Here is a 57,157-nt window from a genome sequence, read left to right as displayed (position 1 = left end):
TTGCCGGCGGCCACACCTACGAGGCGGATGGCGCCCTGTGGCTGCGCACCACCGACTTCGGTGACGACAAGGACCGGGTGATGCGCAAGTCCGACGGCGACTACACCTACTTCGTGCCCGATGTCGCTTACCACTACAACAAGTGGCAGCGAGGCTTCACCACCGTGATCGACGAACAGGGAGCCGACCACCACTCCACCGTCACCCGGGTTCGCGCCGGGCTGCAGGCGCTGGAAGTCGGCATTCCCCAGGGCTGGCCGGACTACGTGCTGCACCAGATGGTGCTGGTGACCCGTTCCGGGGTCGAGGTCAAGCTTTCCAAGCGTGCCGGCAGCTATGTCACGCTGCGCGATCTGATCGATGAAGTCGGCCGCGACGCCACCCGCTATTTTCTCGCCGCTCGCCGCGCCGACTCCCAGCTCACCTTCGACATCGATCTGGCGCGCTCGCAGACCAACGACAATCCGGTCTACTACATCCAGTACGCTCATGCCCGCGTCTGCAGCGTACTGCGCAAGGCCGAGAATGATGGCCTCGCCTTTGACCATGGCGTCGCGATGGCCAACCTGGAGCGCCTCGACGCCCCCCAGGAGAAAGCCCTGATGAATCGGCTGGCACGCTATCCGGATAGCGTCGAGCGTGCTGCCCGCGCCCGCGAGCCGCATCAGATCGCACAGTATCTGACCGAGCTCGCCAGCGATTTCCACACCTGCTACAACGCCCAGAAAGTCATGGTCGACGATGCCGAGCTGCGCAATGCGCGGCTGGCGCTGGGTCTGGCGACACGCCAGGTCATTGGCAATGGATTGGCGCTGCTCGGCGTCAGCGCCCCGGAGGAGATGTAAAACATGGCACGCCGCCCCGCTCAGAGCAGCCGCTCGTCCTCGTCTCGCCCTTCCCCCAAGGGCGCGACCACCAAGTCCCGCCCGCGCGCCTCGAACAGTGGCGGCGGTCTCGGCGGCATCCCGGGCTGGCTGTGGGCGATTGCCGGCCTGATCGCCGGCTTTGCTCTCTCGCAGTACCTGGATCGCTCCTCGCCGGAACCGGTGGCGGCCGTCGTGCCCAGGCCGACATCCAGCCAGACGTCGGCCCCCACCGATCAAGGGAGCGGCGGCAGTGGCACAGGCGGCCAGAGCAGCACCCCTCAACAGCCGGCCACGCCGACGTTCGAGTTCTACACGCTGCTGCCGGAGACGGAAGTCATTGCGCCCAACAGCGACAGTGCGGAACCCGCACCGTCGCCCCAGGCCGCGCAGGAGGCCGCCGCCGACAATGCGGCCAACACCACCAAGCAGCCGACACCCAGCGGTGGCCGCTACGTGCTGCAGGCGGCGTCCTTCCGCGACATCAACGACGCCGAGCGCCTCGCCAACCGGCTCAAGGATTTCGGCCTGCTGGCCAAGATCACCGACGTTCGAGCCAATGGCGATCAGCTCTGGCACCGGGTCCAGGTCGGTCCCTACGAGGATAAGCGCGAGCTCTCCCGGGCCCAGGATCTGATGGTGACCCAGGGCATCGAGCCGCTGTTGCTGCGCCTGCAGAACTAGGCGCGACGCCCCGTACCACCGCTGCTGCATCCAGACGACCGACCTCTCTTGTCGGTCGTTTTTCATGCTGGATTCCACGAGCGCCGCGCCCTCGTTCGGCGCGATACGCCTGGGCCGGCCGCCGCTAGCGCACGTCGTTGGCAATCCGTTGCTTGATTTCCCCCTTCTCCGCCCACACCTCTCGATGCATGCCGCATCGCGTTCTTCGTTTCTCGTTCGAGACGGGCATCGTCAACCGGGAACGCGATCGCACACGTTTTTTTCGGCGCCGCCTCTGCTATCCGGCGGCGCGTCATCAGGAGTCAACTGCATGACCACAATCGTATCCGTGCGCCGTGGCGATCAGGTCGCCCTGGCCGGTGATGGCCAGGTGTCACTGGGCAACACGGTGATGAAAGGCAACGCCAGCAAGGTTCGTCGCCTCTATCGCGGCCAGGTGCTGGCCGGTTTCGCCGGCGGCACCGCCGACGCCTTCACCCTGTTCGAGCGCTTCGAGGCCCAGTTGGAGAAGTACCAGGGCCATCTGACCAAGGCGGCCGTCGAGCTGGCCAAGGAGTGGCGCACCGACCGCGCGCTGCGTCGTCTCGAGGCGATGCTCGCCGTCGCCGACAAGACGGCATCGCTGATCATCACCGGCAACGGCGACGTGGTCGAACCCGAGCGCGGTATCATCGCCATCGGCTCCGGTGGCCACTTCGCCCAGGCCTCGGCCCGCGCGCTGCTCGAGAACACCGAGCTCGGCGCCCGCGAGATCACCGAGAAATCGCTCAACATCGCCGCCGACATCTGCGTCTTCACCAATCATCAGATCACGCTCGAAGAGCTGTAACGAGGCCGAACCCCATGTCTGAGAACCCGTCCCAAGAGCGCGCCAGCGCGCAGCCTGCGTTGACCCAGTCGGCGATGACACCGCGCGAGATCGTCCATTCGCTGGACCAGTACATCATCGGCCAGCACGACGCCAAGCGCGCCGTCGCCATCGCCCTGCGCAATCGCTGGCGCCGCATGCGCCTCGATGAACACATGCGTGGCGAGATCGTGCCCAAGAACATCCTGATGATCGGACCCACCGGCGTGGGCAAGACCGAGATCGCCCGCCGCCTGGCGAAACTCGCCGGTGCACCCTTCCTCAAGGTCGAGGCGACCAAGTTCACCGAGGTCGGCTACGTCGGCCGCGATGTCGAGTCGATCATTCGCGACCTGATGGAGATGGCGATCAAGATGGTCCGCGAGCAGGCCAAGATGGAAGTGCGCCACAAGGCCCAGGACGCCGCCGAGGATCGCATCCTCGATGCCCTGCTGCCGCGCCCGCGGGGCAGCGAATACGACGCCGGCCGCGACGACTCCTCCACGCGTCAGGTCTTTCGCAAGAAATTGCGTGAAGGCCAGCTCGATGACAAGGATATCGACATCGAGGTGACGCCGGCCAGCCAGGGCGTGGATATCATGACCCCGCCGGGCATGGAGGAGATGACCAACCAGCTCCAGAGCCTGTTCGCCAACATGGGCAAGCAGAAGACCGAGACCCGCCGCGTGCCGGTCAAGGATGCCTGGAAACTGCTGCAGGACGAGGAAGCCGCCAAGCTGGTCAACGAGGAGGAGATCAAGCAGCGTGCGCTGGAAGCCGTCGAGCAGAACGGCATCGTGTTCATCGACGAGATCGACAAGGTCGCCAAGCGCGGCGAGTCCGGCAGCGGCGGCGATGTCTCCCGCGAGGGCGTGCAGCGAGACCTGCTGCCGCTGATCGAAGGCTCCACCGTCTCCACCAAGCACGGCATGGTGCGTACCGACCACATCCTGTTCATCGCCTCCGGTGCCTTCCACCTCTCCAAGCCCTCGGACCTGATTCCGGAACTGCAGGGTCGCCTGCCGATCCGGGTCGAGCTGACGGCGCTGACCCCGGACGACTTCAAGCGGATCCTGACCGAACCTTCGGCGGCACTGACCAAGCAGTATCGGGCACTGCTCGACACCGAGGGCCTGGATGTCCAGTTCACCGAGGATGGTATTTCGCGCATCGCCGAGATCGCCTGGCAGGTCAACGACGGCACCGAGAACATCGGCGCTCGTCGCCTGCACACGGTGATGGAGCGGCTGCTCGAGGAAGCCTCGTTCCAGGGCGGCGATTTCGCCAGTCCTCTCGTCGTCGATGCCGACTATGTCAACGACAAGCTGGGCGAACTGGCGGTGGACGAGGACCTGTCGCGGTATATCCTTTAAGTCACGAGCCGTGAGCCAACGATGATCNNCCTGCCGATCGAGCTGCTACGGGTCTACTCGCCCTCGGCGGAAGTCCAGGGCCATCATCCCAGCGAAGCCGTGTTGCAGACCGGCAAGCGCCACGTCGGCCTGCTGGATATCTCCCAGGCCGGTCGCTACGCCCTCAAGCTGCATTTCGACGATGGCCACGATACCGGGCTCTACACCTGGGAGTATCTCCACGAGATGGCGACCCACCAGCAAGCGTGGTGGGAGAACTACCTGAGCCGGCTCGAGCGTGCCGGTGCCTCCCGGGACCCCGGCGTGATCCAGATTCATCAGGTCTGAACCCGGCCGGATACCGGACGAGGGCCGTCGGCACGCCCGCTCCCAACACCTGCCAGCCGCGATGCGCGCAGACAAGTTTACGACCAGACGCTACAATGCGGACTCGGTCGATTCACATCGACTGGCCTCGGCTCGAGCACGTCGGTCACACGGCTCGAGCCGCTCGGCAGCACATCGCCCAGACAGCGATGCCGCCGCCCCAACGGCGTCAGTTTCGCCGCCCGCGTCATCTCGGAGAAAAGCACATGGACAAGCGCACGACCGACTTCGGCTATGAAAAGGTAGCGGTCGACGAGAAGGCCGCCCGCGTGGCCGACGTCTTTCACTCGGTGGCCGCGCGCTACGATGTCATGAACGATCTGATGTCATTCGGCATTCATCGCCTCTGGAAACAGCTGACACTCGAGCGCAGCGGCGTTCGCCAGGGCCATAGCGTGCTCGACATCGCCGGTGGCACCGGTGACCTGACCCACCAGTTCGCGAAACGCGTCGGCCCAAGCGGTCGCGTCATCCTGGCCGATATCAACGAATCCATGCTGCGCGTCGGGCGTGACAAGCTGATCGACCACGGCATCGGCGACAACGTCAAATACGTCCAGGCCAATGCCGAGAGCCTGCCGTTTCCGGACAACAGCTTTCACTGCATCACCATCGCCTTCGGCCTGCGCAACGTCACCGACAAGGACGCGGCGCTGCGCTCGATGACCCGCGTGCTCAAGCCCGGTGGACGCCTGCTGGTGCTGGAGTTCTCCAAACCCGTCAACGGCCTGCTGTCGAAAGCCTACGACCAGTACTCTTTCCGTCTGCTCCCGCAGATGGGGCGGCTGGTCGCGAATGACGCCGACAGCTACCGCTATCTGGCGGAGTCGATCCGCATGCATCCGGACCAGGAGACGCTCAAGGGCATGATGCAGGCCGCCGGGCTCGAACGGGTCGAGTACACCAACATGACCGGCGGCATCGTCGCGCTGCACCGCGGCATCAAGCTCTGAGGGCCGGCGAGATGGTGGAGACTTTCGCCCTGGTCGCCCTGGAGCGCTCGTTGAACACGCTATTGCGGCGCGACCCGGCGTCCCCAGCCAGGCTGGCCGACCTGGCCGGACACACCCTGCGGTTGACGTTCGCCGAGGCGCGGCTGGGGCTGCGCGTCGGCTTCCATGTCGATGGCATCACGCTGGGGCGAGTGCACGACTGGCATGACGAGGACGACCTGGAAATCACCGTGGACCGGCAAGTGGTGACCCGGTTGATGGCGGGCGACTCGCCGGAGCGCCTGCTGTTCAGCGGCCAGCTCCCGGCGATCGGCCAGACCGGGTTGCTGTCGCCGATACAGACCCTGTTCATGGACCTCGATATCGACTGGGAAGGCGCCCTGTCAGGGCTCATGGGCAACGGTACCGCCCATGGCGTCGCCAATGGCATCCGCCACCTCGATCGTCAGGCGCGCTACCTGGTCACCGAGTGGCGCCAGGACCTCCGCGATTATCTTTTCGAGGAACGACGCTGGCTGGCAGGTCGCGACCAGCTCGCCGTCGCGCGCGATCACCTCACCGAACTCCAGCAAGCCGTCGACCGTGTCGGGGCCAGAGTGGCCAGGTTGCAACGCCGTCGGGAGTCGCATTCATGAGTCTGCGGTTATTTCGTATCGCCTGGACCGTCTCCCGTTATCGCCTCGACAGCCTGGTTCCCCAGGACAGACTCCCGCCGGTTCTGCGCTGGCTGTGGCGATTTGCCCCGGTCCGGCTGATTCCGATCGGCGATCACTCGCGCGGCAAGCGGTTGCGGCTGGCGCTGGAGTCGCTGGGGCCGATCTTCGTCAAGTTCGGCCAGATGCTGTCGACCCGCCGCGATCTGCTGCCACCGGATATCGCCGACGAGTTGAAACGCCTACAGGATCAGGTTCCGCCCTTCCCTGGGGAGACCGCCCGCGCCATGGTGGAGGTCGAACTCGGCAAGACCGTCGAGGAGGCTTTCGCCGCGTTCGAGACCGAACCGATGGCCTCGGCCTCCATCGCCCAGGTCCACGCGGCCGAACTGCATAGCGGCGAGCAGGTCGTGGTCAAGATCATCCGCCCCGGCATCGATCGCATCATGCGCGAGGATATCGGGCTGCTCTACACCTTCGCGCGGCTGATGCGGCGGATTCCCGAGGCGCGCCGGCTGAGGCCGGTGGAGGTGGTTCAGGATTACGAAGCGACCCTGTTCGACGAGCTCGACCTCAACAAGGAGGCCGCCAACACCTCCCAGCTCAAGCGCAACTTCCAGGGGTCGCCGCTGCTCTACGTCCCGGCCATCCACTGGTCGCTGACTCACCGCCAGGTCATGGTCCAGGAGCGCATCACCGGCATCCCGGTCGCGGATATCGAGGCCCTGCGCGCGCAGGGCACCGACCTCAAGAAACTGGCCGAGCGCGGCGTCGAGATCTTCTTCACCCAGGTGTTCCGCGACAACTTCTTCCACGCCGACATGCACCCCGGCAACATCTTCGTGTCGCGGGAAAACCCCACCGAACCGCGCTACATCGCCATCGACTGCGGCATCGTCGGCAGCCTGACCCGCGAGGATCAGGACTACCTGGCACGCAATCTGCTCGCCTTCTTCCGCCAGGACTATTATGAGGTCGCGGTCCTGCACATCGAATCCGGCTGGGTCGGAGAAGGCACCCGGGCCAACGAATTCGCGTCGGCGATCCGCGCGGTGTGCGAGCCGATCCTGGAGAAACCGCTCAAGGACATCTCCTTCGGCCAGGTGCTGCTGGGCCTGTTCCAGACCGCGCGGCGATTCAACATGGAGGTCCAGCCACAGCTGGTGCTGCTGCAGAAGACCCTGCTCAACATCGAGGGCCTGGGCCGCCAGCTCTACCCCGACCTGGACCTGTGGAGCACCGCCAAGCCCTATCTCGAGCGCTGGATGCGCGAGCGCGCCGGCCCCAAGGGGTTCTGGAAGACGCTTCAGAAGCACGCGCCGGAACTGGCGCACCAGATTCCCGAGCTGCCGGTGCTCGCCCACCAGGCGCTCTCCGATCGCGAGCAGCAGCGCCGGCTCTATCGCCAGCAGACGGAGGCGCTGTCGGGGCTGGAAGCGCGTTTCCAGCGGGCGGCGCCGCGTGCCAGGCGTCTCCGCCTGGGGGCCATCCTGCTGGCGGTAGCCCTGGCCTGGCAGCCGATGCTGGGCTGGGCGGAACAGCAACCCTGGCCGGTCCTGGTGGCGGCNNCCATCACCGTGGCCTCAACAAGATTCTGGAGAAGGTCGGCGAGGAAGCTACCGAAACGCTTCTTGCCGCCAAGGATGTCCAGGTAGATGATGCACGGAGTCGCCAGGAGCTGGTCGGCGAAGTGGCGGACCTGTGGTTCCACAGCCTTGTCATGCTGTCGCATCTCGATATCGATCATCGGGAAGTGCTATCGGAACTGGCCAGGCGCTTCGGCGTTTCCGGACTGGACGAGAAGGCCTCTCGCCGATGAAACTCATGAATCATCATCGCGTCAACGCGCATCAGTAAGGAGAAAGTTATGCTGGGTGGGATCAGTATCTGGCAGTTGTTGATCGTCCTCGGGATCATCATCCTGATCTTCGGCACCAAGAAGTTGCGCAATGTCGGTAGCGATCTCGGCGGTGCCGTCAAGGGCTTCAAGAAAGCCGTAGGTGAAGACGAGGAGGAGAAGAAAGGGAGCAATACGCAGCACAGCATCGATCACTCCCAGGATTCGACTCATACGTCCCAGGACAGCACATTCGACAGTCGCACGGACGAGACCCACAAGACGTCCGACGACAAGGTCGAGCGCAAGTAACCGGCATGTTCGATATCGGTTTCTTCGAGCTGCTGCTGATCGGCATCGTCGGGCTGCTGGTGCTGGGGCCCGAGCGACTGCCCAGGGCTGCCCGCACGGCAGGGCTCTGGGTCGGGCGGATCAAGCGCAGTGTCTCGACCATGCAGCGGGAAATCACCTCGCAGCTCGAGGCCGAGGAACTGCGCCAGAAGCTGGCCGAGCAGCAGAAAAAACTGGACGAGAACGTCAACCAGGCGCGCCGGAGTGTCGAGAAACATTTCGAAAGCGGCGAGAAGCGGGACACCCAGGCCCCATCCGCTTCGTCCGCCGACGAGCTGCATCGCGTCGAAAGGCCAGCACCCGCCGCATCGGATGATGCCTCGTCCGCCCCTCACGACGCCTCACCCGCGGACAAGGATTCGGCTTCCCGATGAGCGATGCCTCTTCTCCACCGCCAGACGAAAAGCAGTCACAAGCCCCGCTGATCGAGCACCTGATAGAGCTGCGCTCGCGCCTGCTGAAGGCCGTGATCGTCGTTGTACTGGTATTCGTCGGCCTTTACGCTTTCTCCAATGATATCTACCGCTTCGTGGCCGATCCGCTGGTGGCGCTGCTGCCCGCCGGCTCGAGGATGATCGCGACGGAGGTCACGTCACCGTTTCTGGCCCCGTTCAAGCTGACCATGGTGGTCGCCATCTTCGCGGCGATCCCGTTCATCCTCTATCAGGCCTGGGCCTTCATCGCGCCCGGGCTCTACAAGCACGAGAAGGCGCTGGCATTTCCGCTGCTCGCCTCCAGTATCCTGCTATTTTACTGCGGTGCCGCCTTCGCCTATTACGTGGTGTTCCCGCTGTTGTTCAGCTTCTTCGTCCACACCGGACCACAGGACGTCACGGTGATGACGGACATCAACGCCTACCTCAATTTCGTGTTGAAGATGTTCTTCGCCTTCGGCGTGGCCTTCGAGATCCCCATCGCCACGTTCCTGGTCATCTGGACCGGGATCGCCGACGTGAGGAGCTTGAGCAAGAAACGTCCCTACGTGATCCTGATCTGCTTCATCATCGGCATGTTGTTGACGCCGCCGGACATCATTTCGCAGAGCCTGCTGGCCGTTCCCATGTGGCTGCTGTTCGAGGTCGGAATCCTCTTCGGCCGCCTCGTCCAGCGTCGGCGCGCGGAAGAGCCCACGGATTGATTCGTCCGGTTGTGACCATTGCGACAACACCCCCATCCCGGCCGTCGACTCGGTTGTTATACTGGGGGCGCCAAGCCCCCGATGTCATCGTTTTGTCATTCGTCACTGATAGCTTGATCGTCGGTGACGCGAAGGGGCCGTGAGGCCCCTTCGCCGCCTATCGTGGAGAGATTCATGCGTTATTCCCTGTCGCGTCAGTATCCGGCCACCCGCCTGCGTCGTCTTCGCAAGAGCGACTTTTCCCGCCGCCTGGCCAGAGAATCGACATTGACCACCGACGACCTGATTCTCCCGGTCTTCGTGCTCGATGGCGAAAATCGCCGCGAGCCGGTCTCCTCCATGCCGGGCGTCGAGCGCCTTTCCATCGACGAGTTGCTGCGCGAAACCGAGGAGCTGGTCGAACTCGGCATCCCCGCGATCGACCTGTTCCCCTTCACACCGCCGGAGAAGAAGACCGTCGACGGTGCCGAAGCCTGGAACCCGGACGGCGTGATCCAGCGCGCCATCCGGGCGCTGCGTGAACGCTTTCCCGACCTCGGCATCATCACCGACGTGGCGCTCGATCCGTACACCACCCACGGCCAGGATGGGGTACCGGACGAGAACGGCTACCTGCTCAACGATCGCACCATCGAGGCGCTGATCAAGCAGGCGCTGTCGCATGCCGAGGCCGGCGCCGACGTGATCTCACCGTCCGACATGATGGATGGCCGTATCGGCGAGATTCGCGCCACCTTCGAGCGCGAGGGGCTCCACGAGACCCAGATCATGGCCTACTCGGCCAAGTACGCCTCGAAGTACTACGGTCCGTTCCGCGACGCCATCGGCTCCAGCGGCAATCTGGGCCGCGCGGACAAGTTCAGCTACCAGATGGACCCGGCCAACACCGACGAGGCGCTCCACGAGACCGCCCTGGACATCCAGGAGGGGGCCGACATGGTGATGGTCAAGCCCGGCATGCCCTATCTGGACGTCATCCAGCGAGTGAAGGAGTCGTTCGGTGTCCCGACCTTCGCCTACCAGGTCAGCGGCGAGTACGCCATGCACATGGCCGCCTTCGAGAAGGGCTGGCTCGACGCCGACAGCGTGATCCTGGAGTCGCTGACCTGCTTCAAGCGCGCCGGTGCCGACGGCATTCTGACCTACTTCGCCAAACGCGCCGCGCAACTGCTCAACCCTTGAGGGCCGCGGGCGTGTCGGCCCCGGTACCGGAGACTTGTGATGACGGATTCTGGCACGACGGACACGCCCAACAGCTCGGTCGATCTTTCCTTGCCGGCCACCGGTGAAGAGACGCCTCCGCCCTTGCGCGTCAATCGCACGCGCAAGGGGATCCATGCCAAGGAGGCGCCCTCCTCGCAGGCGGATCTCGACGACGCCGCGCTCTACTTCAACCGCGAGCTGTCGCACCTGCAGTTCAACATCCGTGTGCTCGAGCAGTCCCTGGATCCTTCGCATCCGCTTCTCGACCGGTTGATGTTCCTGCTCATCGTCTCCTCCAATCTCGACGAGTTCTTCGAGATCCGGGTCGCCGGCCTCAAGCACCAGCTGGCTTCGTTTCATGAAGAGACCGGTGCCGATGGGATGACGCCGGCCCGCGTGCTGAGCGAGGTCTCGCGCATCGGCCACGAGCAGGTGGAACGTCAGTACCGTATTCTCAACGACGTCCTCGTGCCGGCCCTGGAGGAGCAGAAGATCCGCTTCCGGCGACGCGCCCAGTGGACGCCCGAGCAGGCGGCCTGGGTCGCCGACTACTTCGAGGAGGAGATCGCCCCGGTGATCAGCCCGATCGGGCTGGACCCCTCGCACCCCTTCCCGCGGCTGGTCAACAAGAGCCTCAACTTCATCGTCGAACTCGAGGGCACCGATGCCTTCGGCCGCGAGGGCGGCATGGCGATCCTGCCGGCACCACGCTCGCTGCCACGCTTGATCCGGTTGCCGGAAGCGCTTTGCGAAACGGGTTTCACCGATTACGTGTTCCTGTCGTCGATGATCCACGCCCACGCCCACGAGGTGTTTCCCGGCATGGAGGTGGAGGGCTGCTATCAGTTCCGCCTGACCCGCAACGCCGACCTCTCGGTCGATCCGGAAGAGGTCTCGGACCTGGCCTCCGCCCTGCGGGGTGAACTGCTGGCCAGACGCTACGGCAGCGGCGTCCGCCTCGAGGTGGCCGACAACTGCCCCGACAGCCTGATCGATTTCCTGCTCAAGCAGTTCGAGCTTGGCGAGGAGGATCTCTATCGGGTCAATGGCCCGGTCAACCTGACCCGCATGATGGCGGTCCTCGGCGACGTCCAGCGTCCCGATCTGCGCTATCGGCCGTTCACCCCCGGCCTGCCCAAGCCATTGCGCGGTGAGGTGAACCTGTTCTCCGCCATTCGCCAGGGCGACATCCTGCTGCACCATCCGTTCCAGTCGTTCACGCCGGTGGAGGACCTGCTGCGTCAGGCAGCACGCGATCCCGATGTCATGGCGATCAAGCAGACGCTCTATCGCACCGGCGCCGACTCCGCGATCGTCGGCGCCCTGGTGGAGGCGGCCCGCGGCGGCAAGGAAGTGACCGTGGTGATCGAATTGCGGGCGCGCTTCGACGAGGCCGACAACCTGGCGCTGGCCTCCCGACTGCAGGAAGCGGGCGCCATCGTCATCTACGGGGTGATGGCCTACAAGACCCACGCCAAGATGATGCATATCGTCCGGCGCGAAAAGGGCGAGCTGCGCCACTACGCTCACCTCGGCACGGGCAACTATCACGCCAAGACCGCCAAGCTCTATACCGATTACAGCCTGATGACCGCCAACGACGAGCTGTGCGACGACGTCCACAAGGTATTCCAGCAGCTCTCCGGCATGGGCAAGCCCCGCAAGATCAACACCCTGCTGCATGCCCCCTTCACGCTTCACAAGACGCTGATCGAGATGATCGATCGCGAGGCCAGGCTGGCCGAGAACGGCAAGAAGGCCAGGATCGTCATCAAGTGCAATGCGATCACCGAGCCCAAATTGATCCGCGCGCTCTACCGCGCCTCCCAGGCCGGCGTGACCTGCGACCTGATCATCCGCGGCATGTGCTGTCTGCGCCCCGGCATCCCGGGCATTTCGGACAACATCCGGGTGCGTTCGATCATCGGCCGATTCCTCGAACATACCCGCGTCTATTACTTCCACAATGACGGCAAGCATGAAGTCTGGTGCTCCAGCGCCGATGCCATGGAGCGCAACATGTTCCACCGCGTCGAGACCTGCTTCCCGCTACTGGACAAGAAGGTCGCTCAGCAGGTGCGCAAGGATATCGACACCTACCTGCTGGACAATTGCCAGAGCTGGGAGCTCGACACCGAGGGGCAGTATCATCTCCGCCTTCCCGGAGACGCCGAGCCGATCAGCGCGCAGGAGACCCTGCTCTACGCTTACGCCAGCCAGGCCTGAGCTCGACGCTCGAAGGAAGCCTAAACCAAACCGCCTCCGTCGTAAGCGACGGAGGCGGTTTTCTCTTTCAGCTTCTAGCCGCGTAGCGGCGCTCTTCCCACTTTCGGTTACACCCCGACCTCCCCGCCATCACGCTTGCGGATCACCACGGTGGAGGCCCGCGGACGGATCTCGCCCGAGGGGGCAATCGTCGCATCCTGCACGTTGGCACCAGGATCGGCCGGCCAGTTGCCCGGGTGCTGGATGTTGATGAACAGCGAGGTCTTGTCCGGCGTAGCGAAGATACCGGTCACCTCACAGCCGTTGGGGCCGACGGCGAAACGCTTGAGCTGGGCCTGGTCGGCGGCATCGATCACCGCCTTGTCGCCCGGGCCACGGCTGACGCTGGCCGGCACCACCGCCAGCACCTGGTCGTTGGTGTAGTCGGTGACTCCCTCGTAGCCGTTGTCGGTCTCGATCCACAGGATGCCGCGGCCGTCGCCGCGGTCGTCGTACCACAGGCCGTCGGGGCTGGCGAACTGGTTGAGTTCGGTGAGCCCCGAGTAGTTGTCGGCATCGCTCTCGGCGGCGCCGAAGACGAAGACCTCCCACTCGAAACTGGTGCCCGCGGGGGACGGCTCAAGCCAGCGGATGACCTGGCCACCCTCGTTGTCCGGACGCGGGTTGGGGCCGTTGACCGGAGCGGTGGCATAGCCCACGCCCAGCTCGTCGACGTCGCTGCCGCCATTGGTGTAGGTGGCGGCGGTGCCCTCGGCGGTACGTTTGGAGTTGTTGGTCAAGGTCATGTAGACCTCACCCGACGAGGGATCGACGGTGCCCCACTCGGGGCGGTCCATCGGTGTCGCACCCATGAAGTCGGCGGCGTCGCAGGTGTTGATGAGCACACCGGCGAGGTCACGCTCGTTGGCCAGCTCGAGCGCCTGCCACAGCGGGCGGCCGTCACGGGTGGTGGCATCCGGCGTCAGCGGCAGCCAATCGCCGCTGCCATCGGCGTTGAAACGCGCCACGTAGAGGGTGCCCTCGTCGAGGTACTTGGCGCCGATCGCCAGACGGTCGTAGTCCTGACCGGGGCGGTTGGCGTCCTGAGGGTCCCACTTGGCCTTGGAGACGAACTTGTAGATGTACTCGTTGCGCGAGTCGTGGCCGGTGTAGAACACCACCGGCTCGCCTTCGATCACCTTGCCCGGCCAGCACCCTTCGTGGCGGAAGCGGCCGATATGGGTGCGCTTGAGCGCGGCGGTCTCGGTGCTCACGCTGGCGGTGTTGCCGTAGGGGTCGATCTCCACCACATAGCCGAAGGTGCGCGGTTCGTTACGGTAGTCGCCGGACGCAGAAGCCGCGCTCGGCGTGGCGTCGAAGCGCGCGAACTCGCCGTTGCTGCCTCCCTGGGCGGTCTCCCAGCCGTAGCGGCTGCGGCCCGTGGGCACCCCCAGACGATCGTCATCGGGGTAACGATCGCTGGCCTTGGTGAAGACATTGGGCCAGTTCTCCTCGCAGGTGAGGTAGGTGCCCCAGGGGGTGAAGCCGTTGGCGCAGTTGTTGTTGGTGCCGCGGGTGCGCGTCCCGTTGGTGGAGTAGGCGGTCACCACGTAGTCGCTACCGCGCACCGGGCCGGCGAGTTCGATCGGCGTGGCCGAGGTGAGGCGGCGGTTGTAGCGCGATCCGCGCTCTTCGCGCCACTGGCCATCGCTGCCGAGCGCCAGCTTGACCAGGGTCACGCCGTGGGCGTTGATCTCGGTGCGCGCCTCGTCGGCCGGACGTGCGCCCTCTTTGGCGTTGGTCGGGCCGCCCTGCGGCGCCCACAGCGCGCTCTGGTCGATGTACTCGTTGTTGAGCGCCATGATGAACTCGCGCGAGGCGCTCTCTTCGCTCAGCGCGAAGTTGTGCATGCCGTCGTGGTTCATGCCCACGCTGGCCGCCTGGTACTCGGGCGTGACGCGGCGGTCCGCGGACCAGGCGCCGACACTGTTGTCGAGCGGGGTGCCCCAGGGGATCAGCACCTGGGCGACATAGCCTTCCGGCACCACAACCGCATCGGTGCGCGAGCCGCGAATCGAAGCGAATGCCAGCGCCAGCGGGGTGACTTCCGGCGAGCCGCCGCCGGAGCCGCCGTTATCGTTGCTGTCGCCGCTGCTGCAACCGGCCAAACCGAAGCCGCCAAGCAGGCCCATGGCGGCAAGCCCGGCGCCACCCTGCATGATGCCGCGACGCGAGATGCGGCGCGACAGTACCGACGAGAACGGCTCGTTGCCGCTCTGGTTGAGAACGCGATGATCCTCGATTTCCTTGCTCATGGGGTGTCCCCTCTCTTTGGAGTCATTCACTAATGACGGTCTGCTGATCCACGGCACCCGGACCGGCGATGCGCGCCGCCGGCCACTTGGCGATCCAGCGCGTGCGGCCACCGGAATGCGTTACCCGGAGGCAACTTAGAGCAGCAAAGTGACAACACCATGACGACCTGACGGCAGCGCCACAGCCGTCGCGCCGTCATAAAACCGTCATCCCCCAGTCATTAGGATGCCGAGTCCGGCGGCGGCGAAGACCGTACGCCGCGTTGGATCATTCGCGGGAGCCTCATGACTGACCCCCTTTCCACCGCCCCCCAGGCCGCCACCGGCCGGGGCTGCGATCCCACTCGCCGCCGTCTGGTCGGCACCCTGCTGGGCGCCGGACTAGGCGCTGGCCTGAGTGCCGGAATGAGCGGCTGCGCCGCGCCGCTGACAGCCAGTGCGCGGGCACCGACCCCAGGGCGCCAGGTCGAGATACTCTATCTGGCCGATACCCTGGAGTGCCTCGGCCCCACGCGGATCGTCGCCCCCGCCACCTATCTCGGCCCGGCCGAGCTGCTCGGCGCTGCCCCCTGGGCCACGGCGGCCGGTGTGACCACGCTGGCGGGCAGCGCCGCCGCCGAGTGGGCCGCACTCTATACGCCGCAGAGCGCCGCCCGGCGCCACACCGCAGGCTATGGCGGGCTGGCCGCCCGGCTCGACCGCCTGCGCCGGGAACTCGGCGCCGAGCGCACCCTGACCCTGGAGAACGGCCAGTGCTGGAGCGGCAGCGGCCTGGGCCATCTCGCCAACGGTAGTGCCGGCGTCGCCGCCAGCCGCCTGCTGGCCAGCGACGCCCGGGTCAGCAGCGATGAACGCGTACTCTGGCCACAGCGTGCCGCAGCGCTCTACCGCGACTACGCGCGCCCGGTGCTGGGCAATCTGGCCACGCCGCCCGCCGGCGTCAGCGCGGCGACCCGCTTCGAGCGCGATGGCGTCCAGGTGGTGGTGGTCGGTGCCAGCGACCCCAACGCCCTGGACGAGACCCGCCCGCTCGATCAGTGGTACCAGGCCCTGGCCGAGAGCGTGGCCAAGGCCGCCGAAGGCGCCGAGCTGGTGGTGCTGCTGGCCGACACCGGCAGCGCCACCGCGCGCTGGCTGGCGGCGCGGCTGCCACAGGTCGATCTGGTGCTGGCCGCCCGCGGCCAGGATTTCTGGCCCCGTCTGATCGCAGTCGACAATGCCCACGGCGCCCCGGTGCCGCTGTGTCTCCCCGGCAGCCACGCCAGCGGCTGCTTTCATCTCAGCTGCCGCAGCACCCGCGACGGCTGGCAGATCCACGCCGAGTTCCAGCGCAACGACGTCACGCCGAACGCCGCGGCCGCCGATCACCAGACACGCTTCGACGCCCTGCGCGCTCCCTACGCCGGCTGGCTCGACCGCCCGCTGGGCAGCGCCCCCGACTGGCTGTGGCGCCGTGACAGCGTCGGCGGCACCTGGGACGGCCTGATCGCCGCCGCCCTCACCGGGGAGAGCGACACCACCCGCGCCCTGCTGCCGGGGCTGCGCCACGACACCCTGCTGGCCCCCGGCGAGACGATCACCCGCGATCACCTGTGGCGCCTGAGCGGCGGCCATCCGGCCCGGGTCGTCGATCTCGCGCCGGACCCCGACGCACTGGCGCGCCTGCTCGAGCGCGCGCTGGACAACAGCCTGGGTACGCCGCTGATCCTCAATGACAGCCGCGACCTGCCGCGTCTCTCGGCGACCCACTGGACGCTCGACTACGGTGCCGCCACCGGCGCGCGCGCCCATCTCGACGCACTGCCCGGCGGTATCACCTGGCGCAGCTTCAGCGCCCGCCCCCAAGCCGGTGGCGAACCGCTGTGGCAGCGCCTGGAGCGCTATCTCGGCGACCACGGCGGCACGCCGCCCGCCCCCACCCCGCCGAGCCTCGAGGCGCGTTACGTCGAGGGGCATCCCGGTTGGCATCCGCAGGCGCGTCTGAGCACATGACCCTCCCGGCCTGGCTGAGCGCCCCGGCACAGTGGCTGGCGCTGTGTCTGCTGGCGTGGCTGACGGCCCAGGCGCTGACCGGCACGGCGCGGCTGCTGGCCCCCGCCGCCCCTGTCACGCCGCCGACTACCTTCCTCCTCGACCCCGCCGCGCTGCCGCCGGTACCCACCGCCTGGCAGCCGCAGGCCGCCGAGGCGGACCGGCGCATCCCGCTCACCGACCTGCCCTACCGCGTGGTCGGCCGGGCACTGAGCGAAAGTGACACGAACTCGCTGGTGGTGCTGGCGACCCCCGACGGCCAGCGCGCGCTGATGCCGGGGGATCGCATCGCCGCCGACATCACCCTGGCACGCATCGACGACGAGGGTGTGGTGCTGTCCCGCGCCGGGCGGCTGGAGCGGCTGCCCTGGCCCGAACCGACCGCCGCGCCGAGCGGGGGCATCTCGCCCGCCGCCCCGACCACCGCCGCCACCGCTTCTTCATCCACGCTTTCGGAGTCATCCCCATGAGCTCCCTGCCATCTCGATCGGCGCTCACGCTGCTGCTGGCCCTGCTACCAGCGCTGCTGCTGGCGACCCCGGCCCTGGCCCAGTCACAGCCCCAGACGCCCGCGAGCGGAACGGCCGGCGCCACCACGGATGCCACCCCGCGCTATGACGTCGACTTCCAGGAGACCAGCCTGCGGGAATTCATCGACAGCGTGGGGCGGATCACCGGCCATGAGTTCCTCGTCGACCCGCGGGTCCAGGGCACCATCTCATTGACCAGCCAGCGGCAGTTGAGCGCCGACGAGCTCTACCGCCTGTTCCAGAGCGAGCTGCAGATCAACGGCTACGCCACGGTCCCGCTCGGCGGCGGACAGGTGCGTATCGTGCCGGCCCAGGCCTCGCGCACTCAACCGCTGCCGCTGGGCGACGCCGCCCAGGGGGGCAATGTCGCCACCGGCGTGATCGAGACACGCAACCTGGACGCCGCCACCCTGGCCAACGTGCTGCAGCCGCTGGTCGACAGCCAGGTGGGCACGGTCACGCCATGGCCGGAGAGCCATCTGGTGGTGGTCACCGACTGGCGCGACAATCTCCAGCGACTGACCCAACTGGCCCAGCGTCTCGACCGCCAGCACGATCTCCAGGCCGCGGTGCTGCCGTTGGCGCACGCCTCTGCCGACGAGCTCGCCGGCACCATGGACTCGCTGATGCAACGCGAGGGCGGCGGCCAGGTGAAGGTGGTGGCCAACCCGCGTGCCAACGCCCTGGTGGCCTACGGCGACCCCGCCGGGCTGGCCCGGGTGCGCCAGCTCGTCGCCTCGCTGGATGCGCCCCAGGCCCAGGCCCAGCAGCGCAACACCCGGGTGATCTATCTCAACAACGTCAGCGCCGAATCGGTGGTCGCGGTCCTCGGCGGGCTGACCGGCGAGCGCTCCCAGAGCGCGGGGGGCACCGACGCCAGAAACCAGGTGCAGCAGCTGCTCCAGCGCGCCAGCGGCGGCGATAGCGCGCTGCAGGGCGGCCGCCTCGGCGCCATGGGTGACACCGGCGGCAGCGGGCTGCCCGCGCTGCCGGATGCCACCAGCCGCAACGCCGCCGTCGCCGGTACCCTCGGCGCCGGCGACGAAGCGGTCGGCTTCGCCGTCCACCCCTCGACCAACGCCCTGGTGCTGATCGGTCCGCCGGCGCGGCTCGACGCCTACGCCAGCATCATCAAGCAGCTCGACATCCGCCGCGCCCAGGTGGCGGTGGAAGCGATCATCGCCGAGATCACCGAGTCCCGCGCCAAGCGCCTCGGCGTGCAGTGGCTGTTCGGCGATCTCTCCGGCAGCGGCACCGTGCCGGTGGGCGGTTTCAACTACGCCGCCGACGGCCAGCCGGGGATCAATGCCATCGCCGGTGCCGCCGCACGAAACGACACCAGTCAGCTGGCGCGGCTGCTCGGCAGCATCACCGGGGCCAGCGCCGGGGTCGGCCGGATCAGCGACAGCGGCGTGAGCTTCGCCGCCCTGCTCGGTGCGCTGCAGAGCGACAGCGAGACCAACCTGCTGTCGACCCCCTCGCTGACCACCCTCGACAACGCCCAGGCCTATATCCTGGTGGGCCAGGAGGTCCCTTTCGTCACCGGCTCCACGACCTTCAACGAGAACCCCTACCAGATCATCCAGCGCGAGGATATCGGGGTCAGCCTGCGCATCCGCCCCTCGATCAGCTCCGACAACACCATCCGCATGGACATCGTCCAGGAGGTGTCGTCGATCGACCCCAACGTCCAGGCCTCCGACGTGGTCACCAACAAGCGCGAGATCGAGACCTCGGTGATCACCCGCGACGGCGGCATCGTGGTGCTCGGCGGGCTGATCAGCAACGCCGGCAACTCGAGTTCGGCGCGGGTGCCGCTGCTGGGCGATATCCCGCTGCTCGGCAAGCTGTTCCAGTACAACCGCGACGAGCGCGAAAAGCGCAACCTGATGGTGTTCATCCGCGCCCGGGTGCTACGTGATGCCGCCCAGATGGACAGTGCCACGGCTGAAAAGTACCGCTACATGCGCGCCCAGCAGCTGCTCGCCGGATTCGACGACGACCAGGCGCTGGCGCCCTGGACGGCGGCAAACACGGCCGTCGGCGGCATGTCTTCGGCTGCCGCGGGAATGGAGAGTGCGAGAAGGGATGGCGCGGCGCTGAGCGCGCCGGGGCAGCCGCGCTGGAGCGCGCTGTTCCCCGATCAGCGCAGCCGCCTGGGGAGCCTGGCACCATGACCGCGACACCGAGCCTCTCCGCCAACGACGATAGCGTCGCACCGCTGCCCTATCGGCTGGCCAAGCGTGCCGGGGTGGCGCTGGCCCCGGGCGCCCACGGCTACCGCCTGCTGTGCCGCGACACGCCGTCGCCGCTGCAGCTCGAGGTGCTGCAGGATATTCAGCGCCGTCTGGGCCGCGCCGAGGGCTGCGAGTGGCTCGACGGCGACACCTTCGAGGCACGCCTGGCCGCGCTGCATGACGGAGGGCGCGCCGACAACGCAGCGCTGCTGGAGGGCCTGGCCGAGCACGTCGACCTCGACAGCCTGATGCAGGAGCTGCCACGCGCCGAGGATCTGCTCGAGAGCGAGAACGAGGCGCCGGTGATCCGGCTGATCAACGGCGTCTTCTCCGAAGCCCTGCGCCTGGCCGCCTCGGACATCCACGTCGAGCCGTTCGAGCGCGAGCTGGTGATCCGGCTGCGGGTGGATGGCGCCATGCGCGAGGCGCTGCGTCCGCCACGGGTGCTGGCGCCGGTGCTGATCTCGCGGATCAAGGTGATGGCGCGGCTCGACATCGCCGAGAAGCGCCAGCCCCAGGATGGCCGCATCACCGTGCGCGCCGCCGGCCGCGACGTCGATATCCGCGTCTCCACCCTGCCCGGCATCCACGGCGAGCGGGTGGTGATGCGTCTGCTCGACAAGCACGCCGCGCTGCTCGACCTCGACCGCCTGGGCATGCCGCCGGCGGTGCTCGAGCGCTACCGCCGGGTACTCGAGCAGCCCAACGGCATCCTGCTCAACACCGGGCCAACCGGCTCAGGCAAGACCACCACCCTCTACGCCAGCCTCAATGCGCTCAACGACCGCAGTCGCAATATCCTCACCGTCGAGGACCCGGTGGAGTACGCCATCCCGGGTATCGGCCAGACCCCGGTCAACCCCCATGCCGGGCTGACCTTCGCCCGCGGCCTGCGCGCCATCCTGCGCCAGGACCCGGATGTGATCATGATCGGCGAGATCCGCGATCTGGAGACCGCCGCCACCGCGGTGCAGTCGAGTCTCACTGGCCACCTGGTGCTCTCGACCCTGCACACCAACAGTGCGCTGGGAGCGATCGCGCGCCTGCGCGACATGGGCATCGAGCCGTTTCTGCTGGCGACCAGCCTCAAGGGAGTGATGGCGCAGCGCCTGGTGCGTCGGCTGTGCCCGGCGTGCTGCGAATGGCGCCCGCGCCGGGCCGACGACGCCCAGTGGCTGCCCGGCATCGAGACGCTGTCGCGCCTGGCCGAACCCCAGGGCTGCGACCACTGCGACCACAGCGGCTACCGCGGCCGTCTGGGGCTTTACGAGTTCATCCCCATCGACGCCCGACTGGCCGGCCTGATCCATGAGCGCGCCCCCGAGGCGGCGCTGGCCGAGTACGCCTTCGGCCAGGCCGGCGCCCAGAGTCTGGCGCAGGCGGCGCTGGCGCGGCTGGCGGCGGGCGAGACCGCCCTCGACGAGGTACTGCGTGCGATCCACCGCTGAGCTTGCCCCCCGCGCTGACCTCAAACTGCCATTGTCCGTGGGTCAGACTACGGCGCCATCTACGCCCGTCATGACCGTCGCGATGCGTGACGGGTGCCATATCGACATCGCTACTGGGGAGAGTCGATGCCCACCTATCGCTATCTGGCCCTGAGCCCCGACGGCCGCCGCCAGCGCGACGTGCTGCAGGCCGAGAGCGAGCGCCAGGCGCGCCAACTGCTGCACGAGCGTGGCCTGTTCCCGCGCCGGCTGGCGCTGGTGCGCGATGCCGGCGCCCCGGGGCGACCGGGTCGCGGGCGCCTCGATCCCACCAGCCTGGCGCTGCTCACGCGCCAGTTGGCGACCCTGGTGGAGGCAGGCATTCCGCTCAGCGACGCCCTCGACGCCCTCACCCGCCAGGCCGAGCGCCAGCGCGAACGCGCGCTGCTGCTGGCGGTGGGCAACCGGGTGCGCGAGGGCCACTCGCTGGCCGACAGCCTGCGCCCCCACGCGAGCTTCGACCTGCTCTACCGCTCGCTGGTCGCCGCCGGCGAGCGCGCCGGACGCCTGGCGCTGGTGCTCGAACGCCTGGCCGACCATCTGGAACGGGTCCAGGCGCAGCGCCAGAAGGCGCGCACCGCGCTGGTCTATCCGCTGGTGCTGGCGGGGGTGTCGCTGGCGGTGGTGAGCGGGCTGATGACCTGGGTGGTGCCACGCCTGGCGCAGCAGTTCGAGCGCTCCGACATGGCGCTGCCGTGGCTGACCCGGCTGATGATCGGTCTCTCCCAACTGACGCTGAGCCTGGGGCCGTGGCTGCTCGCCCTCCTGCTGCTGGGCCTGCCGCTGGCGCTCCGCGTGCTGCGCCGTCCGGCGCCGCGGGCACGGCTCGATGCCCTGCTGCTGCGCCTGCCACGCCTGGGCGAGCTGATCCGGCTGCTCGACACCGGGCGCCTGACCCGCACCCTGGCGATCCTCACGCGCAGCGGCATCGCCCTGCTGGAGGCGCTGCGGGTGAGCCGCGACACCCTGGGCAACCACGGCATGCGCGAGGCGGTGGCGCTGATCGAACAGCGGGTCGAGAGCGGGGTCAGCCTGCACCGGGCGATGCAGGAGTCGGGGCGCTTCTCGCCCTCGCTGCTGCACATGGTCGCCAGTGGCGAGGCCAGCGGCACCCTGGACAGCATGCTCGAGCGCATCGCCGATGCCCAGGAGAGCACCTTCAACCGCCGTGTCGACATGGCCCTGGCGCTGTTCGAGCCGCTGATGATCCTGGTCATGGGCGCGGTGGTGCTGACCGTGGTGCTCGCCATCCTGCTGCCGATCATGCAGCTCAACGGCAGCGTGACGCTGTGACGCCCAGCGCGCCGCCGCCGACGCTATCGCGCGCTACCGGCCCCCGACGCCATCAGCGCCCATCCGCCATTAGTCCATCGGCAATCATTCGCCCGCATGCCATAAGAGAGGAAACGCTATGACACGCCCTCCCCGCCCCGGCCACCAGTCCGGTTTCACCCTGCTCGAGATCATGGTGGTGATCTTCATCATCGGTCTGCTGGTGGCGATCGTCGCCCCCAACGTGCTGAGCAATCAGGACGATGCCATGCGGCAGAAGGCGCGCGCCGATCTCTCGACCCTCGAGCAGGCCCTCGACATGTACCGTCTCGACAACTACCGCTACCCCACCACCCAACAGGGGCTGGCGGCGCTGGTCAGCCCCCCCACCAGCGACCCGCAGCCGGACAACTACCGCGAAGACGGCTATATCCGGCGGCTGCCGGAGGACCCCTGGGGCCACCCCTATCACTACGCCAGCCCCGGCCAGCATGGCCGGGTCGACCTCTACAGCCTGGGCGCCGACAACCAGCCCGGCGGCGAGGGCATCGATGCCGATATCGGCAACTGGATGCTGTGAGGTCTCGTGGCACCCGGGGCTTCTCGCTGATCGAACTGCTGGTGGTGATCGTGATCATCGCCCTGGGCTCGAGCCTCGCCGTGGCCTGGCTGGCAGGTACGCACCCCGGCGAGCGGCTCGACCGCGAGGCCCGCGAACTGGCCGGCGCCTTCCGCCTGGCCGCGGATGTGGCCCGGGCGCGCCAGCGGGTGATCGGCTGGCAGCCGCTGGCCGAGGGTTACCGCTTCGTCAGCTGGCAGCCCGGCCACGGCTGGCAACCCTTCGGCGAACGCCTGGGGCTCGACCCCCAGCGCTGGAACCCGCCGCTGCAGCCCAGCCGTCAGCCGCCGGCCGCCGACACCACCACGCCCTGGCTGGTGTGGCTGCCCGACGGCGAGGTGGTGGGCGCGCATATCCGCCTGGCGGGCGCTGGCGCCAGCCGTACCCTGGCGGTGGATGCGCTCGGGGTCAGCGTGACAGGCAGTGGTCGATGAGTGCCAGGCCCGGCTACCGCAAGGCCCAATGCCAGCGCGGCTTCACCCTGCTCGAGGTGGTGGTGGCGCTGTTCATCCTGGCGCTGATCGCGGTGATCGTCGCCCAGGGCGTGCAGCAGCGCGTGCGCATCGCCGAGAGTGCGGCGCGTCGTGCGCCGCTGCTGCTGTGCGCGCGGGAGTTCGAAAGCCGTGCGGCGCTCGACCACTACTGGCCGCGCCTGGGCACCCAGCAGGGCGAATTGAGCCAGGCGGGACACACCTGCTGGTGGCGCCTGACGGTGAGCGCCACGCCGATCCAGCGCCTGCGTCAGGGGCGCCTGGCGCTCTACGACGCCCCGGACCGCACACACCCGGTCCTCACCTTCACCCTCTATCTGGCACCGCCATGAGAACGCTGGCCGCAAAGACGCCGCACCAGCGCGGCTTTACCCTGCTCGAGGTGATGATCGCCATCGCCCTGACCGCGCTGGTCGGCATCGGCGTGGCGGCGCTGGTCAATCAGCTGGTGAGTACCCGCGAACGTTTCGCCGAACCGGCGCCGCTGGACGCGGAGATCGACTTCAGTCGCCTGCTCACGCGGCGTCTGGAGGCGCTGGTAGAGCGCCCGATACACGCAGGGGGGCGGGCGCTGTTCAACCTGCCACTGGCCTATCGTGCCGATCTGGCACGGCTGGAGTGGGTCTCGCTGGGCGCGGTGGCGCTGCCGGTGGGCGATTTCTACACCCGCCTGCGTCGCCAACGCCTGCAGTGGGATCGCGACGGCGCCACCCTGACGCTCGATTCCAGCGGGCTGCTCGACGCCGCCGGGGAGCCCGAGTGGCAACGGGTGGCGGCACTCGACGACGTCACTGCGCTGACGCTGGCGTTCTTCTCCGCCGGACGCTGGATCGCCTCACCGCCGCCGAACGGCATCGCCCAGGGCGTGCGCGTGCAGTGGCAGCGCCATGGGCGACCGGTGACGCTGACCGTGGTCTTGCCGGAGCTGCTGCCATGAGCGTGCCGTCGCCAGCCCAGCGTGAGCCCGCGGGGGCACCGCGCCAGCGCGGGGCGGCGCTATTGATGGTACTGCTGGCGCTGGCGCTGGTGAGCGTCACGCTGAGCGCGCTGACGCTGCAGGGGCGGCGCGAGCTGACCCGTCTCGAACTGCTGCAGCAGGAGACCCAGGCCGAATTCTACGCCCGCGGCGCGGAGATCATCGCCCGCCGCGCGCTCACCGACGCTGCGGTGCGTCACGCCGATCTGTGGTGGCAGACCCTGGCCGGGCGCCCGCTGCGCTACCCCACCGACGCCGGCGAGCTGCACCTGGTGGTGCACGACCTGCGCACCTGCTTCAACCTCAACGCCCTCGGCGGCAGCCAGGCCGCACTGGCCCAGCAGCAGCTGCGCTACTGGGTGGCCAACTACGCCGGCGAGCGCCTCACCGACATGAATCCGGGCGAGTTCGTCGCCCGTCTCGCCGACTGGATCGATGCCGACAGCCTCTCCCGCGTCGGCGGCATGGATGGCGCCGACTATGCGCGCCTCGATCCGCCCCGGACGAGCGCCGACACCTGGCTCCGCGATCCCAGCGAGATCAACTGGCTGGCGCCTCTGGACAGCCGCCGCGTCGGCCGCTTCGGCGAGCTCTGCACCCTGCCCGACGACGGCCCCTGGCGGCTCGATCTCAATGCCCTCGGGCCCGGCGACCTGCCGCTGCTGGATGCGCTGTTCGAGGGCCAGGTCGATCGCGGCGCCCTGGCCACGCTGCTGCGCGACCGCCCGCCGGGGGGCTACACCAGTCTCGACGCGGTGCGCCAGGTGCTCGGCGGCGATGCGCCCTGGCTCGACCGCTACGGCGGCCGCCTGCGGCTGACCCCGGACTATGTGGCGCTGGATATCCGCATCCGCCTGGCGGGTCAGCACTACGACTTCCAGCGCCTGCTGCTGGCCGAGGGCACCAGCGCCTTCTACCCGCTGCAGCCGGCCGCGCGGGTGCGGGTGCTGAGCCGCCGCAGCGGCTACCCCAGCGACCGGCTCACCGCCACATCCCCGGACGCCGCCGATCCGGCGGCGGACAATCTCTTCACCCAGGAGCAGCCCTGATGCGCCGACCCGGACGCCCGGCGCGCGCCGCCGCCCGCCTGCTCGTCGCCCCACGCGAGCGCCTCGCCCCCGGCGACGACACCCTGGCCGGTATCGACTGGTGCCTCGAAGGCGCCACCCCACAGACGCTGAGCGCCGCCAGCCCCCCCGAAGCGTGGCAGGCGCTGACGCGGCTGGCCGCCAGCCACCCGGTCACCCTGCTGCTGCCGGCGGACGCGGTCAGCCACTTCCATCTCGCCGCCCCGCGCGGGCTCAAGCGCCGCGAGTGGCCGCTGCTGCTGGAGACGGTAACCAGCGATGCGGTGGATCAGCTCCATCTGCATCCGCTGCAGCGCGGCCGCGGCCACCTGGAACTGATCGCCTTGCCGCGGGCCGAGCTCGCCGCCTGGCGCGCCTGGGCGCAGCGCCTCGGTCTGGCCCCGGCGGGTTGGAGCTGCGCCTTCCTGGCACTGCCGCAGCCGGCGGCGCCGGATCAGATCACCACACTCGACGACGGCAGCCACCGGTTGTGTCTGGGGCTGGCCGCACCCGCAGCGCCGGGTGCGCCGGAGACTCGCCAGTGGCTGGCTTGGCCGCGCGACTGGCCGCTGCCGCCGTCCTGGCGCGAGCGCGACTGCCAGGTGGTCGATGGCGCCATCGATACCGATGCCGATACCCATGGCGACACCGGCCAGCCGCGACCGTGCGACGACCACCGAGGCGATGGCGAAAGAGACGACGACAGGAACGCTGGCGGCGAAGCGGCCGCCGAGCAGGCCCGGCGCCGCAGCCTCACCTGGCTGGCGGCGAGCCCCCCCGCCGCGCTGCCGTTCGCCGATGACAGCGGCGCGCGCCGGCCAGGGATCAACTGGCAGCCGCAGCGACGTACACGCTGGCTGGCGGGGGCCATCGCGCTGCTGGCACTGCTCGACGCCTCGCTGTGGCTAGCCACGACCTGGCGCGCAGAGGCCGCGGCCGGGCAGCAACAGGCGGCAGCGCTGGCAGCGCGCTTCGCCGGCCCACCGCCGGTGGACGCCCAGGCGGCGCTGGCCACTCGTGCTGACGCCATCGACGCCCTGGCCCGGCGCAATCGCCAGCTCAGCGAGGCCCTGGCAACGGCTACGGCACAGCTCGCCGCCACGCCCTGGCAGCTATCACGGCTGGCGGTCACCGGCACCCGGGCGAGCCTGACCTGGCGCTACCCCGAGCCGCCGGCGCCGGTGGTGGTGAACCGGGCCCGCCAGGCTCTCGCCACGCTGGGCGAGGCGCAGTGGCAGCCAGGGCCGGGCGAGCTCAGCCTGGCGCTGCCCCTGACCGCCAACGCTCTGGAGCCTAGCCCATGAGCCGATTCACCTTGCGCCTGCCCGCTCGCCTGGCGCCGCTGTGGATGGCGCGCTCGGGGCGGGAGAAGGGTCTGCTGATACTGGCACTGGTCGGCGTGCTGGCCTACGCCGGCCACGCCGCGCTGACGCATCTGCCCGCAGATGACGAGCCGTTCACCGCGGCGAGGTCGGCGCCGAGCCTGCTGCGGCTGCCACCGATCGAAGCGGTGAGCGTCGAGCAATGGCGCAGCGCCGCGGTGGAACATGGCCTGGCACTGACCCGTATCGAAACGCATGACGACAGCGTCGTGACCCGCGGCGAGGCGGCCTCCCCCGCGGCGCTCAGCGAGTTCGCGCGCTGGGCGGCGCAGCGCGGCTGGTGGGCGGTGGCGTGGCAGCTCGAACGCCGCGATGGGCGCAGTCTGGCGCTGGCAGCGCACTGGCGCAGTCAGCTCGAAAGGCCGGCATCTGAGCCAGAGTCAGGAGCGGAGTCGGCATCAGCGCCGGGGGCGGGATCGAAGCCGCTGGATACCCGCGCCAGCGCAACGGAGAGCCCCTGATGAGACGCAGGTTCGTTGTGCTGGGCAGGCTCGGCGCGGGGCTGACGGTGGCCCTCGTCTTCGTCTCGACGTTGGTTCTGACATGGCCGCTGACGACCTTCGGCCCGCAGGCGGCGGTGGCCCGGGACGTCACCCTGGCCGCCCCCTCGGGGACGCTGGCGACGGGCCGCGTGGCGCGCATCGCCTGGCGCGCCGCTGGCTGGCCGCTGGCGCTGGGGCCCCTCGACTGGAAACTGGCCTGGCCCGGGCAACTCGCGCTGACCCTGGGTGAAGGCAGTGGCGCCTGGCACGCCCGCGGCGTCTGGCGCGGCCTCGACACCCACTGGACGCTCACCGGTGGCGATCTCGATGCGCTCGATCTCTCGCGCCTGCCGCTGGCGCTGGCGGCGCGCTGGGAGGGGCAGTTGGATGTCACCCTGCGCGGCACCCGCTGTCTCGCCAGTCACGGCGCGCTGACGGCATCGGATGTCATGTTGCTCACCCCGACCCGGGTCTCGCTGGGCCATGCCCGGCTGCAGCTAGAGTGCGGTGACGGTGCGCCCCGGCTGCGGCTGAACCTGGAACAGGGTCAGGATCTGGCACTCTCGCTGACGCCTGGCGCCAACGGCGGCCAGGGCGAGCTACGCGGCCGCATCGCCGACAGCCATCCGCTGGCCGAGTGGCGTCGACGCCTGGACCCCGACGCCCGCGGCGAGCGTATCGAGCAGCGCTTCCGCTGGTAGCGGTTTCTGGATAACGCCTGCGTGAACCGCGGGCTCGTCAGCCGCGTAGCCGTTCGGCAGCCCGGATGAGCTGCTGCTCAGTGGTCTCCCAGCCCAGACAGGCATCGGTGATCGAGACACCGTAGCGCAGGGCGGCCGGGTTGAGCGGCTGCTTGCCCTCGAAGAGGTGGCTTTCGAGCATCACCCCCATCAGCGCATGCTCGCCGGCCAGACGCTGGTCGACCACGCTGTGCAGCACCTCGGTCTGGCGGCGGTGATCCTTGCGCGAATTGGCGTGGCTGCAGTCGACCATCAGCCGCGGCGTCAGCCCGGCCTGCTCCAGCACACGGCGGCTGGCGGCAATACTGGCGGCATCGTGATTGGGGCCGGCCTGGCCGCCGCGCAGCACCAGATGGGTGAAGGGGTTGCCGGGGGTCTCGATCATCGCCGGCGTGCCCTCGGCGGTGACCCCAAAGTGGCGATGCGCATGCGCCGCCGACTGCATCGCCGCCACCGCCACGTCGACATTGCCCTGGGTGCCATTCTTGAAGCCGACGCAGGCGTCGAGCCCACTGGCCAGCTCGCGGTGGATCTGCGACTCGGTGGTGCGCGCGCCGATCGCGACCCAGCTCAGCAGATCATCGAAGTAGGCCGCGGCCATCGGCTGCAACAGCTCGGTGGCCACCGGCAGGCCCAGCGCGGCGACATCGCGCATCAGCCGCCGGGCGCTGGCCAGGCCCGCCGCCATGTCGTCGCTGCCATCCAGGTGCGGGTCGTAGGCCAGCCCCTTCCAGCCCACCGTGGTGCGCGGCTTCTCGACGTAGACGCGCATCACCAGCAGCAGGCGATCGGCCACGCTGGCCTGCAGCGCGGCCAGACGCTCGGCGTACTCCAGCGCGGCGTCGGGGTCATGGATCGAGCACGGGCCGACCACCACCAGCAGGCGCTCGTCGCGCCCGGTGAGGACATCACGAATGGCTTCGCGCTGACGCTCGATACGCGCGGCGAGCACAGGCTCCAGGGGGATCGCCGCGCGCAGTTCGGCGGCGCTGGGCAGGGTCAGTTCACGCCGACGCGGGGCGCTCTCGGCGGCAGGCTTCAGGGCAGATGTCACGGCGTTCATCATCATCTCATTCCAGGGTTGGGGCCTGAAACGCGAGAACCCCCGGCGGGCTGCTCCGGGGGTTCTCGATACGCGGAAGGCAGCCCTGGTGGGGCGTGCCTCGCGGGTTCAGGTCATGTCGACCGACCGACGGGCACGCCAGTCCTAAACCAGTAGCCATAACCGAAACCAAAGCCCGCATACGCGACAGCACCGCCGAAGAGATCGGCAGCAGCGGCAGCGTGGATGGCGGGGTTGGAAGTCATGGGCTCTCTCGCGTAGATCGTGCCTCTATCCTAACGTGGCGACACGGTTTGACAAGTCTTTTGATGCCAAACCGTGAACGGTTTCGCTTCAGGCTTTACTTGTTCGGACTCGTTGACGAGACTGCCAATCAAGAAAAAGAAAGAATACAAAGGACTTTCATGGCCTACCCGCCCCATGACGTGCTGATCGACAATCTCCAGGCTTGCGCCCGCGGCGATGGTCCTGCATTCGAAAAGCTCTACCGCGCGACCAGCCCGCATCTATATGCGCAGCTGCTGCGTATCGTCAGGCAGGAAGCAGCAGCTCAGGACTGTCTGCAACTCGTCTACCTCCGCGTATGGCAGGTGGCCGGCCAGTACGATGCCGACCGCGCCAGGCCGATGACCTGGCTGTCGACGCTGACGCGCAACATCGGTATCGACTGGCTCAGGCGCCAGCGGCCGCAGGAGGCCGACGGCGACGCCATCATCGAGACGCTGCCGGGCGAATCGGATCTCGAGAGCGAGAGCGACATCCATCAGCAGGCGGAGTCGCTGCAACACTGCTTGACCGAATTGACGATGCAGCAGCGTCAGGCGCTCGAGCTGGCATTTTTCGAGGGTCTGACCCACCACGACCTGGCATCCCATCTGGGCACGCCGCTGGGCACCGTCAAGAGTTGGGTCCGAAGAGGCCTGGAGAGATTGAAAGCATGCATGACACGTTTCGCCTGACCGATCCCGAGGAGCGCGAGGTGGCTGCCGGGGAATATGTCCTGGGCACCCTGACGGGCGCCCAGCGGGCCGAATTCGAGGCCCTGCTGGCGGTCAGCGCGGATCTCCAGCACAGCGTCGAAGCCTGGCGGGAACGGCTGCAGCTCCTCAACCAGCAGTTGGAGCCCGTCGCACCGCCCAAAAGGGTCTGGCCGGATATCGCGGCGCGCCTGGGACTGCGGACGGGGCCGTTGCAACGGCTGGATTTCTGGCGCGCGTTCAGCGGCATCGCTACCGCAGCGGCACTGATCCTGGCGATCGTGGCACTGGTACCGCGGGGACCGGCCATGATGCCGGGCGAGTATGTCTTCGTGATCAACCAGCCCAACGGTCAGACGGCCTGGATCCTGAACGCCACGCTCAACGGCAAGATGATGGTGCAGGCGATATCGCCGGAGCCGATGCCGGAAGACAAGGGCGGTGAGCTATGGATGATGGAGAACGGGACGCCGGTATCGTTGGGCATGCTGCCGAACCATGGCGAAGCCACCATGCAATTGCCTGCCAAGATGCTGGGGCTGATGAAAACCGCCGATTTCGCGGTGAGCATGGAACCCAGGGAGGGTGCGCCAGGCGGCAAACCGACCGGCCCGGTGATCGACGCGGGCAAACTGGTACAGATTCGCAGCGATACCGTCTCGCTGTAGCGCGAGGCGGTGATCCCGGTCGCTCGATCCCGCCGGGGCGGCCGGCTTCAGACCAGGCTACGGCCACCGTCGACCGGCACCACCGTCCCGGTGACGAAGTCGTTGTCGAGCAGATAACGTAGCGTCTGGTAGATGACGCCCGGGCCCGGCACTCGCCATTCGCCCTCGTCGCGGTCTCCCTCGCCGTCGCCCAGCATCACGAGCCCGGGTGCGATGGCGTTGACCTGAATTCGCGGCGCGAACTGTACCGCAAGCGACCGGGTCAGGCTCTCGAGCCCCGCCTTGGTCGCCGCGTAGGCGGCCTGTCCCGCTGCGCCGCGTCGCACCACGCTATCGGTGATATGCACGATATCGCGCTGCGGCTCCTGGCAGGCTTCCAGCAGGCTCCTGGCATGCAGATTGATCAGGTACGGGGCCTGCATGTGAACCCGGAACAGGCGCTCGAAGGTGGCTCCCGCTGCCTCGGGCTCGGGATCCGACAGCCACTCGCCGGCATTGTGGATGATGGCGCGCAGACTCGGGGTGCTGTCCCGGAGACGGGCAATGAAATCGAGAATCCCGGCTTCGCTGCCGAAATCCGCCACCAGTGTCACCGCGCCCCGCTCGCGTAACCGCGACAGTGTCTCCCGCTCTCGCCGATAGGTGACGATCACCGGATGGCCGTCGTCGAGCAGCCGCTCGGCGCAGTGACGCCCCAGGCGTTGCGTTCCGCCGGTGATCAGGATCGGGGACTGGCTCACGGGCGCTCCTTCTCCTCGCCGGGGCTGAGCGGCGCCGTCTCGGGGTCGGCTTCCGGCAGCGGCAGAAAGGGCACGCGGGGGGCGTAGCTGAAGACGTCGGAGTGGACCTGCTCTGCCACCAGCCCCAGCGGCGCCAGGGTGTCGACGCAGGCGTACACCATGCCGGGGGAGCCGGCCAGATAAATCTCGACGCCGTCGAGGGTCTGGATCTCGGCGGCCAGCACCTGATCGACGCGCCCGGTGTGCCAGCGAATGCCGGGCAGGCTCTCGAGCGAGGCTTCCGGTGTCTCGACCACGGCGTGGAGGGTCAGGCTCGAATGCTTCAGTGCCCACTCCCGGGCCAGGGTCTCGGCGTAGAGATCGCGACGCTCGCGCACCGCCCACCAGATCGATATCTCCCGATCGGGTTTTTCGGTCAACGCCGCCTCGACGATGGCCTTGATCTGGGCGAAACCGGTGCCCGCCGCAATCAGCAGCAGGGGTTCCGACCGCCCGGCGGGGAGCGTGCACTCGCCGCTTGGCAACCGCACCGACAGCCGGTTGCGGTGGGTCAAAAGCTCCCGCAGACGTGCCGAGTGGGTGCGCTCGGGCCAGTGCTGAATATGCAACTCCAGCCGCCCGTCGCCGTTCTCGGCACAGGCGATCGAAAAAGGCACCCACGTATCAGGTTGCAGTTCCAGCTCGAGATACTGCCCGGGGGCATGCGCGATCGCCTCGGCACGTCCTTCCAGTATCACCCGGAACACATCGGGCGTCAGATCCTCGACGGACTCCACTTGGCAGGTCAAAGTTCTGACCGTCATGTTCACCTCGTTGCTTGCCGTCATGCCGCCCCGTCTTCGTTCGACTTTCCCACTCGTGCCGGCAGTACCGGCACATCGATACCGTAGCTTTCCCAGCGCTCGTCGACCCGCGATTTGATCGCCGGGTCCATGACGATGGGCTCGCCCCACTCGCGACTCGTCTCGCCAGGCCACTTGTTGGTGGCGTCCAATCCCATCTTGGACCCCAGACCGGCCGTCGGCGAGGCGAAATCGAGATAGTCGATCGGGGTGTTCTCCACCATCACCGTGTCCCGCGCCGGGTCCATGCGCGTGGTGATGGCCCAGATCACGTCCTCCCAGTTACGCGCGTCGACATCGTCGTCCAGCACGATCACGAACTTGGTGTACATGAACTGGCGCAGGAAACTCCAGACGCCCATCATCACGCGCTTGGCATGGCCGGGATACTGCTTCTTCATGGTGACCACCGCCATGCGGTAGGAACACCCCTCCGGCGGCAGGTAAAAGTCGACGATCTCGGGAAACTGCTTGCACAGAATCGGCACGAACACTTCGTTGAGCGCCAGGCCAAGCACGGCGGGTTCGTCCGGCGGCCGGCCGGTATAGGTCGAATGGTAGATCGGATCCCGCCGATGGGTAATGCGCTCGACGGTGAAGACCGGGAACTGCTCGACCTCGTTGTAGTAGCCGGTGTGGTCGCCGTAGGGACCCTCCGGCGCCATGTCGTCGGGATATATGTAGCCCTCGAGCACGATCTCGCTGGAGGCCGGGACTTCCAGATCGGCGTGGCCGCACTTGACCAGCTCGGTGCGGGATCCCCGCAGCAGACCGGCGAAGGCGTACTCGGAGAGGGTATCGGGTACCGGGGTCACCGCGCCGAGGATAGTCGCCGGGTCGGCGCCCAGCGCCACCGCCACCGGGAACGGCTCGCCGGGATGGGCCTGCTGCCATTCGCGGAAATCGAGCGCCCCGCCGCGGTGGGAGAGCCAGCGCATGATCAACCGGTTCTTGCCGAGCTTCTGCTGACGGTAGATGCCCAGATTCTGCCTCGCCTTGTGCGGCCCCTTGGTCACCACCAGCGCCCAGGTCACCAGTGGTGCGACGTCACCGGGCCAGCAGTGCTGAATCGGCAGGCGGTCGAGGTCGACATCCTCGCCTTCGAGCACCACCTGCTGACACGGCGCGGAGCGCAATGTCTTGGGTCCCATGCTCATGACCTGCTTGAAGATCGGCAGCTTCTCCCAGGCGTCCTTCAGCCCCCTGGGCGGATCGGGCTCCTTCAGGAACGCCAGCAGCTTGCCCACCTCCCGCAGCGCTTCGACACTCTCCTGGCCCATGCCGAAGGCGACCCGCTGGGGGGTGCCGAACAGATTCCCCAGCACCGGCATGTCACTGCCCTTGACGTTCTCGAACAGCAGCGCGGGCCCGCCGGCGCGCAGGGTGCGGTCGCAGATCTCGGTGATCTCCAGATAGGGATCCACCTCCACCGTGACACGCTTGAGTTCACCGCGTGACTCCAGCGCCGCGATGAAATCCCGTAAATCGTGATATTTCATACCGTTGCCCGCATCCCGCTATCCAAGAACGCAAAGAGGGCAGCATAACATGCTGCCCTCTATTTTCTGCTTTGTCCCAAAGATCTCATGAAACGTTGAGAGCCGGGTGAGCGAACGACGATGAGACAGGGCGGAAAATCGCGAGAGCGCGGAGTTTACGAGAGTAAATGAGCAGCTTGAGCGATTTTCCAACACAGTATCATCGAGTGCAGCCAGCCCGAATCAACGTCTTTTCATGGCTTCGAAGAATTCAAGATTGGTCTTGGTATCCTTGAGACGATCGATCAGGAATTCGGTGGCGGCCACATCATCCATCGGGTTGAGCAGCTTGCGCAGAATCCACATCCGCTGCATCTCTTCCTCGGACGCGATCAGATCCTCGCGACGTGTGCCCGAGCGGCGGATATTGAAGGCCGGATAGACGCGACGCTCCGCCAGCTTCCGGTCCAGATGGGCTTCCATGTTGCCGGTGCCCTTGAACTCCTCGAAGATCACTTCATCCATCTTCGAACCAGTATCGACCAGCGCCGTGGCGAGGATGGTCAGGCTGCCGCCCTCTTCGATGTTACGTGCGGCACCGAAGAAGCGCTTGGGCTTCTCGAGCGCATGGGCATCGACACCACCGGTCAACACCTTGCCGGAGGAGGGCACGACGGTGTTGTAGGCACGTGCCAGACGGGTGATGGAGTCGAGCAGGATGACCACGTCCTTCTTGTGCTCGACCAGCCGCTTGGCTTTCTCGATCACCATCTCGGCGACCTGGACGTGACGCGCCGGCGGTTCGTCGAAGGTCGAGGCCACGACTTCGCCGCGCACCGTGCGTGACATCTCGGTCACCTCTTCCGGCCGCTCGTCGATCAGCAACACGATCATGTGACATTCGGGGTTGTTGCGGGTGATCGAGGTGGCGATGTTCTGCAGCATCAAGGTCTTACCGGCCTTGGGCGGCGACACGATCAGGCCACGCTGGCCCTTGCCGATCGGCGCCGTGAGATCGATCACGCGGGCGGTGATGTCCTCGGTGGAGCCGTTGCCGATCTCCATCACCATCCGTTCCTGCGGGAACAGCGGCGTCAGGTTCTCGAATAGAATCTTGTGCTTGGCGTTTTCCGGCTTGTCGAAATTGATCTCGTTGACTTTCAACAGCGCGAAATAGCGCTCACCCTCTTTCGGCGGCCGGATCTTGCCGGAGATCGAGTCGCCCTTGCGCAGATTGAAGCGGCGAATCTGGGAGGGAGAGACATAAATGTCGTCGGGGCCGGCCAGATAGGAGGAGTCGGCGCTACGCAGGAAACCGAATCCGTCCTGCAGAATCTCCAGGACGCCATCGCCGTAGATGTCTTCACCGCTCTTGGCGTGCTTCTTCAGGATGGCGAAGATGATGTCCTGCTTGCGTGAGCGCGCCAGATTGTCGATGCCCATCTCGCGGGCGATATCCAGCAGTTCAGGAACGGATTTTTGCTTGAGTTCGGTTAGATTCATGAGTTCGGTCAGAGAGGGCTCGTGTCGCAGGCAATGACTTTTGCCGAGATAGAAAAGAAGGACAAGAGGCGGTCAGTTCAAATGCCGCGCGGCGCGTTCAGTCGTCCCAGAAGCTAGGCGCTTCGCATGGTCTGTTGGACCTGCCATCAACCAGGTCGGGATGCCGACTTGGCGTGTGACGTAAGGTGCCGGGAGAGCGATTCGATTCGCCTGCAATCTCGCGGAAAGAGTCATCCGAAAGAGTGGTCGCTATCCAAAGATCGGCGTTGGCCGAAAATCGGTACTGGGATTGACTGACGACTTGGGGGACCGCGACGCGGTCAAGAAGCATTCGGAACAGGCGAACGTCCAGATGGTAGACAAGCTATCTTCCGAAAGCAAGTCACGAATATGGAGGTCGTGGGTCATAAGATCAAGTGCCGCTGTCCAGGCCAGCCAAGGAAATCGGCGTGCGATGACCAGATCCGTTAAAAAAACGGCGCAACCGGACCGGGCAGGCCTCCCCAGCGCGGGTATCGACGCGTACATCGAGCTGACTTCCAACGCGGTATCGCCAGGCACGCGCAGTCGTCGTAGCCAGCCTAATGGCGCGTACACTCCTCGCCCACCTGCAGCAGCTGCGATTCCGACAAGGCTCCGACCCGCGTCAGTCGAGGCTCCCCGTCGACGAACAGAATCAGCGTGGGCGTCCCCTTGACCCCGTACCGTTCGGCCAGTGTCGGCTCGCGGTCCACATCCACCACGCCCACCGGTAAATCGCGGATCGACTCGTGAGAGACCGAGGAGAGCCGCGACAACAGCGTTTCGCAGGGCTGACACCAGTCGGCAACGAAGATCGCCAGCCAAGGCGACTCCCGCGCTTCGCGCTGCTGCTCGAAAGTCTCGCTATTGAGATGACGCCGCGCTGACTGCATGAGCCTCCGTCCCGCTCGTGAAAGTGACCTCGCCTGGCAGCATGCCTGCCGCCCCGGCGATTGACAAGGCCACGCCCCCACCGCAATCTTGAGCCACCCGACGCAGGGCCCTGGATGCCAGTAACGACATGGCGTCACCGCTGCCCTGCGGACACCCACGTCTTTACGCCAGCCTTCGAGGACGCCACGCCATGAGCGGGAAGTCGACCGCCACAGACGCGACGCGCCGTCTGGCCGCCATCGATCTCGGTTCCAACAGTTTTCACCTGCTGGTGGCCAACTATCAGGACAGCCAGCTGCAGGTCGTCGCCAAGATGGGCGAGAAGGTCCAGCTCGCAGCCGGGCTGGACGATCAGGAGAACTTCACCGACGCCGCCATGGATCGAGCGCTGGCGTGTCTGGAACGCTTCGCCCCCTTCGTTGCCGGCGTCGCCGCCGCCGACCTGCGTATCGTCGGCACCAATGCGCTCCGCTCGGCCCGCAACGCGCGCGCCCTGATCGATCGTGCCGAGGCCCTGATCGGCCATCCGATCGAGATCATCGGCGGTCGTGAAGAGGCACGCCTGATCTACCTGGGGGCCGCCCACGCGCTGGCCGAAGTCCACGGCCGACGCCTGATCGTCGATATCGGCGGCGGCTCCACCGAGTTCATCATCGGCGAGGATTTCGAACCGCAGGCGCTGGAGAGCCTCCACATGGGCTGTGTCGCCTACACCGGCGCGTTCTTCGCCAGTGGGGAGCTCAGCGAGAAGCGTTTCCGACGCGCCGAGATGGCCGCGCTGTCCGAGCTGGCCAACATCCAGCGCCAGTACTGCCGGCTGGGATGGCAGGACCCGATCGGTTCCAGCGGCACGATCAAGGCGGTGGCGGCCGTGCTCGGAGCACGAGGCGACGGGGACGCCACGCTGATCGAACGCGACGCACTGATGAAACTGCGGAAGCGACTGATCGGCTTCGGTCAACTGGACAAGGTCGCCATGGAAGGTCTGAAGGAGGACCGGGCGCGGGTCTTCCCGGCGGGTGTCGCCATCCTCTGCGCGGTGTTCGAAGCCTTCGACCTCCAGCGGATGCGCTATTCCGATGGCGCGCTGCGGGAAGGCGTGCTGTTCGACCTGATCGGCCGCAGCACTCCGGAGGATTCCCGCCGTCACAGCGTGGAATTGCTGATGCGGCGCTACAGCGTCGAGGCCTCCCATGCCGACCACGTGATGGAAACCGCCATGGTCGCATTCGACCAGGTTAGCGAAGCATGGGCCCTCGGTGAGGAGCAGCGGCTGTTCCTGATCTGGGCGGCCCAGCTGCACGAGATCGGCCTGGCGATCTCCCATAGCCAGTTCCATCGCCATGGGGCCTATCTCATCGAATACTCCGACCTGACCGGTTTCTCGCGGCCAGAGCAGCAGGCGCTGGCCTTTCTGGTCCGGGCGCATCGACGCAAGTTCGCCCACAAGGAACTGGAGGCGCTGCCCAGCGCCATACAGCCCGCCTACTGCCGGCTGGCCCGCCTGCTGCGGCTGGCGGTCATGCTCAATCATCCGCGTCCGGAACAGGCGCCGGTGGATTTTCAGCTGGCCTGCAAAGGTGACGATCTGCACCTCTCGCTACCGGAGATCAGTTTCCAGGCGCTACTGCTCAACGACCTCGAACAGGAGGCGGAATACCAGAAGGCCGCCGGGCTGACGCTGACTTACGACGTCTGAACGCGGCGCCACTTCAGCCGTCGTCTCCCGACTGCGCTTCCACCGCTGCCGGAGTCGGCAGCGCCGTCTGCCGCCATCCTTCGGCAGTCAGCGCGCCCAGCACGGCCACGAGCTCCTCGCCATGCCACACCAGTGGCAGCCGATCGCGCTGCCAGGGCGGTATGCCGACCTCCTGCAACAGCCGCTTGATGTCCCGCCTGCCCCGGCCGGCCAGGCGCATGGTCTCGCCGCCTCGGCGCAGGCCGACTCGCAGCGCCGGCCTGGCCGGATCGTGCGGCCAGGGTCCGAGCGACCATGAGTGCACACCCCAGGGCGTCTCGAGCGGCGCCCTGCCATCCCACGGCCGCTGCCAGTCGGAATCGATCGCCACCGGTGGCGCCATCAGAAACAGATGATCGCGCCAGATGCGCGCCTCGCCCCCCGCCCAGGCGATGGCCGGCAACCGGTCCCCCCTCGCCGCGTGCAACTGGCGTTCGAGTTCCGTGAGACGTGTGGTCGGTGGAGTGGGGAGCCCTTGCCATTGAAGTGCATGGCGCACCAGCAGGCGCAGGCGGGCCGGGGTCAGGGTTCGCAGTGTCGTCAGCGGCAGGCGCTCCGGGTCGCCACCGGCCGCCACGAGATCGATCGCCGCCAGCTCTCCCAGCAGTTCGTCGGCCTCCTGCAGATGCGCGGCGCTGCGCCCGACGACCTCGGCCAGCCTCGGCCAGCGCGACCGCAGCGGCGGCATGGCGTGAGCGCGCAGATAGTTGCGATCGAACCCCATCTCGGCGTTGGTGGGGTCATCGCACCAGACGATCTCCCGGCGTCGGGCCTCAACCACGAGGTCGGCACGAGACAGGGCCAACCAGGGTCGCTCGATCCGGATTCCCCGCCATTCGCGGGTTGGCGGCATGCCCGCCAGACCTCGCACGCCACTGCCCCGCAGCGCCGCCAACAGCAATGTCTCGGCCTGATCGTCAGCGTGGTGCGCCAGCCACAGCCGGTCGCCGGCAGCGAGCGTTTCGGCGAACGCCCGGTAACGGGCTTCCCGGGCGGCGGCCTCTACGCCCCGCCCCGACGGTTCCACCTCGACCCGGGCCACACTCAGTGGCACCGTCAGCGCCCGGCACAGCGCACGGCAGTGGGTCTCGAAACCGTCCGCCGCCGCCTGCAGGCCATGGTTGACATGAATCGCCCGCAGCTCGATGCCGCGCCGGCGCGCCAGTGGCGCCACGACGTGCAACAGCAGCGAGGAGTCGAGACCACCGGAGAGCGCCACCCATACGCTACTGCCCGGCACATGATCCGCCAGGGTGCTATCGAGAATCGCTTCGAGGGAGGATCGCACGGCGGCCTCCTGCGTGCCGGGGTGAGGGTGCCTGGCGTATGGCGGGGAATTCTCGCCGGGACTGGAGGTCCAGGAGGATAGGCGCCCAGCAAAGTCCGAACAGGGCGGAAGACGGAAACCGGCAAGGCAGCGGATTGACGTGGGTATCAATGAGCCTGCCTTGCCGGTCGACTCGTTACGCTCGCCCTCCGGGCCAGTCCTCGGCGCGCCGACTCAATGCCGGGTGGGCGAGCGCGGGAGCACCATCAAGCGGCAGGAGCACCGTAGGACATCAGTCGTCCATAGCGCCGTTCGAGCAACGTCTCGGTATCCATCGCCTGCAGCCGATCCAGACTGCCCGTCAGCGCTTCCTTCAACTTGTCGGCGGTCTTGCGCGGATTGCGGTGGGCGCCACCCAGCGGCTCGTCGATCAGGGTATCCACGAAGCCCAGTTCCTTCAGCCGCTCGGCGGTGATCCCCATCGCCTGGGCCGCTTCGGAGGCCTTCTCGGCGCTCTTCCACAGGATCGAGGCACAGCCTTCCGGCGAGATCACCGAATAGGTGGAGTACTGCAGCATCTGCAGCTCGTCGCAGACCCCGATGGCCAGCGCCCCGCCGGAACCGCCCTCGCCGATGACGGTGGAAATGATCGGCGTCTTCAAGCGCGACATCACCGCCAGGTTGTAGGCGATCGCTTCCGACTGGCCGCGCTCCTCGGCATCGATCCCGGGATAGGCGCCGGGCGTGTCGATGAAGGTCAGTACCGGCATCTTGAAGCGCTCGGCCATCTCCATCAGACGGCACGCCTTGCGGTAGCCTTCGGGGCGCGGCATGCCGAAGTTGCGTCGCACCTTCTCCTTCACGTCGCGGCCTTTCTGGTGACCGATGATCATCACCGGCTTGTCGTCGAGACGCGCCACGCCACCCACCAGCGCCGCGTCGTCGGCGAAATGGCGATCGCCGTGCAGCTCGTCGAAGTCGGTGAAGATGCTGGCGAGATAGTCGAGCGTGTAGGGCCGCTGCGGATGCCGCGACAGCTGCGTCACCTGCCAGGCGGTCAGGTCGCGGAAGATCTGCTCGGTGAGCTTGCGGCTCTTCTCTTCGAGCTTGCCGATCTCGTCACTCAGGCTGATGCGGCTATCGTTACCGACCAGACGCAGCTCTTCGATCTTGGCCTGAAGTTCGGCAATCGGTTGTTCAAAGTCTAGGTAATTGGGATTCATAGAGCTTCTACTGTGTGATCCTGGCAAGCTTCGATTTCTGAAATACCGGCGACTGGCGTGCCGCGAAACGGATGATTATCGCACCTTCACGGATGTTGGCAAACAACCGCCCCCGGTGCGCAGTCAGCCGCCACGGTAGCGTAACGCGACGTTTTCATAGCCCTCGACCTCGCGAAGTGCCGTCATCAACTCATCGCTGGGTGACACCTTCCACGAGGCAGCGAGCTCGAAACAGCCGCTGGCCTTGGCGTTACGATAGCGCACCCGTACCGGCAGACCGGAGTCGCTCAGCCACGGCGAAAGGCTGTCGTGCAGGGTGCGGGAGAAACGCCCGTTGAGTCGACCGCCGTCGACGGACAGCTCCACCGCCTCGCCGAAGCGAGCGCGGGCGTCGGCCATCAGGGTGACGTCCTTACTGCGCAGACGCAAACCGCCGGAGTAGTCATCGCTCGAGACTTCGCCCTCGATGATCAGCACCTGGTCGGCGGTCAGCTTTCCGCGCACCTGGTCGAACAGCTCGCCGAACAGCGACGCCTCGATCCGGCCCGTTCGATCATCGAGAGTGACGAACGCCATGGTGTCGCCACGCTTGGACTTCATGGTCCGCATCGCGACGACCAGCCCGGCGACCCGTTGGGGCTCCCGCGACGGCTTGAGATCGACGATCCGAGTCGCCACGAAGCGCTTGAGCTCGTGCTCGTACTCGTCGATCGGGTGGCCGGTGAGATAGAGCCCGAGCGTATCCTTCTCGCCGGCCAGGCGCTCCTTGTCGCTCCAGTCCCGAGCGTGTCGGTAGTCGGCATAGATGTCCTGGTTCTCGTCGGCGTCGACGAACGCCTCGCCGAACATGTCCATCATCCCCAGGTTCTGGTTGGCCTGGTTCTGCGACGCGGCCTTGATGGCGGCATCCAGGGAGGCTGCCAGCACCGCTCGCGACGGCCCCAGCGTATCCAGCGCGCCGGAGCGGATCAGCGCCTCGAGGGTGCGCTTGTTCATGCGCTTGCCGTCGATGCGGCGACAGAAATCGAACAGGTCGGAGAATCCGCCATCGGCTTCCCGCGCCTCGACGATGGCGCCGATCGGCCCTTCGCCGACGCCGCGAATGGCACCGAGCCCGTAGACGACCTGGCCCTCTTCGTCGACGGTGAACTTGTACGCGCCGACGTTGACGTTGGGCGGCGTCACCGTGAGCCCGATATGGCGGCACTCCTCGATCAAGGGCACGACCTTGTCGAGGTTGTCCATCTCCGTCGAGAGCACCGCCGCCATGAACGGCGCGGGGTAATGCGCCTTCAGCCACGCCGTCTGGTAGGAAACGAGGCCGTAGGCGGCCGAGTGCGACTTGTTGAAGCCGTAGCCGGCGAACTTCTCCACCAGGTCGAACAGGTTGCCGGCCAGATCCTTGTCGATGCCGTTGTTGGCGCACCCCTCCATGAAGCCGGCGCGCTGCTTGGCCATCTCCTCCGGCTTCTTCTTGCCCATGGCACGACGCAGCATGTCGGCCTGGCCCAGGGTGTAGCCGGCCAGGACCTGGGCGATCTGCATCACCTGCTCCTGGTAGAGGATGATGCCGTAGGTCGGCTCCAGTACCGGTTTGAGCAGTTCATGCTGGTAGTCGGGGTGGGGATAGGCCAGCTCGGCGCGGCCATGCTTACGGTTGATGAAGTCATCGACCATGCCGGATTGCAGCGGCCCCGGACGGAACAGTGCGACGAGGGCGATCATGTCCTCCAGCGAGTCCGGCTGCAGCCGCTTGATCAGCTCCTTCATGCCCCGCGATTCGAGCTGGAACACCGCCGTGGTCTCGGCCTTCTTGAGCATGTCGAAGGTCGGCTTGTCGTCGAGCGGGATGGTGCTGATGTCGAGCGGACCGACCCCATCACGCGCGCGCACCACGTCGACCATCTCCAGCGCCCAGTCGATGATGGTGAGCGTGCGCAGGCCGAGGAAGTCGAACTTGACCAGCCCGGCGTCCTCGACGTCGTTCTTGTCGAACTGGACCACCAGCCCCGAACCGTTCTCCTCGCACAGCAGCGGCGAGAAGTCGGTGAGCTTGGTCGGGGCGATGACGACGCCCCCGGCGTGCTTGCCGGTCCCCCGGGTGATGCCCTCGAGCTTGAGCGCCATCTCCCAGATTTCGGCGGCCTCCTCGTCGTACTCGAGGTACTCCTTGAGCTGCGGCTCCTGCTCGATCGCCTTGGCCAGGGTCATGCCGACCTCGAACGGGATCAGCTTGGAGAGCTTGTCGCCCATCGAGTAGGGCTTGCCCTGGGCACGCGCCACGTCGCGGACCACCGCCTTGGCGGCCATGGTGCCGAAGGTGACGATCTGCGAGACCGCATTGCGGCCGTAGCGATCGGCCACGTAATCGATGACCCGGTCGCGCTTCTCCATGCAGAAGTCGACATCGAAGTCGGGCATCGAGACACGTTCCGGGTTGAGGAAGCGTTCGAACAGCAGGTCGTATTCCAGCGGGTCGAGATCGGTGATCTTGAGCACGTAGGCGACCAGCGAGCCGGCCCCCGAACCGCGCCCCGGACCGACGGGGATGTCGTTATCCTTGGCCCACTGGATGAAGTCCATCACGATCAGGAAGTAACCGGGGAACCCCATCTTGAGGATGATATCGAGCTCGAAATCGAGGCGCTTGCGGTATTCCGGCTCATGCTCCGCCAGCGAGCGACCGGGGTAGATCGGCGTCTCCCCGCCGAACAGCTGGTTCAGGCGATCGGTCAGGCCGTCATGGGAGATCTTGCGGAAGAATTGATCCTGGGTCAGCCCCTCGGGAATCGGATACTCGGGCAGGAATATCTCGCCCAGACGCACGCTGGCGCTGCAGCGGGCGGCGATCATCACGCTGTTCTCGAGCGCCTCGGGGATATCGGCGAAGAGTTCGGCCATCTCCTCGGGCGTTTTCAGATACTGCTCTTCGCTGTAGCGCTTCTCGCGGCGGGGATCCTCCAGCGCCTTGCCCTCCCCGATCGAGACCCGGGTCTCGTGCGCCCAGTAGTCGTCGCGCTCGAGAAAACGCACGTCGTTGGTCGCCACCACCGGCACGCCGCTCTCGCTGGCCAGCCGAACGGAGTGATGCACGCACTCCTCGTCGTACTGGCGGCCGGTACGCTGGAGCTCGAGATAGAAGCGGCCGGGAAAATACCGCTGCCACTCCTCCAGCAGTTGACGCGCGGTGGTGACCTGCTCGGCGATCAGGAAACGCCCGATCTCCCCTTCCCGGGCGCCGGACAGCGCGATCAGCCCCTCGTTCTGCTCGAAGACCCAGGCCTTGTCGAGAATCGCCATGTTCTGGCGCTGGCCGTCGGTCCAGGCCCGCGAGATCAGCTCGGTCAGATTGCGATAGCCGGTGTCGTCCATCGCCAGCAGCGTCAGGCGATAGGGGTGGCTCTCGTCGTGAGCGTTGTGCAGCCACAGGTCGGCGCCGATGATCGGCTTCAGGCCGGCCCCCTGGGCCGCCTTGTAGACCTTCACCAGACCGAACAGATTGGTGTCGTCGGTCACGGCCACGGCCGGCATGCCGGCCTCGGCGGTGGCCTTGATCAGCGGTTTGAGCCGGACCAGGCCATCGACCAGAGAGTATTCGCTATGGACACGAAGGTGAACGAAAGGTGTTGTCATGACGAACTCGAGTCAGGCGGCGAGTGAATTCGGATATCGGGCATGCGATCCCGCCATGCGGCCGACGACGCCATGACGCATCGACGCGGCCGGCACATCGGCAGGACCAGCATGCCCAAAGGCGGTACGGGCCACAATGGCCCTATCGATCAAGGCGAGCGCTCACACGCCGGCGAGCCGCTCTCTGACGGGCGCGAAGGAGCTGCGATGCTCCGTCAGCGGGCCCAGTCGGGCCAGCGCCGCGAGATGTTCCGGCGTCGGATACCCCTTGTGACGGCAGAATCCATACTCCGGATGACGCGCGTCCAGGGCCAGCATCTGCGCATCCCGGGCCACCTTGGCCAGAATCGAGGCCGCGCTGATGGCAGGATGCCGGAGATCGCCCTTGACCACGGCCTGTCCCGGGCAGGCATGACCGGGCAGCCGATTGCCATCGACCAGCAGATACTCGGCCGGTGTCGGCAGCGCATCGATCGCCCGTCGCATCGCCAGATGCGTGGCGTGATAGATGTTGAGCGAGTCGATCTCCCGCGGCGAGGCCTCGGCTATCGAAAACGCCAGCGCGCATTCGCGAATCCGGAGATCGAGCGCTTCGCGACGCGCGGCACTCAAGCACTTGGAGTCGGTCAGCCCGTCGATCGGACGCCCGGGATCGAGGATGACGGCGGCGGCCACGACCGAGCCGACCAACGGCCCTCGCCCCACCTCGTCGACACCGGCGATCAGGTGCCCGTCGTACTCGATGATGATCTCAGGCCAGAGGGATGGCAAAGATTTCGATGACACGGTTTCTCTCATTCCCCCTTCCGTGGCTCGGCGTCCAGCGTTCCGTGCTCGGCAAGTGACGTGATGGCGGCGGCGGCTCGCTCGCTGGCACCGCGCTGCAGTCCGGCGTGCATCGCCGCGAAGCGCTGCTCGAGCGCCGACCGCAGCCGGGCGTCCTCGAACCAGGGCAGCAGCGTCTCGACCAGCGACTCGGTGGTCACCGCCTCCTGGATCAGCTCAGGCACCAGGGTCTCCTGCGCGATCAGGTTGGGCAGCGAGATCCAGCGCGTCTTGACCAGCCGCTGGGCCAGCCAGTAGGTCGCCGGTGCCATGCGGTAGGCGACCACCATGGCCCGATGGCACAGCATCGTCTCCAGTGCCGCCGTGCCGGACGTCAACAGCACCGCATCGGCAGCCGTCATCACTTCCCGCGAGCGGCCCTCGACGATCACCGTGCCGGCGGCCAGGTCGGGAAACTTCGCCAACAGGGCCTCGAGCTCCTGCTGTCGTTCCCGGGAGGCCGCGGGGATGGCTACCTGCAACATCCCCAGGCGCTGGCGCAGCATCGATGCCGCGCGCAGAAACAGCTCACCCTGGAAGCGGATCTCGTTGCCGCGCGACCCCGGCAGCAGAGCCAGGGTCGCCATGTCTTCAGCCAATCCGAGCCCCCTTCGCGCCGCGCCGCGATCGTTGACCAGCGGCAGCTCGTCGGCCAGCGGATGGCCGACATAGGCGACCGGCACACGGTGCTCGGCGTAGAAGTCGGCCTCGAACGGCAGAAAGGTGAGCATGCCGTCGACCGCCTTGGCAATCGTCTTGACGCGACCCTGGCGCCAGGCCCAGACCGAGGGACTGACGTAATGCGCGGTCCGGATACCGGCGTCGTGCAGTTGCCGCTCGAGGCCGATATTGAAGTCCGGGGCATCGATGCCGACCATGATGTCGGGGTGCCAGGCCAGGGCATCACGCTTGAGATGACGACGCACCTTGATCAGGCCGGGGAGATGCTTGAGCACCTCGACCAGGCCCATCACCGACAGGGTCTCCAGCGGGTAGAGCGACTCGAGCCCCTGCGCCTGCATTCGTGGGCCACCGATGCCGCGGAACTCGACTCGGGGATGGCGACGCCTGAGCGCCTGCATCAGGCCGGCGCCGAGAATGTCGCCCGACAGCTCCCCGGCCACGAGATAGACGCGCATCCGCCCGCTCCTAGCGGATGATACCGCGCTGGGAAACCTTGAGAGAGTCGATGAAGCGCCGCGTCTCGTCGAGCGAGAAGCGGCTCTCGATCTCGCCAATGGCCTGCTCGAGTGTCAGCCCCTTGCGATAGACCAGGCGATACGCTTCACCCAGTGCCTTGATCGCCTCGACCGAGAAACCGCGGCGTTTGAGGCCGATGGAGTTGAGCCCGTGAGGCGCGGCCGGATTGCCATTGACCATGATGAAGGCCGGAATGTCCTTGGTGATCGCGGAGCATCCGCCGACCATCGCATGCTCGCCCATGTGGGCGAACTGATGGATGGCCGACAGGCCGCCGATGATGGCGAAATCACCCAGGGTCACATGGCCGGCCAGGGTCGCCTGGTTGGCGAGGATGCAGTCGTTGCCGATCAGGCAGTCGTGCCCCACGTGAGAGTAGGCCATGAACAGATTGCGGTCGCCGATGGTGGTGACACCGCGATCCTGGATGGTGCCTCGGTGAATCGTCACGCTCTCGCGCACGACGTTGTCGTCACCCATATCGAGCCGCGTCGGCTCACCGGCATACTTCTTGTCCTGACAGTCCTCCCCGACCGAGGCGAACTGGAAGATCCGATTGCGCTTGCCGATTCGAGTCGGCCCCTTGAGCACGACGTGCGGCCCAATGACGCTACCGGCATCGATCTCGACGTCGGGTCCGATCACGCTGAAGGGGCCGACGTCGACGTCGTCAGCCAGTCGGGCGGAGGGATCGACGATGGCGGAGGGATGAATCAAGCGATTTTCCTCTCGGCGCAGATGATTTCCGCCTCGCAGGCCAGTTCGTCACCAACCGTGGCCCGGCAGGCGAATTTCCAGATGCCTCGCTTGCCCTTGATGACATTGGCCTCGAGCCGCAGTTGATCGCCCGGCATCACCGGGCGCTTGAAGCGGACATTATCGCTGCCGACGAGATAGTAGACATAGCCGTCGGCCGGCATTTTGTTGACCGTCTTGAAACCGAGAATACCACAGGCCTGGGCCATCGCTTCGATGATCAGCACACCGGGCATGATCGGATGATGGGGGAAATGACCATTGAAGAAAGGTTCGTTGATGCTGACGTTCTTGTACGCCACGATCGACTCGCCAATCGTGATCTCCATCACGCGATCTACCAGTAAAAATGGATAACGATGCGGTAGATACTCGCGGATCTGGTTGATGTCCATGATCATCAATACAACCTCTGAAATAACGAAATGCCCGCCATGAAGGCAGGCACGGGGCGGCAAAACGGCGTTCACCCGTGTGGGCGGGCATTATACAGGCGCAAAGGGTGTCCGCCAGTCTTTCGGCGCGCGACGGGGCTTGGGCCACGAGCCCTTCAGCTATCGCGGATATCCCGCTCGAGACGCGTCAGCCGCTTGGCGATTTCGTCGAGTTGCTTGAAGCGTACGGCGTTCTTCCGCCACTGACTGTTCGACATCGAGCCGGTACCGGAAGAGTAGACCCCTGGTTCGAGGATCGAATTGGTGACCAGGCTCATGCCGGTCACCTGAACCCCGTCGGCCAGTGTCAGATGGCCGGAGAGCCCCACCCCGCCGCCGAGCAGACAGTGGCGACCGACCTTGGTGGAGCCCGCGATGCCTACACATCCCGCCAGGGCGCTGTGATCGCCGATCTGCACGTTATGGGCGATCTGGACCTGAGAGTCGATCTTGACCCCGTTGCCGATCAGGGTGTCTCCCAGCGCGCCACGATCGATGCTCGAACAGCTCCCCACCTCGACATCTTCGCCCAGCACGACGCCACCCAGCTGCGCGATCTTCTCCCACTGCTTGCCATCGTGAGCGAAGCCGAAGCCATCCCCGCCGATGACACAGCCGCTGTGGAGAATGGCGCGGTCGCCGACGATGACGCCGTGATACAGCGTGACGTTGGCATGCAGTCGAGAGCCGCGGCCCACCGTGGTGTCGGCGCCGATGAAGCTGCCGGCGCCGATCACGCAGTCATCGGCGATATCGGCACCGTCCTCGATGACGCAGTGGGCACCGATCTCGACGCGCTCGCCAAGCCGGGCACCCGGCGCGACCACGGCCGTAGCATGCACGCCACGGAGAGCCTGGTTGACCAGCGGATCGAACAACCGCGACAGCTTGGCGTATCCCAGGTAGGGATTGTCCAGCTCCAGCCGGGGGCACGGGCAGCTTTCGCCATGGGCGGGATGCACCAGAACGGCACCGGCCCGGGTCGCGGCCAGATACTTCAGGTACGCCCGGTTGGCTAGGAACGCCAGATCCGTCGGACCGGCATCGGCCAGCGTCGACAGACCGTCGACACGCAGATCCGCGTCGCCGACCAGGCGTGCATCCAGACGCTCGGCGAGTTCGCCGAGCGTGTAAGAGCGGGAAGTCTCTCTCTTCATGAGCGGGCGCCGGATTGAATCATCAGTTGAGCGAATTGAAGATCTTCGTCACTTCGGAGGTGATATCGAGACTGTCGCCCGAGTAGACCACCGCGTCACGATCGACCACCATATCCAGGTCATGCTCGTCGACGACCCGCTGAATCGCCTGGTCCAGCTTGGGCTTGGCCCCTTTCAGGTACTGCTGCTCGGCCTGCTGCTGCGCCTGCGAGATCTGTCCACGCAACTGCTGGAACTGCCCGCCTTTCTGGCGCAGTTGCTGGGTCACCGAGTTGCGCTCGGACTCCGACATCACGTCGCCATCCTTCTGCAGGCGCTGCTGCAGTTGCTGCAGCTCCTGGCTCAGTGATTCCGCTTGCTGCTGCTGGGCGCTGATGCGGTTCTTCAGCTGGTTCATCGAGGCCTGGGCGGAATTGGAAGACATCAACGCTTCGCGCCAATCGAGAACGCCCACCTCCGTCGCCATCGCCGGAACGGAAACCATCGTCAACAAACCTAGCCCCAGAACTCCTGCTATCTTGCGCATGCGGCATCTCCTTGAAACGAGCCTGACTTACTGCCTGTGAACATCTGAATTCGAGTTCGCGGCGCCACCCGGACGCCGCGAACTCACCGCGCTTGAACTAGAAAGTCTGGCCAAGCGAGAACTGGAAGACCTGTGGATCGTCTCCCTCCTTCTCGTTCAGCGGCTTGGCGACACTGAAGGTCAACGGCCCCACTGGCGTCAGCCAGGACAGTCCCAGACCCACGCTGTAGCGCAGATCGTCGAGGTGGACCCCGCTGTTGCAGTTGGAGGGGCCATCACCTGCCACCACCGGGTAGCAATCGGTCAGGAAGGTATTGCCGCCGTCGAGGAAGATGCTGGTCTGCAGCGACCGGCGGTCCTCGACCCAGGGGAACGGATAGATCAGCTCCGCGGAGCCCTCGACCAGTACGTTGCCGCCCAGGGTATCGTCATCGCCATCGTTGCGCGCGGTGGTCTTCGGCCCCAGCGTGTTGCCGGTGTAGCCACGCACCGAACCCAGGCCGCCCGAGTAGAAGTTCTCGTAGAACGGGTAGGGATCGTTGGAGCCCAGCGTATCGGCGTAGCCCAGGTTGCTGCTGAACTTGACGGACCAGTCGGGGTTGAGCTCGAACAGTTTCTGGCCGCGGTAGCGCAGCTTGTAGTACTCCGCGTCCGACCCGGGCAGCGCGGTCTCCAGCGAGACGCGCTGGTAGCTGCCGGCGGTCGGCATGATCCCGCGGTTCAGATTGTTGCGAGTCCAGCTGGCGGTCAGCTTGTAGTTGAAGAAGTCCTCGCCCTGGTCGTCGGTGTAGCGCACGATTTCGGAGGGCGTGTCATCGTAGGTATCGATCGACAGGTTCTCGAGCCCGACGCCGAAGTTCAGCCGCGACAGATCATTGATCGGATACCCGAAATTGATGTTGCCGCCGTAGGAGTCGGTCGAGTAGGTCGAGATATCGGAGTCTTCGTAGTCGGTTTCGCGATAGAAGACGTTATAACCACGCGAGATACCGTCGAGGGTCCAGTACGGGTCGGTGAAGCCGAAGTTGATGTTGGTGAACGTGTCGCTTCGCTGCGCACCGATGTTGACCCGGTTACCGGTGCCGAGGAAGTTGCTCTGCGACAGCGCCGCGCCATAGATCACGCCAGCGCTCTGCGAGAAACCGACACTCGCCGAGATCGAGCCCGACGGCTGCTCCTGGACGTTGTAGGTGACGTCCAACTGATCCGGCTCACCGGCCACCGGACGGGTATCCACGTCCACCTGCTTGAAGAAACCGAGCCGCTCGAGCCGCTGACGCGACTGCGAGATCTGGTCGGTGGAGGCCGGCGCGCCCTCCATCTGCACCATTTCGCGGCGCAGCACCTCATCCTGGGTGGTGGTGTTGCCCTCGAAATTGATCCGGCGTACGTAGGCCCGCCGTCCCGGATCGACGCGGAAGGTCAGATCCACCGTATCGCCCGCCTCGTTGACGGTAGGCACGGCCTGAATATTGGCGAAGGCGAAGCCTTCGGCACCGAGCTTCTGACGCAGGGCTTCCGAGGATTCGGTCACCTTGCTCTGAGAGTAGTACTCGCCAGGCTTGGCGGTCACCAGTGACCGGGCGGCGGACTCGTCGATCTTCAGGTCGCCGGCGAAGTTGATCTTGTCGAGCTTGTAGCGCTTGCCTTCGTCGACATTGATGGTGACGAAGATGCGGGACTTGTCCGGGCTGATCGACACCTGGGTCGAGGTGATGGCGAAGTTGACGTAGCCGCGATCGAGGTACCAGGAGCGCAGCGTCTCCAGGTCACCGGACAGCGCTTCGCGAGAATACTCGTCGTCGGAGAACCAGCCGAAGAACCAGCCTGGCTTGTCCTCGAGCTGGAACAGATCACGCAGCGTGTCGTCGTCGAACGCCTCGTTGCCGACGACGTTGATCTGGCGAATCTTGGCGACTTCGCCTTCATTGATATTGATGTTGACCCGAACCCGGTTGCGCTCGAGCTGCTCGACGGATGTCTTGATGTTCGAGCTATACCGACCCTGGGACTGATAGAGTCGTTCCAGCTCACGCTGCATCTCCTCCAGGGTCGAGCGCTGCAGGACCTGGCCTTCGGCCAGCCCGGCGTCGGTCAGCCCCTTGCGCAGGTCGTCGTCGGATATCTGCGAGTTGCCGTCGATGTTGATCTCGGCGATGGACGGCCGCTCGACCACGTTGACGATCAGTACGTCACCGTCGCGGGAGAGCCGAATGTCGTCGAACAGCCCGGTGTCGAACAGCTGCTGGGCGGCTTGGCCCAGTTGCTGGTCGTCGACCGTCTGATCGGCGCTGACGGGGAATGCGTTGAAAACGGACGCAGCCGAGACGCGTTGCAGCCCCTCTACACGAATATCCGAAATCTCAAAAGGTGCCGCCAGCGCAACGGGAGAGCTGGCCAGCAGAAATCCTGCCAATCCGATGATCTTGAGTTTCATGCAATCAATCGCTTCTGTGGGGTCCGCCCGCGTATCGAACAGGCACCTTATACATTTCTCCCTACGACTGACAAGCTCGTCGCTCACCACTCATGGGGTCTTCCCGGGCACCGGTGTTCCCGGCGCCGTCAGGCCGCCCGGCAACGGCGTCCCGTCGTCAAAGCCGCATCAAATCGAAGTAGAGCGCCATCACCATCAAACACCCCACCAACGCCACGCCAACCCGCAAGCCCACGGCCTGGGCCGTTTCCGAGACCGGCTTCCCCCTGACGAGCTCGATCAGGTAGTAGACCAGATGACCGCCATCGAGCACCGGGATCGGCAGCAGGTTCAGCACGCCCAGGCTGATCGACAGATAGGCCAGGAAGCCGATGAACGTCTCGACGCCGCTGCGCGCCGAATCACCGGCGATGCGCGCGATGGTGATCGGTCCGGAGAGGTTCGAGGGCGAAATCCAGCCGACGATCATCTTGCGAATCGAGTCCGCCGTCAGCCAGGTCATCTCGCCGGTCTTGTTCAGCGCCTGCCCCACCGCCGCCAACGGCCCATAGCGAATCTCGCGCCGGTAGGACTCGGGCCACTCGACCGCCTGCGACGCGGCGCCCACGTAACCGATCTCCTCGCCATCCTCGGTCTGCCTCGCCTCCGGCGTCAGCGTGACGCTGCGGGTCATGCCGTCCCGCTCGACCTCCAGTGACAGCTTGGCGCCGGGATGGCTGCGCACCGCATCGACGAACGCGACCCAGTCGCCAACCGGCTCACCATCGACACTGACGATGCGATCCCCGGCCTGCAATCCGGAACGACCCGCCGGGCTCTCTTCGAGCACCCGCCCCAGCACCGCTGGCACCTCGGGGCGCCATGGCGTGATACCGAGCGACGACATCGGCTGCGGCGGGTCCTGGCGCACCAGCCACTGCTGAACGGGCACGGCGTGAGTTCGGGTCGCACCGCCCGAAGGATCCCGGGTCGTGATCTCCAGTTCGCCGCTGGCACCGATCGCCGCGATCAGCTGCAGATTGACCTCATTCCAGGACGGCGTCTCGCGCCCGTCGACACTGACGATCTCCTGTCCACTGTGCAACCCGCCCTGGGCAGCCAGGGAATCCGGCTTCACCTCGCCGATCACCGGGGCCACGGTGGTGGCACCGTAGACGAACAGCGCCCAGTAAGCGACCACAGCCAACAGGAAATTGGCGATCGGCCCCGCCGCCACGATCGCGATTCTCGCCCAGACGCTCTTGCGATTGAAAGCCTGGGCCTGCTCTGCCGGCGCCACCGGGCCTTCGCGCTCGTCGAGCATCTTGACGTAACCACCGAGCGGAATGGCGGCAATGGCGTATTCCGTCCCGTGGCGATCGAAGCGCGACCATAGCGGCTTGCCGAATCCTACCGAGAAGCGCAAGACCTTCACGCCACAGCGTCGGGCCACCCAGAAGTGCCCGAACTCGTGGAACGTGATCAGCAGGCCGAGTACGACGATGACCGCCAGTACGTTCTGGATCGTGTCCATCACGCCCGCCCCCTGTGGAAAGACCGTTGATGCAGCAGGTGCTCGGCCGACCGCCGCGCCCGCGCATCCTCGCACAATATCACGTCGAGCGAATCCGCCGCTCGCCTCTCGGTCGCCTCGAGCGTGGCCTCCACCAGCTTGGCGATTCCGGGGAAGGAGAGCTCCCCGTCGAGGAACGCCTGCACCGCCACTTCATTGGCGGCGTTGAGGGTCGCCGGTACCGTGCCACCGGCTTCCATTGCCTCCCGGGCCAGCCGCAGACAGGGGAAGCGAACCTCATCCGGGGCCTCGAAGTCGAGACGCGATATCGCGAACAGATCCAGCGGCTCGACACCGGCCTCGAGCCTCGAGGGCCAGGCCAGACCGTAGGCGATCGGCGTACGCATGTCGGGATTGCCCATCTGCGCCAGCACCGAGCCATCGGCATACCCGACCATCGAATGCACGATGCTCTGAGGATGAACCACCACCTCGACCTGCGCGGGCGCCGTATCGAACAGCCAGCACGCCTCGATCAACTCGAGGCCCTTGTTCATCATGGTGGCGCTGTCGACGGATATCTTGCGCCCCATCGACCAGTTGGGATGCGCACACGCCTGGGCGGGCGTGACGTCTTCCAGCGCCTCGAGCGACCAGGTTCGAAACGGTCCTCCCGAGGCCGTCAGCCACAGCCGCGATACGCCGTCACGAGTCAGCTCGCGATGGCGACCGTCACGCTGCATAGGAAGACACTGATAGATGGCATTATGTTCCGAGTCGATGGGTAAAAGCGTGGCGTCATGACGCGAGACGGCGTCCATGAACAATCCGCCGGACATCACCAACGCTTCCTTGTTGGCCAGCAGCACGCGTTTGCCCGCCTCTACTGCCGCCAGTGTCGGCATCAACCCTGCCGCCCCCATGATCGCCGCCATCACCACGTCCACTTCGGCCGCTCGCGACACTTCCACCAGGGCCGCCTCTCCGTGGGAGACGTCGATCTGCGTCAACCGGGCTTCCCGCAGTCGGGAGCGGAGCCATTCGGCATCCTGCGACGAGCCGATCACCGCCCTCTGCGGCTCGAACCGCAAGCAGATCTCGAGCAGCGCCTCGCGGGAACGCTGGGCGGTCACCGCGTGAAGCTGATAGCGATCGGCGTGTCGAGCGATCACGTCCAGCGTGCTGCGACCGATGGAACCGGTCGCGCCCAGCAGTGTGACCTTGCAGGAAGAGGAAGACATCGATGTGCTATCCCAGCCAGGGGCGGATCAAAGCGAAGAGAGGTACGGCAGCCGTCAAGCTGTCGATACGATCGAGGATGCCACCGTGGCCCGGCAGCAGGTGACTGGAGTCCTTCAAGCCACGAAAACGCTTGAGCATGCTCTCGAGCAGGTCTCCGACGACGGAGATGAAAGCGACCACCAGCGCGACGATCAGCAGGGCCAGCGCCTGACCGGGGTCAAGCGCCAGCCACACCGTGTAGACGAGCACCAGCAGCGCGACCGCGACCCAGCCGCCATAGACGCCCTCCCACGATTTGCCCGGACTGACGCTCGGCGCCAGCTTGCGACGGCCGTAACGGCGCCCGGCAAAGTAGGCCCCGATATCCGCCACCCAGACCAGCAGCAACACGAACAGCAACCACTCGCTACCCTGCTGCCGAAGTTGGTACAGCCCGACCCAGCAAGGCAGCAGCACCCACACGCCCATGCACAGGCGCACCACCGGAGGCTGCCACTGCCCGGTGGCGCCGGGATAGCGAGAGACCCACCAGGCGTTGGCCAACCAGCCGAGCGCGCCAGCCCATAGCGGCCAACGCGCCTCGGTCCACCCCGACCACCATGCGATCACCAGCAGCAAACCGAGGCCGAGAGTGTAGAGCAGTCGCGGCTTGACCTCGTCGAATCCGGCCAGGCGCGCCCACTCCCAGGCCCCGAGCAGCAGCACGAACGCGGTGAAGGCGGCGAAGCCGGCCCCGGAGAGGCCGAACAGGCCGCCGAGAGCCAGTGGCGCCAGTACCAGCGCCGTCAGTATCCGTTGTTTAAGCACCCTGAACCTCGACCTGCTGCTGGCTCATGCCGAAACGGCGCTGGCGCTGCTGGAACGCCTCGAGTGCGGCATCGAAGGCGGCCCCATCGAAATCGGGCCAGAGTTCCGGGGCAAACACGAACTCCGCGTAGGCAAGCTGCCACAGCAGGAAGTTGGAGATCCGCTGTTCTCCACTGGTGCGGATGCACAGATCGATGGGCGACTCCTGGCTCAGGCACACCTCGCGGTCCAACGCCGCTTCATCCACGGCCTCGGGAGTGATGAGCCCATCGGCGACCTTGCGCGCCAGCCGCTGCGCGGCGGAGGCGATGTCCCAGCGCCCGCCATAGTTGGCAGCCACGACGAGATGCATCCCGGAATTGTCGCGGGTCAACGCCTCGGCACGACTCATGTGCTTCTGCAGGGACGACGAGAAGCGGCGGCGATCGCCGATGATGCTCAGGCGGATACCGTTCTCATGAAGCCTCTTCACCTCGCGCTTGAGCACCAGCATGAAAAGTTCCATCAGCGCACCGACCTCCGCCGAAGGACGACGCCAGTTCTCGCTCGAGAAGGCGAATAGTGTCAGGGTCTCGATGTGCTGCTCCGCCGCCCGTCGAATGACGGCGCGCAACGACTCCACGCCAGCGCGATGTCCCTGTGCGCTGGAGAGCCCTCTGGCGCGCGCCCAGCGATTGTTGCCATCCATGATGATCGCCACATGGCGGGGCATCGACGGCATCGCTTGGACGTCACGCGACTGCGTGTCTGTCATGATAGCTCGCAAGACAGGTGGGTGGCGGCGCCCGCATGCCGAAGCCATCGAGCGCCCGAACCCTCATACCTGCATCAGGTCATGTTCCTTGGTTTCCAGCAGCCGATCGATCTCGCTGACGTGCTTGTCGGTCAACTTCTGGATTTCCTCTTCTCCGCGACGCTCGTCATCCTCGGTGATCTCCTTGTCCTTGAGCAACGTCTTGAGATCGCCATTGGCGTCGCGGCGAATACTGCGGATCGCAACCTTGGCGTTTTCGGCCTCGGCACGCGCCTGCTTGATATAGTTGCGCCGCGTCTCCTCGGTCAGCGGCGGCATCGGCACGCGGATCACGTTGCCGGCGGTGGCCGGATTGAGCCCGAGATCGGCGGTCATGATCGCCTTCTCGACTTTCGGCACCATCGGGCGTTCCCACGGCGTCACGGCCAGCGTCCGAGCATCCTCGATCGTAATGTTGGCGACCTGGTTGATCGGCATCTGACTGCCGTAGTACTCCACCATCACCGCATCCAGTATGCTCGGGTGCGCCCGGCCGGTGCGGATCTTGTGGAAATTGCTCTGAAGCGCATCCAGGCTCTTTTGCATGCGTGCGCCAGCGTCTTTCTTGATATCGTCGATCATGTCCTAAACCTCAATCAATCAGCGTGCCTTCTCGCCCACCGACCACCAGATTCAACAGCGCCCCGGGCTTGGTCATGTCGAAGACGCGAACCGGCATGTCATGGTCCCGTACCAGGCAGATAGCGGTCAAATCCATCACCCCGAGCTTCTGGTCCAGCACATCATCGTAACTCAAACGCTCGTACTTGACGGCTTCCGGATGCTTGACCGGATCCTTGTCGTAGACACCATCGACCTTGGTGGCCTTGACCACGACGTTGGCGTCGATCTCGATGCCCCGCAGACAGGCGGCCGAGTCGGTCGTGAAGAAGGGATTGCCCGTACCGGCAGAGAAGATGACCACGTCGCCAGAAGTGAGGTAACGGATCGCGGTGCGCCGATCGTAGTGTTCGACGACCCCGCTCATGGGGATTGCCGACATCACTCGCGAGCGGATATTGGAACGTTCCAGCGCATCGCGCATCGCCAGGGCGTTCATCACCGTGGCCAGCATCCCCATGTGGTCACCGGTGACCCGCTCCATGCCCGCTGCGTGCAGCGCTGCACCCCGGAACAGGTTGCCGCCGCCGATGACGATGCCGACCTGGACACCGATCCCCACCAGCTGGCCGATTTCCAGCGCCATGCGATCGAGCACCTTGGGGTCGATACCGAAATCCTGCTCCCCCGTCAGCGCCTCGCCCGAGAGCTTCAACAATATGCGCTTGTACTTCGACTTGTCGCTACGCTCATTGGGCTTGCTGGGTCGATCGATGAC

General features: G+C 66.4%; 51 protein-coding genes and 2 pseudogenes (2 of these 53 running past the window's edge). 30 read left to right on the top strand and 23 right to left on the bottom strand.

Annotation, left to right across the window (positions count from 1 at the left end; translation table 11 throughout):
• The 14 genes and pseudogenes from argS to ppk1 form a co-directional block, all read left to right on the top strand.
• Positions 1-845 carry the 3' portion of an arginine--tRNA ligase gene (gene argS / locus DOM45_RS16520; protein ID WP_110602305.1) on the top strand. Its footprint begins 841 nt before the window's first position, so only the last 845 of its 1,686 coding nucleotides appear in the window; its start codon lies off the left edge, out of view; the stop codon is at positions 843-845.
• A gap of 3 nt (positions 846-848) precedes the next feature.
• Positions 849-1,547: an SPOR domain-containing protein gene (locus tag DOM45_RS16515; RefSeq protein ID WP_110602304.1), complete on the top strand. Its 699-nt coding sequence runs from the start codon at positions 849-851 to the stop codon at positions 1,545-1,547.
• Positions 1,548-1,857: 310 nt separating this feature from the next.
• Complete coding sequence (hslV, locus tag DOM45_RS16510; RefSeq protein WP_110602302.1) at positions 1,858-2,376, top strand: ATP-dependent protease subunit HslV; 519 nt, start codon at positions 1,858-1,860, stop codon at positions 2,374-2,376.
• A gap of 14 nt (positions 2,377-2,390) precedes the next feature.
• Complete coding sequence (gene hslU, locus DOM45_RS16505) at positions 2,391-3,767, top strand: ATP-dependent protease ATPase subunit HslU (protein WP_280951700.1); 1,377 nt, start codon at positions 2,391-2,393, stop codon at positions 3,765-3,767.
• A 30-nt stretch (positions 3,768-3,797) separates the two neighbouring features.
• Positions 3,798-4,094: pseudogene (locus tag DOM45_RS16500) on the top strand (gamma-butyrobetaine hydroxylase family protein); the annotation flags it as partial.
• A 245-nt stretch (positions 4,095-4,339) separates the two neighbouring features.
• Positions 4,340-5,086: a bifunctional demethylmenaquinone methyltransferase/2-methoxy-6-polyprenyl-1,4-benzoquinol methylase UbiE gene (gene ubiE / locus DOM45_RS16495; protein ID WP_110602300.1), complete on the top strand. Its 747-nt coding sequence runs from the start codon at positions 4,340-4,342 to the stop codon at positions 5,084-5,086.
• A gap of 11 nt (positions 5,087-5,097) precedes the next feature.
• Complete coding sequence (locus DOM45_RS16490) at positions 5,098-5,721, top strand: ubiquinone biosynthesis accessory factor UbiJ (RefSeq protein ID WP_110602298.1); 624 nt, start codon at positions 5,098-5,100, stop codon at positions 5,719-5,721.
• Entirely contained in the window at positions 5,718-7,394 is a 1,677-nt protein-coding gene (gene ubiB / locus DOM45_RS16485) for a ubiquinone biosynthesis regulatory protein kinase UbiB (RefSeq protein WP_110602296.1), read from the top strand. Before DOM45_RS16490 ends, ubiB begins: the two co-directional genes overlap by 4 nt.
• Positions 7,310-7,558, top strand: a pseudogene (locus tag DOM45_RS16480) (phosphoribosyl-ATP diphosphatase); the annotation flags it as partial. The gene ubiB and the pseudogene DOM45_RS16480, both read left to right, overlap by 85 nt.
• A 48-nt stretch (positions 7,559-7,606) precedes the next feature.
• A complete protein-coding gene (tatA, locus tag DOM45_RS16475; RefSeq protein WP_110602294.1) occupies positions 7,607-7,888 on the top strand; it encodes a Sec-independent protein translocase subunit TatA in 282 nt (93 codons plus the stop codon).
• Positions 7,889-7,893: 5 nt separating this feature from the next.
• A complete protein-coding gene (gene tatB, locus DOM45_RS16470; protein ID WP_110602292.1) occupies positions 7,894-8,301 on the top strand; it encodes a Sec-independent protein translocase protein TatB in 408 nt (135 codons plus the stop codon).
• Positions 8,298-9,065 (top strand): twin-arginine translocase subunit TatC, encoded by a 768-nt coding sequence (gene tatC, locus DOM45_RS16465; RefSeq protein ID WP_110602290.1) that lies wholly within the window; start codon positions 8,298-8,300, stop codon positions 9,063-9,065. Before tatB ends, tatC begins: the two co-directional genes overlap by 4 nt.
• 174 nt (positions 9,066-9,239) lie before the next feature.
• Positions 9,240-10,247: a porphobilinogen synthase gene (hemB, locus tag DOM45_RS16460; protein ID WP_110602289.1), complete on the top strand. Its 1,008-nt coding sequence runs from the start codon at positions 9,240-9,242 to the stop codon at positions 10,245-10,247.
• A 39-nt stretch (positions 10,248-10,286) separates the two neighbouring features.
• On the top strand, positions 10,287-12,494 hold the full coding sequence (gene ppk1, locus DOM45_RS16455) for a polyphosphate kinase 1 (protein WP_110602287.1): 2,208 nt from the start codon (positions 10,287-10,289) through the stop codon (positions 12,492-12,494).
• A 107-nt stretch (positions 12,495-12,601) separates the two neighbouring features.
• On the opposite strand, the gene DOM45_RS16450 is transcribed toward ppk1, so the two are convergent.
• A complete protein-coding gene (locus tag DOM45_RS16450; RefSeq protein WP_110602285.1) occupies positions 12,602-14,788 on the bottom strand; it encodes a PhoX family protein in 2,187 nt (728 codons plus the stop codon).
• A gap of 285 nt (positions 14,789-15,073) precedes the next feature.
• Between DOM45_RS16450 and DOM45_RS16445 the strand changes: the two genes are divergently transcribed.
• From DOM45_RS16445 to DOM45_RS16385, 13 genes are all read left to right on the top strand, one after another.
• Positions 15,074-16,780 carry a bifunctional UDP-sugar hydrolase/5'-nucleotidase gene (locus tag DOM45_RS16445; protein ID WP_157958458.1) on the top strand — a complete coding sequence of 569 codons (1,707 nt, stop codon included), beginning with the start codon at positions 15,074-15,076 and terminating at the stop codon, positions 16,778-16,780.
• A complete protein-coding gene (locus tag DOM45_RS16440; RefSeq protein WP_110602282.1) occupies positions 16,777-17,289 on the top strand; it encodes a type II secretion system protein N in 513 nt (170 codons plus the stop codon). The genes DOM45_RS16445 and DOM45_RS16440 overlap by 4 nt, the downstream gene beginning before the upstream one ends.
• The gene (gene gspD / locus DOM45_RS16435; RefSeq protein WP_110602281.1) at positions 17,286-19,526 is read left to right on the top strand and encodes a type II secretion system secretin GspD; all 2,241 of its coding nucleotides are present in this window, start codon (positions 17,286-17,288) and stop codon (positions 19,524-19,526) included. Before DOM45_RS16440 ends, gspD begins: the two co-directional genes overlap by 4 nt.
• The gene (locus tag DOM45_RS16430; RefSeq protein ID WP_110602279.1) at positions 19,523-21,034 is read left to right on the top strand and encodes a GspE/PulE family protein; all 1,512 of its coding nucleotides are present in this window, start codon (positions 19,523-19,525) and stop codon (positions 21,032-21,034) included. Before gspD ends, DOM45_RS16430 begins: the two co-directional genes overlap by 4 nt.
• A gap of 126 nt (positions 21,035-21,160) precedes the next feature.
• On the top strand, positions 21,161-22,366 hold the full coding sequence (gene gspF, locus DOM45_RS16425; protein ID WP_110602278.1) for a type II secretion system inner membrane protein GspF: 1,206 nt from the start codon (positions 21,161-21,163) through the stop codon (positions 22,364-22,366).
• 118 nt (positions 22,367-22,484) lie between these two features.
• The gene (gene gspG / locus DOM45_RS16420; RefSeq protein WP_110602276.1) at positions 22,485-22,925 is read left to right on the top strand and encodes a type II secretion system major pseudopilin GspG; all 441 of its coding nucleotides are present in this window, start codon (positions 22,485-22,487) and stop codon (positions 22,923-22,925) included.
• Positions 22,922-23,398, top strand: a complete 477-nt coding sequence (locus DOM45_RS16415) for a GspH/FimT family pseudopilin (RefSeq protein WP_157958457.1) — start codon at positions 22,922-22,924, stop codon at positions 23,396-23,398. The genes gspG and DOM45_RS16415 overlap by 4 nt, the downstream gene beginning before the upstream one ends.
• Positions 23,395-23,787: a type II secretion system protein gene (locus tag DOM45_RS16410; protein ID WP_110602273.1), complete on the top strand. Its 393-nt coding sequence runs from the start codon at positions 23,395-23,397 to the stop codon at positions 23,785-23,787. Before DOM45_RS16415 ends, DOM45_RS16410 begins: the two co-directional genes overlap by 4 nt.
• Complete coding sequence (locus tag DOM45_RS16405; RefSeq protein ID WP_110602272.1) at positions 23,784-24,392, top strand: PulJ/GspJ family protein; 609 nt, start codon at positions 23,784-23,786, stop codon at positions 24,390-24,392. Before DOM45_RS16410 ends, DOM45_RS16405 begins: the two co-directional genes overlap by 4 nt.
• A complete protein-coding gene (gene gspK / locus DOM45_RS16400; RefSeq protein WP_110602270.1) occupies positions 24,389-25,480 on the top strand; it encodes a type II secretion system minor pseudopilin GspK in 1,092 nt (363 codons plus the stop codon). The genes DOM45_RS16405 and gspK overlap by 4 nt, the downstream gene beginning before the upstream one ends.
• A complete protein-coding gene (locus DOM45_RS16395; protein WP_110602269.1) occupies positions 25,480-26,802 on the top strand; it encodes a type II secretion system protein GspL in 1,323 nt (440 codons plus the stop codon). Before gspK ends, DOM45_RS16395 begins: the two co-directional genes overlap by 1 nt.
• Positions 26,799-27,341 carry a hypothetical protein gene (locus DOM45_RS16390; protein ID WP_110602267.1) on the top strand — a complete coding sequence of 181 codons (543 nt, stop codon included), beginning with the start codon at positions 26,799-26,801 and terminating at the stop codon, positions 27,339-27,341. Before DOM45_RS16395 ends, DOM45_RS16390 begins: the two co-directional genes overlap by 4 nt.
• Positions 27,341-28,063 (top strand): hypothetical protein, encoded by a 723-nt coding sequence (locus tag DOM45_RS16385; protein ID WP_110602265.1) that lies wholly within the window; start codon positions 27,341-27,343, stop codon positions 28,061-28,063. The genes DOM45_RS16390 and DOM45_RS16385 overlap by 1 nt, the downstream gene beginning before the upstream one ends.
• A 37-nt stretch (positions 28,064-28,100) precedes the next feature.
• Here the strand turns inward: DOM45_RS16385 and DOM45_RS16380 are convergent, their stop codons facing one another.
• Positions 28,101-29,165: a 3-deoxy-7-phosphoheptulonate synthase gene (locus DOM45_RS16380; RefSeq protein ID WP_110602312.1), complete on the bottom strand. Its 1,065-nt coding sequence runs from the start codon at positions 29,163-29,165 to the stop codon at positions 28,101-28,103.
• Positions 29,166-29,569: 404 nt separating this feature from the next.
• Between DOM45_RS16380 and DOM45_RS16375 the strand changes: the two genes are divergently transcribed.
• A complete protein-coding gene (locus DOM45_RS16375) occupies positions 29,570-30,124 on the top strand; it encodes a sigma-70 family RNA polymerase sigma factor (RefSeq protein ID WP_110602264.1) in 555 nt (184 codons plus the stop codon).
• Positions 30,103-30,810: an anti-sigma factor gene (locus DOM45_RS16370; protein WP_110602261.1), complete on the top strand. Its 708-nt coding sequence runs from the start codon at positions 30,103-30,105 to the stop codon at positions 30,808-30,810. Before DOM45_RS16375 ends, DOM45_RS16370 begins: the two co-directional genes overlap by 22 nt.
• A 47-nt stretch (positions 30,811-30,857) precedes the next feature.
• Here DOM45_RS16370 and folM read toward each other — a convergent pair whose 3' ends face one another.
• The 5 genes from folM to DOM45_RS16345 all read right to left on the bottom strand — a co-directional run bounded on the left by folM (position 30,858) and on the right by DOM45_RS16345 (position 36,287).
• Positions 30,858-31,550: a dihydromonapterin reductase gene (folM, locus tag DOM45_RS16365; protein WP_110602260.1), complete on the bottom strand. Its 693-nt coding sequence runs from the start codon at positions 31,548-31,550 to the stop codon at positions 30,858-30,860.
• Positions 31,547-32,353, bottom strand: coding sequence for an FAD-binding oxidoreductase (locus DOM45_RS16360; protein ID WP_110602311.1), 807 nt, complete (start codon positions 32,351-32,353; stop codon positions 31,547-31,549). The genes folM and DOM45_RS16360 overlap by 4 nt, the downstream gene beginning before the upstream one ends.
• Positions 32,354-32,373: 20 nt before the next feature.
• A complete protein-coding gene (gene ubiD, locus DOM45_RS16355) occupies positions 32,374-33,891 on the bottom strand; it encodes a 4-hydroxy-3-polyprenylbenzoate decarboxylase (RefSeq protein ID WP_110602259.1) in 1,518 nt (505 codons plus the stop codon).
• Between the two features lie 222 nt (positions 33,892-34,113).
• A complete protein-coding gene (gene rho / locus DOM45_RS16350; RefSeq protein ID WP_110602257.1) occupies positions 34,114-35,373 on the bottom strand; it encodes a transcription termination factor Rho in 1,260 nt (419 codons plus the stop codon).
• A 581-nt stretch (positions 35,374-35,954) separates the two neighbouring features.
• Positions 35,955-36,287 carry a thioredoxin domain-containing protein gene (locus DOM45_RS16345; RefSeq protein ID WP_110602256.1) on the bottom strand — a complete coding sequence of 111 codons (333 nt, stop codon included), beginning with the start codon at positions 36,285-36,287 and terminating at the stop codon, positions 35,955-35,957.
• A gap of 191 nt (positions 36,288-36,478) precedes the next feature.
• Here DOM45_RS16345 and DOM45_RS16340 point away from each other — a divergent pair, with 191 nt between their 5' ends.
• On the top strand, positions 36,479-37,987 hold the full coding sequence (locus DOM45_RS16340; RefSeq protein WP_110602254.1) for a Ppx/GppA phosphatase family protein: 1,509 nt from the start codon (positions 36,479-36,481) through the stop codon (positions 37,985-37,987).
• 13 nt (positions 37,988-38,000) lie between these two features.
• On the opposite strand, the gene tilS is transcribed toward DOM45_RS16340, so the two are convergent.
• The 16 genes from tilS to pyrH all read right to left on the bottom strand — a co-directional run.
• Positions 38,001-39,314 (bottom strand): tRNA lysidine(34) synthetase TilS, encoded by a 1,314-nt coding sequence (gene tilS, locus DOM45_RS16335; RefSeq protein ID WP_110602252.1) that lies wholly within the window; start codon positions 39,312-39,314, stop codon positions 38,001-38,003.
• A 245-nt stretch (positions 39,315-39,559) separates the two neighbouring features.
• Positions 39,560-40,516, bottom strand: a complete 957-nt coding sequence (gene accA, locus DOM45_RS16330) for an acetyl-CoA carboxylase carboxyl transferase subunit alpha (RefSeq protein ID WP_110602251.1) — start codon at positions 40,514-40,516, stop codon at positions 39,560-39,562.
• Between the two features lie 123 nt (positions 40,517-40,639).
• On the bottom strand, positions 40,640-44,149 hold the full coding sequence (dnaE, locus tag DOM45_RS16325; RefSeq protein WP_110602249.1) for a DNA polymerase III subunit alpha: 3,510 nt from the start codon (positions 44,147-44,149) through the stop codon (positions 40,640-40,642).
• Between the two features lie 162 nt (positions 44,150-44,311).
• Positions 44,312-44,935, bottom strand: coding sequence for a ribonuclease HII (gene rnhB, locus DOM45_RS16320; RefSeq protein WP_425353339.1), 624 nt, complete (start codon positions 44,933-44,935; stop codon positions 44,312-44,314).
• 8 nt (positions 44,936-44,943) lie between these two features.
• Positions 44,944-46,113, bottom strand: coding sequence for a lipid-A-disaccharide synthase (gene lpxB, locus DOM45_RS16315; protein WP_110602246.1), 1,170 nt, complete (start codon positions 46,111-46,113; stop codon positions 44,944-44,946).
• Between the two features lie 10 nt (positions 46,114-46,123).
• Complete coding sequence (lpxA, locus tag DOM45_RS16310; RefSeq protein ID WP_110602244.1) at positions 46,124-46,891, bottom strand: acyl-ACP--UDP-N-acetylglucosamine O-acyltransferase; 768 nt, start codon at positions 46,889-46,891, stop codon at positions 46,124-46,126.
• On the bottom strand, positions 46,888-47,331 hold the full coding sequence (gene fabZ / locus DOM45_RS16305) for a 3-hydroxyacyl-ACP dehydratase FabZ (RefSeq protein WP_110602242.1): 444 nt from the start codon (positions 47,329-47,331) through the stop codon (positions 46,888-46,890). Before fabZ ends, lpxA begins: the two co-directional genes overlap by 4 nt.
• Before the next feature lie 149 nt (positions 47,332-47,480).
• Positions 47,481-48,521 carry a UDP-3-O-(3-hydroxymyristoyl)glucosamine N-acyltransferase gene (gene lpxD / locus DOM45_RS16300; RefSeq protein WP_110602240.1) on the bottom strand — a complete coding sequence of 347 codons (1,041 nt, stop codon included), beginning with the start codon at positions 48,519-48,521 and terminating at the stop codon, positions 47,481-47,483.
• A 22-nt stretch (positions 48,522-48,543) separates the two neighbouring features.
• Positions 48,544-49,047 (bottom strand): OmpH/Skp family outer membrane protein, encoded by a 504-nt coding sequence (locus tag DOM45_RS16295; RefSeq protein WP_110602239.1) that lies wholly within the window; start codon positions 49,045-49,047, stop codon positions 48,544-48,546.
• Positions 49,048-49,144: 97 nt separating this feature from the next.
• A complete protein-coding gene (gene bamA / locus DOM45_RS16290; RefSeq protein ID WP_240612434.1) occupies positions 49,145-51,484 on the bottom strand; it encodes an outer membrane protein assembly factor BamA in 2,340 nt (779 codons plus the stop codon).
• A 157-nt stretch (positions 51,485-51,641) separates the two neighbouring features.
• On the bottom strand, positions 51,642-52,997 hold the full coding sequence (rseP, locus tag DOM45_RS16285) for a sigma E protease regulator RseP (RefSeq protein ID WP_110602237.1): 1,356 nt from the start codon (positions 52,995-52,997) through the stop codon (positions 51,642-51,644).
• Positions 52,997-54,217, bottom strand: a complete 1,221-nt coding sequence (gene ispC / locus DOM45_RS16280; RefSeq protein WP_110602235.1) for a 1-deoxy-D-xylulose-5-phosphate reductoisomerase — start codon at positions 54,215-54,217, stop codon at positions 52,997-52,999. The genes rseP and ispC overlap by 1 nt, the downstream gene beginning before the upstream one ends.
• Before the next feature lie 7 nt (positions 54,218-54,224).
• On the bottom strand, positions 54,225-55,025 hold the full coding sequence (locus tag DOM45_RS16275; protein WP_110602234.1) for a phosphatidate cytidylyltransferase: 801 nt from the start codon (positions 55,023-55,025) through the stop codon (positions 54,225-54,227).
• Complete coding sequence (uppS, locus tag DOM45_RS16270; protein ID WP_110602232.1) at positions 55,018-55,779, bottom strand: polyprenyl diphosphate synthase; 762 nt, start codon at positions 55,777-55,779, stop codon at positions 55,018-55,020. Before uppS ends, DOM45_RS16275 begins: the two co-directional genes overlap by 8 nt.
• Before the next feature lie 63 nt (positions 55,780-55,842).
• Entirely contained in the window at positions 55,843-56,400 is a 558-nt protein-coding gene (gene frr / locus DOM45_RS16265; RefSeq protein ID WP_110602229.1) for a ribosome recycling factor, read from the bottom strand.
• Positions 56,401-56,410: 10 nt separating this feature from the next.
• Positions 56,411-57,157, bottom strand: partial view of a UMP kinase gene (gene pyrH, locus DOM45_RS16260; RefSeq protein WP_110602227.1) — the 3' portion only. Its footprint extends 9 nt past the window's final position; the window shows 747 of its 756 coding nt (coding positions 10-756); the start codon falls outside the window, past its right edge — the gene reads right to left on this strand; it ends in the stop codon at positions 56,411-56,413.

The sequence above is a fragment of the Salinicola lusitanus genome (assembly GCF_003206045.1).
GTDB lineage: Bacteria > Pseudomonadota > Gammaproteobacteria > Pseudomonadales > Halomonadaceae > Salinicola > Salinicola lusitanus.
The sequence above is the reverse complement of the archived record's forward strand: the minus strand, read 5'-3'. Positions and strand labels throughout refer to the sequence as shown.

What these genes read in the sequence shown, in the direction of transcription:
- DOM45_RS16430 (WP_110602279.1), top strand. Translation starts at nt 19,523, where the DNA reads ATGACCGCGACACCGAGCCTCTCCGCCAACGACGATAGCGTCGCACCG.
- rho (WP_110602257.1), bottom strand. Translation starts at nt 35,373, where the DNA reads ATGAATCTAACCGAACTCAAGCAAAAATCCGTTCCTGAACTGCTGGAT.
- DOM45_RS16445 (WP_157958458.1), top strand. Translation starts at nt 15,074, where the DNA reads ATGACTGACCCCCTTTCCACCGCCCCCCAGGCCGCCACCGGCCGGGGC.
- gspK (WP_110602270.1), top strand. Translation starts at nt 24,389, where the DNA reads ATGAGCGTGCCGTCGCCAGCCCAGCGTGAGCCCGCGGGGGCACCGCGC.
- ispC (WP_110602235.1), bottom strand. Translation starts at nt 54,217, where the DNA reads ATGTCTTCCTCTTCCTGCAAGGTCACACTGCTGGGCGCGACCGGTTCC.
- fabZ (WP_110602242.1), bottom strand. Translation starts at nt 47,331, where the DNA reads ATGATCATGGACATCAACCAGATCCGCGAGTATCTACCGCATCGTTAT.
- frr (WP_110602229.1), bottom strand. Translation starts at nt 56,400, where the DNA reads ATGATCGACGATATCAAGAAAGACGCTGGCGCACGCATGCAAAAGAGC.
- DOM45_RS16340 (WP_110602254.1), top strand. Translation starts at nt 36,479, where the DNA reads ATGAGCGGGAAGTCGACCGCCACAGACGCGACGCGCCGTCTGGCCGCC.
- tatA (WP_110602294.1), top strand. Translation starts at nt 7,607, where the DNA reads ATGCTGGGTGGGATCAGTATCTGGCAGTTGTTGATCGTCCTCGGGATC.
- DOM45_RS16440 (WP_110602282.1), top strand. Translation starts at nt 16,777, where the DNA reads ATGACCCTCCCGGCCTGGCTGAGCGCCCCGGCACAGTGGCTGGCGCTG.
- gspG (WP_110602276.1), top strand. Translation starts at nt 22,485, where the DNA reads ATGACACGCCCTCCCCGCCCCGGCCACCAGTCCGGTTTCACCCTGCTC.
- DOM45_RS16370 (WP_110602261.1), top strand. Translation starts at nt 30,103, where the DNA reads ATGCATGACACGTTTCGCCTGACCGATCCCGAGGAGCGCGAGGTGGCT.
- DOM45_RS16360 (WP_110602311.1), bottom strand. Translation starts at nt 32,353, where the DNA reads ATGACGGTCAGAACTTTGACCTGCCAAGTGGAGTCCGTCGAGGATCTG.
- hslV (WP_110602302.1), top strand. Translation starts at nt 1,858, where the DNA reads ATGACCACAATCGTATCCGTGCGCCGTGGCGATCAGGTCGCCCTGGCC.
- ubiE (WP_110602300.1), top strand. Translation starts at nt 4,340, where the DNA reads ATGGACAAGCGCACGACCGACTTCGGCTATGAAAAGGTAGCGGTCGAC.
- ppk1 (WP_110602287.1), top strand. Translation starts at nt 10,287, where the DNA reads ATGACGGATTCTGGCACGACGGACACGCCCAACAGCTCGGTCGATCTT.
- bamA (WP_240612434.1), bottom strand. Translation starts at nt 51,484, where the DNA reads ATGAAACTCAAGATCATCGGATTGGCAGGATTTCTGCTGGCCAGCTCT.
- gspF (WP_110602278.1), top strand. Translation starts at nt 21,161, where the DNA reads ATGCCCACCTATCGCTATCTGGCCCTGAGCCCCGACGGCCGCCGCCAG.
- hemB (WP_110602289.1), top strand. Translation starts at nt 9,240, where the DNA reads ATGCGTTATTCCCTGTCGCGTCAGTATCCGGCCACCCGCCTGCGTCGT.
- DOM45_RS16450 (WP_110602285.1), bottom strand. Translation starts at nt 14,788, where the DNA reads ATGAGCAAGGAAATCGAGGATCATCGCGTTCTCAACCAGAGCGGCAAC.
- DOM45_RS16375 (WP_110602264.1), top strand. Translation starts at nt 29,570, where the DNA reads ATGGCCTACCCGCCCCATGACGTGCTGATCGACAATCTCCAGGCTTGC.
- DOM45_RS16380 (WP_110602312.1), bottom strand. Translation starts at nt 29,165, where the DNA reads ATGAACGCCGTGACATCTGCCCTGAAGCCTGCCGCCGAGAGCGCCCCG.
- tatC (WP_110602290.1), top strand. Translation starts at nt 8,298, where the DNA reads ATGAGCGATGCCTCTTCTCCACCGCCAGACGAAAAGCAGTCACAAGCC.
- lpxB (WP_110602246.1), bottom strand. Translation starts at nt 46,113, where the DNA reads ATGCGCGTCTATCTCGTGGCCGGGGAGCTGTCGGGCGACATTCTCGGC.
- uppS (WP_110602232.1), bottom strand. Translation starts at nt 55,779, where the DNA reads ATGACAGACACGCAGTCGCGTGACGTCCAAGCGATGCCGTCGATGCCC.
- lpxD (WP_110602240.1), bottom strand. Translation starts at nt 48,521, where the DNA reads ATGAAGAGAGAGACTTCCCGCTCTTACACGCTCGGCGAACTCGCCGAG.
- DOM45_RS16295 (WP_110602239.1), bottom strand. Translation starts at nt 49,047, where the DNA reads ATGCGCAAGATAGCAGGAGTTCTGGGGCTAGGTTTGTTGACGATGGTT.
- DOM45_RS16395 (WP_110602269.1), top strand. Translation starts at nt 25,480, where the DNA reads ATGCGCCGACCCGGACGCCCGGCGCGCGCCGCCGCCCGCCTGCTCGTC.
- DOM45_RS16515 (WP_110602304.1), top strand. Translation starts at nt 849, where the DNA reads ATGGCACGCCGCCCCGCTCAGAGCAGCCGCTCGTCCTCGTCTCGCCCT.
- gspD (WP_110602281.1), top strand. Translation starts at nt 17,286, where the DNA reads ATGAGCTCCCTGCCATCTCGATCGGCGCTCACGCTGCTGCTGGCCCTG.
- DOM45_RS16405 (WP_110602272.1), top strand. Translation starts at nt 23,784, where the DNA reads ATGAGAACGCTGGCCGCAAAGACGCCGCACCAGCGCGGCTTTACCCTG.
- DOM45_RS16410 (WP_110602273.1), top strand. Translation starts at nt 23,395, where the DNA reads ATGAGTGCCAGGCCCGGCTACCGCAAGGCCCAATGCCAGCGCGGCTTC.
- ubiD (WP_110602259.1), bottom strand. Translation starts at nt 33,891, where the DNA reads ATGAAATATCACGATTTACGGGATTTCATCGCGGCGCTGGAGTCACGC.
- dnaE (WP_110602249.1), bottom strand. Translation starts at nt 44,149, where the DNA reads ATGACAACACCTTTCGTTCACCTTCGTGTCCATAGCGAATACTCTCTG.
- DOM45_RS16490 (WP_110602298.1), top strand. Translation starts at nt 5,098, where the DNA reads ATGGTGGAGACTTTCGCCCTGGTCGCCCTGGAGCGCTCGTTGAACACG.
- hslU (WP_280951700.1), top strand. Translation starts at nt 2,391, where the DNA reads ATGTCTGAGAACCCGTCCCAAGAGCGCGCCAGCGCGCAGCCTGCGTTG.
- accA (WP_110602251.1), bottom strand. Translation starts at nt 40,516, where the DNA reads ATGAATCCCAATTACCTAGACTTTGAACAACCGATTGCCGAACTTCAG.
- DOM45_RS16345 (WP_110602256.1), bottom strand. Translation starts at nt 36,287, where the DNA reads ATGCAGTCAGCGCGGCGTCATCTCAATAGCGAGACTTTCGAGCAGCAG.
- tatB (WP_110602292.1), top strand. Translation starts at nt 7,894, where the DNA reads ATGTTCGATATCGGTTTCTTCGAGCTGCTGCTGATCGGCATCGTCGGG.
- DOM45_RS16385 (WP_110602265.1), top strand. Translation starts at nt 27,341, where the DNA reads ATGAGACGCAGGTTCGTTGTGCTGGGCAGGCTCGGCGCGGGGCTGACG.
- DOM45_RS16390 (WP_110602267.1), top strand. Translation starts at nt 26,799, where the DNA reads ATGAGCCGATTCACCTTGCGCCTGCCCGCTCGCCTGGCGCCGCTGTGG.
- rseP (WP_110602237.1), bottom strand. Translation starts at nt 52,997, where the DNA reads ATGGACACGATCCAGAACGTACTGGCGGTCATCGTCGTACTCGGCCTG.